General features: G+C 74.0%; 58 protein-coding genes and 1 riboswitch (2 of these 59 only partly in view). Of the genes, 28 read left to right on the forward strand and 30 right to left on the reverse strand.

Translation table 11 applies throughout. From position 1 onward, the window contains the following. The 6 genes from ACH9D3_RS03495 to ACH9D3_RS03520 all read right to left on the reverse strand — a co-directional run. Positions 1-503: the start of an MFS transporter gene (locus ACH9D3_RS03495; protein WP_396409868.1), read on the reverse strand. The gene continues 736 nt to the left of window position 1, outside the view; 503 of the gene's 1,239 nt are visible here — the first part of the coding sequence; it begins with the start codon at positions 501-503; its stop codon lies off the left edge, out of view. 105 nt (positions 504-608) lie between these two features. Continuing rightward, entirely contained in the window at positions 609-1,226 is a 618-nt protein-coding gene (locus ACH9D3_RS03500; protein ID WP_396409869.1) for a TetR/AcrR family transcriptional regulator C-terminal domain-containing protein, read from the reverse strand. A gap of 161 nt (positions 1,227-1,387) precedes the next feature. Beyond that, entirely contained in the window at positions 1,388-2,914 is a 1,527-nt protein-coding gene (locus ACH9D3_RS03505; RefSeq protein ID WP_396399789.1) for an APC family permease, read from the reverse strand. Next, positions 2,911-3,807 carry a universal stress protein gene (locus tag ACH9D3_RS03510; RefSeq protein WP_396409870.1) on the reverse strand — a complete coding sequence of 299 codons (897 nt, stop codon included), beginning with the start codon at positions 3,805-3,807 and terminating at the stop codon, positions 2,911-2,913. Before ACH9D3_RS03510 ends, ACH9D3_RS03505 begins: the two co-directional genes overlap by 4 nt. Further along, positions 3,804-5,255, reverse strand: coding sequence for an FAD-dependent oxidoreductase (locus ACH9D3_RS03515; protein WP_396409871.1), 1,452 nt, complete (start codon positions 5,253-5,255; stop codon positions 3,804-3,806). Before ACH9D3_RS03515 ends, ACH9D3_RS03510 begins: the two co-directional genes overlap by 4 nt. Positions 5,256-5,369: 114 nt before the next feature. After that, positions 5,370-6,101, reverse strand: a complete 732-nt coding sequence (locus tag ACH9D3_RS03520) for a mycothiol-dependent nitroreductase Rv2466c family protein (RefSeq protein ID WP_396409872.1) — start codon at positions 6,099-6,101, stop codon at positions 5,370-5,372. Between the two features lie 156 nt (positions 6,102-6,257). Between ACH9D3_RS03520 and ACH9D3_RS03525 the strand changes: the two genes are divergently transcribed. Continuing rightward, on the forward strand, positions 6,258-6,941 hold the full coding sequence (locus ACH9D3_RS03525; RefSeq protein WP_396409873.1) for a TetR/AcrR family transcriptional regulator C-terminal domain-containing protein: 684 nt from the start codon (positions 6,258-6,260) through the stop codon (positions 6,939-6,941). Positions 6,942-7,009: 68 nt separating this feature from the next. Here the strand turns inward: ACH9D3_RS03525 and ACH9D3_RS03530 are convergent, their stop codons facing one another. Beyond that, a complete protein-coding gene (locus ACH9D3_RS03530) occupies positions 7,010-8,443 on the reverse strand; it encodes a gamma-aminobutyraldehyde dehydrogenase (RefSeq protein ID WP_396409874.1) in 1,434 nt (477 codons plus the stop codon). A gap of 232 nt (positions 8,444-8,675) precedes the next feature. Here ACH9D3_RS03530 and ACH9D3_RS03535 point away from each other — a divergent pair, with 232 nt between their 5' ends. Next, positions 8,676-9,173, forward strand: a complete 498-nt coding sequence (locus ACH9D3_RS03535) for a DUF427 domain-containing protein (RefSeq protein WP_396409875.1) — start codon at positions 8,676-8,678, stop codon at positions 9,171-9,173. A 7-nt stretch (positions 9,174-9,180) separates the two neighbouring features. Beyond that, positions 9,181-10,173, forward strand: coding sequence for a hypothetical protein (locus ACH9D3_RS03540; protein ID WP_396409876.1), 993 nt, complete (start codon positions 9,181-9,183; stop codon positions 10,171-10,173). An 11-nt stretch (positions 10,174-10,184) separates the two neighbouring features. Here the strand turns inward: ACH9D3_RS03540 and ACH9D3_RS03545 are convergent, their stop codons facing one another. The 3 genes from ACH9D3_RS03545 to ACH9D3_RS03555 are packed head-to-tail and all read right to left on the reverse strand — an operon-like array spanning position 10,185 to position 13,678. Next, positions 10,185-11,537 carry an MFS transporter gene (locus ACH9D3_RS03545; RefSeq protein ID WP_396399797.1) on the reverse strand — a complete coding sequence of 451 codons (1,353 nt, stop codon included), beginning with the start codon at positions 11,535-11,537 and terminating at the stop codon, positions 10,185-10,187. An 11-nt stretch (positions 11,538-11,548) separates the two neighbouring features. Then, a complete protein-coding gene (locus ACH9D3_RS03550; protein ID WP_396409877.1) occupies positions 11,549-12,553 on the reverse strand; it encodes a 2Fe-2S iron-sulfur cluster-binding protein in 1,005 nt (334 codons plus the stop codon). A gap of 9 nt (positions 12,554-12,562) precedes the next feature. Beyond that, complete coding sequence (locus ACH9D3_RS03555; protein ID WP_396409878.1) at positions 12,563-13,678, reverse strand: aromatic ring-hydroxylating dioxygenase subunit alpha; 1,116 nt, start codon at positions 13,676-13,678, stop codon at positions 12,563-12,565. Positions 13,679-13,873: 195 nt separating this feature from the next. On the opposite strand from ACH9D3_RS03555, the gene ACH9D3_RS03560 reads away from it, so the two are divergent. The 5 genes from ACH9D3_RS03560 (at position 13,874) to ACH9D3_RS03580 (ending at position 17,632) form a co-directional block, all read left to right on the forward strand. Next, positions 13,874-14,479 (forward strand): PadR family transcriptional regulator, encoded by a 606-nt coding sequence (locus ACH9D3_RS03560; RefSeq protein ID WP_396399800.1) that lies wholly within the window; start codon positions 13,874-13,876, stop codon positions 14,477-14,479. Positions 14,480-14,616: 137 nt separating this feature from the next. Next, positions 14,617-15,621: a hypothetical protein gene (locus ACH9D3_RS03565; protein WP_396409879.1), complete on the forward strand. Its 1,005-nt coding sequence runs from the start codon at positions 14,617-14,619 to the stop codon at positions 15,619-15,621. An 83-nt stretch (positions 15,622-15,704) separates the two neighbouring features. Then, the gene (locus ACH9D3_RS03570; protein WP_396409880.1) at positions 15,705-16,757 is read left to right on the forward strand and encodes an alcohol dehydrogenase catalytic domain-containing protein; all 1,053 of its coding nucleotides are present in this window, start codon (positions 15,705-15,707) and stop codon (positions 16,755-16,757) included. A gap of 68 nt (positions 16,758-16,825) precedes the next feature. After that, positions 16,826-17,329 (forward strand): hypothetical protein, encoded by a 504-nt coding sequence (locus ACH9D3_RS03575; protein WP_396399803.1) that lies wholly within the window; start codon positions 16,826-16,828, stop codon positions 17,327-17,329. A 114-nt stretch (positions 17,330-17,443) separates the two neighbouring features. Beyond that, positions 17,444-17,632: a CsbD family protein gene (locus tag ACH9D3_RS03580; protein ID WP_396399804.1), complete on the forward strand. Its 189-nt coding sequence runs from the start codon at positions 17,444-17,446 to the stop codon at positions 17,630-17,632. Between the two features lie 111 nt (positions 17,633-17,743). Here ACH9D3_RS03580 and ACH9D3_RS03585 read toward each other — a convergent pair whose 3' ends face one another. Continuing rightward, positions 17,744-18,790 carry a DUF368 domain-containing protein gene (locus tag ACH9D3_RS03585; protein ID WP_396409881.1) on the reverse strand — a complete coding sequence of 349 codons (1,047 nt, stop codon included), beginning with the start codon at positions 18,788-18,790 and terminating at the stop codon, positions 17,744-17,746. A 352-nt stretch (positions 18,791-19,142) separates the two neighbouring features. Between ACH9D3_RS03585 and ACH9D3_RS03590 the strand changes: the two genes are divergently transcribed. Further along, positions 19,143-20,585, forward strand: coding sequence for a sodium/glutamate symporter (locus ACH9D3_RS03590; protein ID WP_396399806.1), 1,443 nt, complete (start codon positions 19,143-19,145; stop codon positions 20,583-20,585). A gap of 6 nt (positions 20,586-20,591) precedes the next feature. Then, a complete protein-coding gene (locus ACH9D3_RS03595) occupies positions 20,592-21,350 on the forward strand; it encodes a dienelactone hydrolase family protein (protein WP_396409882.1) in 759 nt (252 codons plus the stop codon). Between the two features lie 138 nt (positions 21,351-21,488). Here the strand turns inward: ACH9D3_RS03595 and ACH9D3_RS03600 are convergent, their stop codons facing one another. Next, a complete protein-coding gene (locus ACH9D3_RS03600; RefSeq protein ID WP_396409883.1) occupies positions 21,489-23,060 on the reverse strand; it encodes an L-lactate permease in 1,572 nt (523 codons plus the stop codon). 466 nt (positions 23,061-23,526) lie between these two features. Here ACH9D3_RS03600 and ACH9D3_RS03605 point away from each other — a divergent pair, with 466 nt between their 5' ends. From ACH9D3_RS03605 to ACH9D3_RS03630, 6 genes are all read left to right on the forward strand, one after another. After that, positions 23,527-23,748 carry a hypothetical protein gene (locus ACH9D3_RS03605; protein ID WP_396399809.1) on the forward strand — a complete coding sequence of 74 codons (222 nt, stop codon included), beginning with the start codon at positions 23,527-23,529 and terminating at the stop codon, positions 23,746-23,748. A gap of 102 nt (positions 23,749-23,850) precedes the next feature. Then, on the forward strand, positions 23,851-24,723 hold the full coding sequence (locus tag ACH9D3_RS03610; protein WP_396409884.1) for a BadF/BadG/BcrA/BcrD ATPase family protein: 873 nt from the start codon (positions 23,851-23,853) through the stop codon (positions 24,721-24,723). A gap of 51 nt (positions 24,724-24,774) precedes the next feature. Beyond that, positions 24,775-25,689 carry an EamA family transporter gene (locus ACH9D3_RS03615; RefSeq protein WP_396399811.1) on the forward strand — a complete coding sequence of 305 codons (915 nt, stop codon included), beginning with the start codon at positions 24,775-24,777 and terminating at the stop codon, positions 25,687-25,689. Between the two features lie 44 nt (positions 25,690-25,733). Further along, on the forward strand, positions 25,734-25,940 hold the full coding sequence (locus ACH9D3_RS03620) for a hypothetical protein (protein ID WP_396399812.1): 207 nt from the start codon (positions 25,734-25,736) through the stop codon (positions 25,938-25,940). A 40-nt stretch (positions 25,941-25,980) separates the two neighbouring features. Then, positions 25,981-27,108, forward strand: coding sequence for an FAD-dependent oxidoreductase (locus ACH9D3_RS03625; RefSeq protein WP_396409885.1), 1,128 nt, complete (start codon positions 25,981-25,983; stop codon positions 27,106-27,108). A gap of 84 nt (positions 27,109-27,192) precedes the next feature. Then, on the forward strand, positions 27,193-28,218 hold the full coding sequence (locus ACH9D3_RS03630; RefSeq protein WP_396409886.1) for an ion channel: 1,026 nt from the start codon (positions 27,193-27,195) through the stop codon (positions 28,216-28,218). 116 nt (positions 28,219-28,334) lie between these two features. Here the strand turns inward: ACH9D3_RS03630 and ACH9D3_RS03635 are convergent, their stop codons facing one another. The 6 genes from ACH9D3_RS03635 to rhaI all read right to left on the reverse strand — a co-directional run bounded on the left by ACH9D3_RS03635 (position 28,335) and on the right by rhaI (position 35,827). After that, entirely contained in the window at positions 28,335-29,126 is a 792-nt protein-coding gene (locus ACH9D3_RS03635) for a hypothetical protein (RefSeq protein ID WP_396409887.1), read from the reverse strand. Next, a complete protein-coding gene (locus ACH9D3_RS03640; RefSeq protein WP_396399816.1) occupies positions 29,123-29,917 on the reverse strand; it encodes a ferritin-like domain-containing protein in 795 nt (264 codons plus the stop codon). The genes ACH9D3_RS03635 and ACH9D3_RS03640 overlap by 4 nt, the downstream gene beginning before the upstream one ends. Positions 29,918-30,006: 89 nt before the next feature. Then, the gene (locus ACH9D3_RS03645; RefSeq protein WP_396409920.1) at positions 30,007-30,606 is read right to left on the reverse strand and encodes an LCP family glycopolymer transferase; all 600 of its coding nucleotides are present in this window, start codon (positions 30,604-30,606) and stop codon (positions 30,007-30,009) included. A gap of 403 nt (positions 30,607-31,009) precedes the next feature. Further along, positions 31,010-32,461 carry an FGGY-family carbohydrate kinase gene (locus tag ACH9D3_RS03650; protein WP_396409888.1) on the reverse strand — a complete coding sequence of 484 codons (1,452 nt, stop codon included), beginning with the start codon at positions 32,459-32,461 and terminating at the stop codon, positions 31,010-31,012. A gap of 28 nt (positions 32,462-32,489) precedes the next feature. After that, positions 32,490-34,556, reverse strand: coding sequence for a bifunctional aldolase/short-chain dehydrogenase (locus tag ACH9D3_RS03655; protein ID WP_396409889.1), 2,067 nt, complete (start codon positions 34,554-34,556; stop codon positions 32,490-32,492). Between the two features lie 104 nt (positions 34,557-34,660). Further along, positions 34,661-35,827 (reverse strand): L-rhamnose isomerase, encoded by a 1,167-nt coding sequence (rhaI, locus tag ACH9D3_RS03660; protein WP_396409890.1) that lies wholly within the window; start codon positions 35,825-35,827, stop codon positions 34,661-34,663. 228 nt (positions 35,828-36,055) lie between these two features. Between rhaI and ACH9D3_RS03665 the strand changes: the two genes are divergently transcribed. Then, positions 36,056-37,081, forward strand: coding sequence for a substrate-binding domain-containing protein (locus ACH9D3_RS03665; protein WP_396409891.1), 1,026 nt, complete (start codon positions 36,056-36,058; stop codon positions 37,079-37,081). On the opposite strand, the gene ACH9D3_RS03670 is transcribed toward ACH9D3_RS03665, so the two are convergent. The 3 genes from ACH9D3_RS03670 to ACH9D3_RS03680 form a co-directional block, all read right to left on the reverse strand. Beyond that, positions 36,999-37,955 carry an alpha/beta fold hydrolase gene (locus ACH9D3_RS03670; RefSeq protein WP_396409892.1) on the reverse strand — a complete coding sequence of 319 codons (957 nt, stop codon included), beginning with the start codon at positions 37,953-37,955 and terminating at the stop codon, positions 36,999-37,001. The genes ACH9D3_RS03665 and ACH9D3_RS03670 overlap by 83 nt on opposite strands. Then, on the reverse strand, positions 37,928-38,110 hold the full coding sequence (locus tag ACH9D3_RS03675; protein WP_396399822.1) for a PspC domain-containing protein: 183 nt from the start codon (positions 38,108-38,110) through the stop codon (positions 37,928-37,930). Before ACH9D3_RS03675 ends, ACH9D3_RS03670 begins: the two co-directional genes overlap by 28 nt. An 84-nt stretch (positions 38,111-38,194) precedes the next feature. Further along, entirely contained in the window at positions 38,195-38,680 is a 486-nt protein-coding gene (locus ACH9D3_RS03680; RefSeq protein WP_396409893.1) for a pyridoxamine 5'-phosphate oxidase family protein, read from the reverse strand. Between the two features lie 187 nt (positions 38,681-38,867). Here ACH9D3_RS03680 and ACH9D3_RS03685 point away from each other — a divergent pair, with 187 nt between their 5' ends. Next, on the forward strand, positions 38,868-39,476 hold the full coding sequence (locus ACH9D3_RS03685; protein ID WP_396409894.1) for an NAD(P)H-dependent oxidoreductase: 609 nt from the start codon (positions 38,868-38,870) through the stop codon (positions 39,474-39,476). 42 nt (positions 39,477-39,518) lie between these two features. On the opposite strand, the gene ACH9D3_RS03690 is transcribed toward ACH9D3_RS03685, so the two are convergent. The 3 genes from ACH9D3_RS03690 to ACH9D3_RS03700 form a co-directional block, all read right to left on the reverse strand. Next, positions 39,519-40,037, reverse strand: a complete 519-nt coding sequence (locus ACH9D3_RS03690; RefSeq protein ID WP_396409895.1) for a hypothetical protein — start codon at positions 40,035-40,037, stop codon at positions 39,519-39,521. Next, complete coding sequence (locus ACH9D3_RS03695) at positions 40,034-41,053, reverse strand: bile acid:sodium symporter (RefSeq protein ID WP_396409896.1); 1,020 nt, start codon at positions 41,051-41,053, stop codon at positions 40,034-40,036. Before ACH9D3_RS03695 ends, ACH9D3_RS03690 begins: the two co-directional genes overlap by 4 nt. Before the next feature lie 162 nt (positions 41,054-41,215). After that, complete coding sequence (locus ACH9D3_RS03700) at positions 41,216-41,716, reverse strand: hypothetical protein (RefSeq protein ID WP_396409897.1); 501 nt, start codon at positions 41,714-41,716, stop codon at positions 41,216-41,218. Positions 41,717-42,159: 443 nt separating this feature from the next. Here ACH9D3_RS03700 and ACH9D3_RS03705 point away from each other — a divergent pair, with 443 nt between their 5' ends. The 6 genes from ACH9D3_RS03705 to ACH9D3_RS03730 all read left to right on the forward strand — a co-directional run bounded on the left by ACH9D3_RS03705 (position 42,160) and on the right by ACH9D3_RS03730 (position 45,227). Further along, a complete protein-coding gene (locus ACH9D3_RS03705; RefSeq protein WP_396409898.1) occupies positions 42,160-43,251 on the forward strand; it encodes a TerC/Alx family metal homeostasis membrane protein in 1,092 nt (363 codons plus the stop codon). Continuing rightward, positions 43,248-43,739 carry a hypothetical protein gene (locus ACH9D3_RS03710; protein WP_396409899.1) on the forward strand — a complete coding sequence of 164 codons (492 nt, stop codon included), beginning with the start codon at positions 43,248-43,250 and terminating at the stop codon, positions 43,737-43,739. The genes ACH9D3_RS03705 and ACH9D3_RS03710 overlap by 4 nt, the downstream gene beginning before the upstream one ends. Before the next feature lie 31 nt (positions 43,740-43,770). Continuing rightward, positions 43,771-44,169: a MarR family transcriptional regulator gene (locus ACH9D3_RS03715; protein WP_396409900.1), complete on the forward strand. Its 399-nt coding sequence runs from the start codon at positions 43,771-43,773 to the stop codon at positions 44,167-44,169. A gap of 83 nt (positions 44,170-44,252) precedes the next feature. Next, positions 44,253-44,732 (forward strand): DUF2975 domain-containing protein, encoded by a 480-nt coding sequence (locus ACH9D3_RS03720; protein WP_396399831.1) that lies wholly within the window; start codon positions 44,253-44,255, stop codon positions 44,730-44,732. Next, a complete protein-coding gene (locus tag ACH9D3_RS03725) occupies positions 44,732-44,938 on the forward strand; it encodes a helix-turn-helix domain-containing protein (RefSeq protein WP_396399832.1) in 207 nt (68 codons plus the stop codon). The genes ACH9D3_RS03720 and ACH9D3_RS03725 overlap by 1 nt, the downstream gene beginning before the upstream one ends. Positions 44,939-45,059: 121 nt before the next feature. Beyond that, positions 45,060-45,227, forward strand: coding sequence for a hypothetical protein (locus ACH9D3_RS03730; protein WP_396399833.1), 168 nt, complete (start codon positions 45,060-45,062; stop codon positions 45,225-45,227). Between the two features lie 138 nt (positions 45,228-45,365). Here the strand turns inward: ACH9D3_RS03730 and ACH9D3_RS03735 are convergent, their stop codons facing one another. Beyond that, positions 45,366-46,001, reverse strand: coding sequence for a thymidylate kinase (locus ACH9D3_RS03735; protein ID WP_396409901.1), 636 nt, complete (start codon positions 45,999-46,001; stop codon positions 45,366-45,368). Between the two features lie 270 nt (positions 46,002-46,271). After that, on the reverse strand, positions 46,272-46,757 hold the full coding sequence (locus tag ACH9D3_RS03740) for an Lrp/AsnC family transcriptional regulator (protein WP_396399835.1): 486 nt from the start codon (positions 46,755-46,757) through the stop codon (positions 46,272-46,274). A 164-nt stretch (positions 46,758-46,921) separates the two neighbouring features. Between ACH9D3_RS03740 and ACH9D3_RS03745 the strand changes: the two genes are divergently transcribed. Then, on the forward strand, positions 46,922-48,187 hold the full coding sequence (locus ACH9D3_RS03745; RefSeq protein WP_396409902.1) for an MFS transporter: 1,266 nt from the start codon (positions 46,922-46,924) through the stop codon (positions 48,185-48,187). An 84-nt stretch (positions 48,188-48,271) separates the two neighbouring features. On the opposite strand, the gene moeB is transcribed toward ACH9D3_RS03745, so the two are convergent. From moeB to ACH9D3_RS03765, 4 genes are all read right to left on the reverse strand, one after another. Then, positions 48,272-49,447, reverse strand: coding sequence for a molybdopterin-synthase adenylyltransferase MoeB (gene moeB / locus ACH9D3_RS03750; protein ID WP_396409903.1), 1,176 nt, complete (start codon positions 49,445-49,447; stop codon positions 48,272-48,274). Further along, the gene (locus tag ACH9D3_RS03755) at positions 49,444-50,241 is read right to left on the reverse strand and encodes a thiazole synthase (protein WP_396399970.1); all 798 of its coding nucleotides are present in this window, start codon (positions 50,239-50,241) and stop codon (positions 49,444-49,446) included. The genes moeB and ACH9D3_RS03755 overlap by 4 nt, the downstream gene beginning before the upstream one ends. A 76-nt stretch (positions 50,242-50,317) precedes the next feature. Next, positions 50,318-50,557 (reverse strand): sulfur carrier protein ThiS, encoded by a 240-nt coding sequence (thiS, locus tag ACH9D3_RS03760; protein ID WP_396399838.1) that lies wholly within the window; start codon positions 50,555-50,557, stop codon positions 50,318-50,320. Continuing rightward, positions 50,554-51,963 carry an FAD-dependent oxidoreductase gene (locus ACH9D3_RS03765; protein WP_396409904.1) on the reverse strand — a complete coding sequence of 470 codons (1,410 nt, stop codon included), beginning with the start codon at positions 51,961-51,963 and terminating at the stop codon, positions 50,554-50,556. The genes thiS and ACH9D3_RS03765 overlap by 4 nt, the downstream gene beginning before the upstream one ends. Continuing rightward, a riboswitch (TPP riboswitch) is annotated at positions 51,959-52,061 on the reverse strand. Its footprint overlaps the gene before it by 5 nt. Positions 52,062-52,076: 15 nt before the next feature. Between ACH9D3_RS03765 and thiE the strand changes: the two genes are divergently transcribed. The 3 genes from thiE to ACH9D3_RS03780 all read left to right on the forward strand — a co-directional run. Next, positions 52,077-52,799 (forward strand): thiamine phosphate synthase, encoded by a 723-nt coding sequence (gene thiE / locus ACH9D3_RS03770; RefSeq protein WP_396409905.1) that lies wholly within the window; start codon positions 52,077-52,079, stop codon positions 52,797-52,799. An 87-nt stretch (positions 52,800-52,886) separates the two neighbouring features. Continuing rightward, the gene (locus ACH9D3_RS03775) at positions 52,887-53,966 is read left to right on the forward strand and encodes a hypothetical protein (protein ID WP_396409906.1); all 1,080 of its coding nucleotides are present in this window, start codon (positions 52,887-52,889) and stop codon (positions 53,964-53,966) included. Positions 53,967-54,067: 101 nt separating this feature from the next. Then, positions 54,068-54,423 carry the beginning of an alpha/beta fold hydrolase gene (locus ACH9D3_RS03780; RefSeq protein WP_396399842.1) on the forward strand. It continues 436 nt past the right edge of the window, so only the first 356 of its 792 coding nucleotides appear in the window; the start codon lies at positions 54,068-54,070; its stop codon lies beyond the right edge, outside the window.

A 54,423-nucleotide genomic window follows, 5' to 3' on the forward strand; every position in this document is an offset into this window, starting at 1 on the left:
CCCATGCCCGCGCCCAGGACCGGGATGACGAACAGGACCACCGAGACGATCGCACGGTTGGTGAAGCCGCTGATGCCCGAGGCCCGGTCGGGGTTGCGCAGCGCCCCCAGGGCCGCACCACCGGCGGAGACCGCCCCACCGGCACCGAGACCTCCGAGCACGATCCCGGCCACGACCACCGGCACCGAGGGGACGAAGGCGGCGGCGCCGAAGCCCAGGGCGGTCAGGGTCAGTCCGGCGCGGGCCACGACGTAGCGTCCGGAGCGGGCCGTCCACCGGGAGGTGGCCAGGCAGGAGGCCGCGCAGGCCAGCAGCGAGGCCGTCATCAGCGTTCCCGCCGCGGTGACGGACAGACCGAGCTCCCCGGTCAGGGCGACGATCATGACCGGGACCAGGTTGGCGGTCATGAACCCCACCACGCTGATCCCGAAGACGGACACGGCGCGGGGCGCCGTCAGCGGCACGCGGCCGGAGTGCTCAGGCGCAGGGCTGTTCTCGGACATGGTCTTCCCCTCGTGGACGAGACGTGAGTGCCATCACATAAATGAAAGGCTTTCATTAGTATGGGGCGGCCCTCCGCGCACCACAAGAGTTTTGGTGAAAGGCTTTCAGTAACTTCCGCGCGACGCCTGCACGTGCACTCCGGCGACGAGGACGTCCAGCCCGAAGGCGAAGGCCGCCTCCGCGCGCTCCTCGACGGAGCCGAGGCCGTCGATGGCGCGGCTCAGGGCGGGGAACCGGCCCGCCGGCGGCGCCCAGACCACCTCGGGCGCCGTCAGGTCCAGCGCGGAGCCCAGGGCCAGGTAGTCGATCGCGGAGATCGCCGGGACGATCGCCTCCCGCGCGAGCCCGGCCCGCTGCAGGACGACAGCCATGTCCTCGTAGATCCCGATCACGCCGGGGTCCTGGACGGTCTGGGTGATGAGCAGGGGAACCAGGCGGGGGTGGGCGACCATGCAGTCGCGGTAGGTCCGCACGAGCGCCCGCAGCGCGTCCTCCCACGGCAGGTTCTCGAGGTCCACGGGCGCGGGGGCGGCGAACACCCGGCCGCGCATCAGCTCGACGATGTGCTCCCGGTTGTCGATGTGGTTGTACAGCGCCGACTGGCTGACCCCCAGCAGGCGGGCGACCTTGGGGAAGCTGAAGTCCCCCGTCTCGTCGACGAGGGCTAGGGCGGCGGTGACGACGGCGTCGGCCGACAACAGCGGAGAACGGGGACGGGCCATGGGGGAGCTCCTCGAACGGTGCGGGTCCCGTCGAATCTACCGAGGATCCCCCGGGACGGGTGTCGGGCCCCCTGCGTCCACGGCAGGTGGACCGGCGGCCCGGGGCCGCCCCCCGGTCCACCGGCCCACCCTCCTGGTCCGGCCCCGCCCGCGGCGTCCTCTCAGTCGAGGACCGGGAGCTCGGTGGTCTCGAAGCTCTCGCGGAAGAAGGCGGGGTTGCGCCGGTACTGGACGAGCATCACGACGATGCCGAGCAGGAGCATCCCCACGCCGAGGACGAACACGAGGCCGACCCCGCCGATCGCCGAGCCGGAGCCGTACTCCGGGTCCATGGAGTCGTAGGACGTCTGGACGAAGAAGACCAGCAGCAGGATCCCGCCGAGCAGCGGCGCCAGGAACTTCGTCAGGAAGCCCTTCGCGGTGCGGAAGGCCTCGCGCCGGAAGTACCACACGCAGGCCAGGGCGGTGACGCCGTAGTAGAAGCACACCATCATCCCCAGGGTGGTGATGGTGTCCCACAGGACGTTCTCGGAGACCACGCGCATCACGGCGTAGAACACCGAGGCGATGACGGCCGCCGCGATCGTGGCGTAGCCCGGGGACTGGAAGCGGGCGGTGATCCGGGCGTACTTCGCCGGCAGCGCGCCGTAGTGGCCCATGGCGAGCATGGTGCGCGCCGGGGAGATCATCGTGGACTGCAGGGAGGCCGCCGAGGAGGACAGCACCGCCAGCGACATCAGGATCGCGAAGGGCCCCATGACCGGCCCGGCCAGCGCGGCGAAGACGTTCTCCTGGATCTCCTCGTTGCCCAGGCCGAACTCGGCGCCGCCCACCCCGGCGTAGGAGAGCACGGCGAGCGAGACGGTCATGTAGAGGGCGACGATGACGAGGATGGTCGCGATGGCCGAGCGGCCGGGTCCGTTGGTGGACTCCTTGCTCTCCTCGTTGAGGGTGAGCACCACGTCCCAGCCCCAGTAGATGAACACGGACAGGGACACCCCCGCGGCGAACGCGGAGAAGGACTCCACGCCGAACGGGTCGAACCACTCGGGACGCACGGTGAGACCGTCGAAGGCGGTGCCGCCGGCCACGTGGCCGAAGGCCGCGGCGGCGAACCACAGCAGGACCAGCAGCTGGAAGACGACGAGGACGTACTGCACCACCTTGGTGGCCTCCATGCCCCGGTAGGAGACCCAGGCCGCGAGCGCCACGAACGCCAGGCAGGTGGCCACGTTGACGGGCACGTTGCGGGTCAGCTCGGCGATGGCGTCGTTGCCGGTGAGCTGGGCGAGGGCGAGGTAGAAGAAGTCCACGGCGATGCCGGCCAGGTTCGACAGCACCAGGATCGTGGCGGCGAGGAGCCCCCAGCTGCCCATCCACCCGACCCACGGGCCGAAGGCCTTCGACACCCAGGTGAAGGTGGTGCCGGAGTCGGGCATGGCCCGGTTGAGCTGCCGGTAGCCGATGGCCACGAGCAGCATGGGGACGAACCCCACGAGCAGGATCGCCGGGAGGTGGGTCCCCACCGCGGCGGCGGTGGGGCCGAGGGCCCCGGAGAGCGTGTAGGCGGGCGCGATGGTGGACACGCCGATGACCACGGAGCCGAGGACGCCCACCGAGCCCTTGCTGAGCCCCTTCTCGTGGCGCGTCGTGGACTGGTCGGTGCGGGGTGCGGTTCCGGTGCTCATGACGTGGACTCCTTCTCGGTCTGGTCCGGACGGGTCTCCGGGGCGGTCCGGGGAACGACGACCACCGGCACCGGGAGGTGCCTGAGCAGCCGTGCCGCGGTAGTGCCCAGGAAGGTCTGCCGCCCCCGGGCCAGGCGGGACGACCCGATGAGCAGGAGGCCGCCGGGAGCCCAGTCGACGTCCTGCGCGGCCTTCTTGAGGGTCCGCCCGGAGGCGACCCGGACGGTCACGGACCGGGTCCGGCGGACCTCCTCCGCGGCGGCCTCGAGGTGCGCCTCGACGCGCCGTCGGGCCTGCTCGGTCGTGCCCGGATCGGCGGCCCGGCCCTCGAGGAAGGAGATGAGCTCCAGCTCGAGTCCGGAGCGCTCGACGGCCTCGACCGCCTCCCGGAGGACCTGGTGCGCCCCGGGCCGGGTGCCCACGGCGGCGTAGAGGCGGTCGAGCGGCACGTCCCCGGGGTACCGGCGCGGGGCCAGCGCCACGGGGAGCGGCGAGCTGTGCAGCAGCGCGTTGACCACGGGCCCGACCGAGAAGCGGCCCGATCCGGCGCCGGCGCCCACCACGATCAGCTGCGCCCCGAGCTCGGTGGCGGCCCGGACGAGGCCCGCGGCCGCGGATTCGTCCTCGCGGAGGTGCGTGCGGGCCACGACGCCCTCCGGCACGAGCTGCACGGCCTCCCGCAGCCACGTGCGCGCCTGCTGCCGCACGACCGGGGCGACGTCCCCGACCGGCGGATAGACCTGCTGATAGGGGCTGTCGGCGCGCAGCACGAGCACGATCTCCAGCTCGGCCCCGAAGGCCCGGGCCATCGCCCCGGCGAGCCGGACCGCGTCCCGGCTGGGCCGGTCCCCGTTGTAGCCGACGACGCAGCGCTCCGGCCGGGCGCCGTTCACCGCGCGGCTCCCTGCAGGGCGGCGGCGGGCGCGCTCCCGGCACCGAGGATCTCGGCGGCCGCGAGCCGGCCCTGGCGCAGGGCGCCGTCGACGTGCTGGTAGCCCTCGGCGGCGAGGTCCGAGCAGGCCCAGCGGATCGGGCCCACGGGGGTGCGCTGGTGCGCGCCGTAGCGGTGCAGCCCGCCGAGGTCGTAGCTGGCGGCGTAGGCGCCGCGGGTCCACTCCTCGGAGCCGAAGTCGGACTCGTAGTAGACCACCGGGTCCCGCGCCTCCTCCCCCAGGTAGTTCGACAGGGACTCCAGGATCCGCCGCTTGCGCTCCTCGGCGGGCAGGGCGAGGACCGCGTCGGCCTTCTCGTCGGAGACGAAGCCCACCAGAGTGCCCCGGGGATCCTCGTGGTTGGTGTTGTCGTAGACCTCCTGGCACAGCTCGTGGGCGCCGAAGCCGGTGCCGGAGAGGCCCTTGTCCCGCCAGAAGGGCGTCTCGTAGACGGCGTGCACCTTGATCACGAGGCCCAGCGACTGGTGCTGGTGCATCTGGTGCTGCAGCCGCGGCAGGGGCGGCTCGAAGGAGATCCGGGAGTAGAGGTTCGGCGGCACGGCCACGACCACGTCCTTCGCCCGCACCGTGAGCCGGTCGGACCAGACGGTCACCGGGGTGCCGGGGACGTGCTCGGCGTAGGTCTCGCCCTCGCCGGCCCAGCGGATCGTGCGCACCGGGGTGTCCAGGAAGACCACGTCCTCCCCGAGCTGGGCGGCCACGGCCTCGGAGACGGACTGCATGCCTCCGACCACGCGGCGGTCGAGGATGAAGTCCTCGTCCACCAGGTTGGAGAAGGACCCGGCGGAGGCCGCCATGAGCACCGCCTGCAGGGTGGAGAAGGCATGGGAGGGCTTGGTGAGCATCGCCCCGGCGATGAACATGCCGATGTTGGTGCAGGCCTCCTCGTCGCCGGACCGGGCCCGCAGCCAGGAGTGGAAGGAGACCGTGTCCAGCTCGCGGGCCAGCGGGTGCGCCCACGGCTGCTCGACGCCGATCTCCTCGACGAGGTCGTCGAGGACGCCGATGAGCCTCTCCATCTCGGCCACGGTCCGCTCCGACGCCGGAAAGAGGGAGCCGGTGTAGGTCCGGCGCACCCCGTCCGAGCCGACGTAGACGGACTCGCCCTCGCGGTAGCGCTGGAAGGTCTCCAGGCCGAGCTCCTCGACCAGAGCCAGCAGCTCGGTCTGGTCCGGGGAGATCCACTGCCCGCCGATCTCGAGGAACGCCCCGTCCACGGTCTTCGACCAGGTCCGCCCGCCCACGCGGTCGCGGGCCTCCAGGACGGCCACGGTGCGGCCGGCGGCCACGAGCTCGCGGGCGGCCGTGAGACCGGCGGGGCCGGCGCCGACGACGACGACGTCCCGCTCGATCGCGGTCTCGCTGCCCAGGGTGCGCTGATCGGTCACTGTGCTCTCCTTCACGCTAAAATGAACTGGTTTCATTAAGCGGTGGGGCACAGGTGCCCGTCAAGGCCTGCGACGAGAAATGTTCCCGGCGGGGCGTCTCCGGCGCCGGGAGCGCTACTTCTTGGCCCGGCGGCTCCCGGCGTGCCAGTCCTCCTCGACCCCGGGCCCGTCCGGCGCGGCGCCGAGGCCCCGCAGCCGCGGCTGCTCCCGGAGGCTGCGCTTGAGCTCGGCGAAACCGGGGAACCGGGCGAGGGCCACCACGTGGTCCCACAGCTCCACCGCGTCCTCCTCAGCAGGCAGCCGGCTGATGACGGGTCCGAAGAAGGCCACACCCTCCGGCGGCTCGAAGTGGATGATCGGGGTCCCGACGTCCCGGCCGGTGAGCGCCAGGGCCTCCTCCGTCTCCGCCCGGACCACCGCGTCCCACGACCGGTCGTCGAGGGCGTCGGCGAGCCCGACCGGGAGTTCTGCGGCGATGAGCACGGGTTCGAGGAAGGCACGGCTGCCGCGGCGGTCCTGCTCCACCGCCGGTGCGCCGGGCGCAGGATCGGCGTCGAAGATGCGGGTCCCGAGACCCTCGTACAGGCGCCCGACCGCCTCCCGCCCGTGCTCCGCACGGGTCCGGGCGGCCACGCGCAGCAGGCGCAGGCCCGCCGTGTGGGACGCCTCGTACTCCGGCGGGAACCACGCGTCGTAGTCCACGTGCTCGTTGAGCAGTCGCAGGGAGATGAACCGCCAGTCCACCCGGTAGTCCCGGCGGGCCGTCACCGTGCGGACCCACGAGCTGGTCAACCACGCGAAGGGGCACGTCGGGTCGAAGTAGAAGTGGATGTCGGCGCTCCTCATCGTGCACACGCTAGGAGCCGCCCGGGCGTCGGTCAAGGACACGGCCGTGGGGCTGCCGCCCCGGACGCCGCCCTAGACTCGGGGGTGACCGCCCGACCCCGCGGCCCGGACCTCTCGCCCCGGAACCCGCAGCACCGAGCACAGGAGGATCCGCCCATGGCTCCCGCCGGCCCCGCCCCTCGACGCCGCGGCCGCCCGCGCCAGCCGGTGCTCTCCGAGGAGCGGATCACCAAGTCCGCCATCAAGATCGTGGCCACGCGGGGCTACCAGCACCTGACGATGACGGAGCTGGCGCAGGAGCTGAAGGTCTCCACCTCGGCCCTGTACAACCACACGCCGTCGAAGCGGGACGTGCTGATCCGGGTCCAGGACGCGATCAACCAGGGCATCGACCGCTCCGGGTTCGACACCCTCCCCTGGGACCAGGCCCTCGAGCGCTGGGCGCGGTCCTACCGCGACTGCTACGCCCAGCACACGGCCATGATCCCGATCATGGCCGTGCTGCCGGTCGCGAACTCCCCGCACACCCTGCAGATGTACGAGACGGTGGCCTCCGGGCTCGCGGACGCGGGCTGGTCGCGCGCGGAGATCGCGGACGTGATCGTCTCGGTCGAGTCGCTGGTCTTCGGCGCCGCCTACGACGCCACGGCCCCCGCCGACATCTTCGACCCCGGGGAGCGGTCGGACCTCGCCCCGGTGTTCGCCGACGCGGTCCGGGCCCGGCCCGCGGACGCCGAGGCGGCCGCGGAGGAGGCGTTCGACATGGCCCTCACCGCCATGCTGGACGGCTTCCGGCTGCGCCTCTCGGCCGCACAGGACCGGACCGCCGGGCAGGACTGAGGCCTGGACAGGACTGCGCCGCCGGACGGCACCGAGCGGACAGGACCCCACCTCCCGGCCGCGGCGGCTCAGACGTCGAGCGCGTGCATCACGTGCTTGACCCGGGTGTACTCCTCGACCGAGTACAGCGAGAGGTCCTTGCCGTAGCCGGAGCTCTTGAACCCTCCGTGCGGCATCTCGGAGATCAGCATGACGTGGGTGTTGACCCACACGCAGCCGAAGTCGAGCTCGCGGGACACGCGCATGGCCGTGCCGTGGTCCGCGGTCCACACGCTCGAGGCCAGGGCGTAGTCGACGTCGTTGGCCAGCTCGAGCGCCTCCTCCTCCGTGCCGAAGGGCTGCACGGTGAGGACCGGGCCGAAGGTCTCCTCCTGGACGAGGGCGTCCTCCTGGCGCACCCCCGTCACCACGGTGGGCTCGAAGAAGTAGCCGGGAGCGCCCTCCACCGGCCTGCCGCCGGTGACCACGGTCGCGTGCCCGGGGAGGTCGGCGAGCTTGCGGCACACGTCCTCGAAGTGCCGGGCGTTGTTGAGCGGGCCGTAGAAGTTCTTGGACTCGTCCGGGTCCCCGGTGACGACGTCCCGGGCGGCCGCGGCCAGCAGCTCCACGAACTCGTCGTGGGCGCTGTCCTGGACCAGGACGCGGGTCACCGCCGTGCAGTCCTGGCCGGCGTTGAAGGTGCCGAACTCCACGAGGGCCTTCGCGGCGGCGGGCAGGTCGGCGTCCGCGAAGACGACGGCGGGCGCCTTGCCGCCGAGCTCGAGGTGGCCGCGGGTGAGGTTCTCCGCGGCGGCGAGGGCCACGGCGCGGCCGGCGCGCACGGAGCCGGTGATGGAGACCATGGCCGGGGTCCGGTGGGAGGTCATCAGCGCCCCCGTGGAGCCGTCCCCCAGGAGGACGTTCACCACACCGGCGGGGAAGATCCCGTCGATGAGCCGGGCCAGGACCAGGGTGGACTCCGGGGTGGTGTCCGAGGGCTTGAGGACCACGGTGTTGCCCGCGGCGAGCGCCGGGCCGAGCTTCCAGATCGCCATGAGCAGCGGGTAGTTCCAGGGCGTCACCTGCGCGACGACGCCGAGCGGCTCCCGCCGCACGTAGGAGGTGTGCCCGCCCAGGTACTCCGCCGCGGCCCTGCCCTCGAGACTCCGGGCGGCGCCGGCGAAGAAGCGGAGGTTGTCGGCACCGGCGCCGACCTCCTCCTCCGCGATCATCCGGCGCGGCTGGCCGGTGTTGCGGTGCTGGGCGTCGACGAGCTCGGAGCTGTGCGCCTCGAGCGCGTCCGCGAGCCGGAGCAGCATCAGCTGGCGCTCGCTCGGTGTGGTGCGCCGCCAGGTCCGGAACGCCGTCCGGGCCGCGGCGAAGGCCCGGTCGACGTCCGCGGCGTCCGAGACCGGGGAGACGGCGACCGTGCCGCCGGTGGCGGGGTCGACGACGTCGATCCGGCCGGTGCCGTGGGCGTCGACGAAGGCGCCGTCGACGTAGTTCTGCAGGAGCTCGCTCATGGTGGTTCCTCTCTCCGGGCGCGGACGCGGTGCCTGCCACTCTAAATGATCGTTGTTCATTTTAGTAGGGGGTGGTGTGACCGGGGACACCGGGGGCCGTCCGCGCGGCACCCACCGCGGATCCGCGACGACCCGGCGGCGGGCAGTGCCCCGCACCGGCACCCGCCGTAGCATGGTGGTGCAGGACCCACGTCCGCCCGGACTCCCGGACGGACCTTCGGAGGGTGAGCAGATGAGACGACCCCGGCCCGACACGCCCGGCCCCGGCCAGGAGTCCGTGTGGGACTACCCGAGACCACCCCGGACGGAGGCCAGCCGGGAGCACGTGGAGGTGTGGCTGGGCGGCGAGCGCATCGCCTCGACCACGGCCGCGCTGCGCGTGCTCGAGACCAGCCACCCGCCCACCTACTACCTGCCCCGCGCGTCCTTCGCCGACGGCAGCCTGGTCCCGTGCGAGGGGAGCTCGTGGTGCGAGTGGAAGGGCGCTGCGGCGTACTTCGACGTGCGCGGCGGGAACCGGACCGCCTCCCGCGCGGCGTGGACCTACCCCTCCCCGACGCCGGGCTTCGAGTCCTTGCGCGGTCACATCGCCCTGATGCCCGGGGAGATGGACGGGTGCTTCGTCGCCGGGGAGCAGGTGCGCCCGCAGGACGGCGGGTTCTACGGGGGCTGGATCACCTCGCGGGTGGCCGGCCCGTTCAAGGGCACGCCCGGCAGCCGGGGCTGGTGAACCGGGGATGCGCCGTGCCACCTGGCCCGCCCTCGTGCTGACCGTCCTGCTCCTGACCACCGCGTGCGCGCAGCGGGATCCGAGCGGGGCCGCCCCCGCGACCCCCGCCACCCCCGCGACCTCGGGGGCACCGACGGGCCCGGAGGCACCGACGGCCCCGGGCACGGCGGCTGCCCCGAGCACGCCGTCGGCCCCGGCGGTGCCGGCGGAGGGACTGGTGATCGAGGTGGCCCACACCGGCGGCTTCGTCACCCCGGAGATGCTGGCGTCCCGGCTGCCCGTGGTCAGCATCCACGCCGACGGCCGGGTCATCACCCGGGGCCCGCAGATCGAGATCCATCCGCCCCCTGCCCTGCCCGCCCTCCAGGTGCAGCAGGTCGACGAGGACGCGGTGCGCACCCTGGTGGAGCACGCGCTCCGGGCGGGGGTCGGCGAGTCGGCTGACCTCGGCAGCCCGCCGGTGGCCGACCTGCCCTCGACCCGCTTCACCGTGCGGACCCGGGACGAGACCTACGTGCGGGAGGTGTACGCCCTGGGCGCCGAGGCGCCGCCCGGCCCGCCGGGCGAGGACCGGCCCGCCGGCACGGACGACACCCTGACCCCGGAGCAGCGGGCCGCGCGGGCCGAGCTCCAGGAGCTGGTCCGGACGCTGGGCGACCCGGCCTCGGTGCTGCCCGCCGGCGCCGTCGGGGAGTACGAGGTCTACACCCCCGAGGCCGTCGCCGGCGTGGTCACGGAGTGGACCGATCCGCAGCAGGACGGCGCGGAGCCCACCCCGGTGCCGTGGCCGGGACCGCCGTTGCCGGGGGAGCCGCTCGAGCCGCGACTGGGCCTGAGCTGCGTGCTCGCCACCGGCGAGCAGGCCGAGGCCGTCCTGGACGCCGCGGGCTCGGCCAGCACCCTGACGCCCTGGGTGTCCGAGGACGGCCGGCGCTGGTCGGTCGCCCTCCGCCCGCTGCTGCCCCACGAGGAGGGCTGCGGGGACCTCGTGGAGCGCTGAGCGCGCCGGACTCAGCCGGTCGGGGAGGAGGACTGCGGGCTCCGCCGTCCCGCCCCCTCCTCGGCCGGCTCCTCGTAGGGCCGCAGCCGGATCAGGGCCAGGGCCGCGAGGGCGACCACCACCGCCACGCCGATGTAGAGCTGCACGGGCGTCCAGCCGGTGTCCAGCAGCGCGCCGACCGCGATCGGGGCCAGGATCGCCCCGGCCCGCCCGACCCCGATGCCCCAGCCCACGCCGGTGGTCCGGATGCCGGGCTCGTAGGTCATGGGGGCCACGGTGTAGAGGCCCGCGATGCAGCCGTTGATGAGCATGCCGACCACCACGCCGGAAGAGAACGCCAGCAGGGGCACCGACGTGGTGGTGATGAAGAGCACGAGGGTCACCGCGGAGAGCACCGTGAAGGACATCAGGGTCAGCCGCTCGTCCCACCTGGTGGTCAGCGCCCCGTAGAGCAGGGACCCGAAGGTGCCGCCCATCGTGAGCATGAGGCCGCCCACGATGCCCTGCTGCTCGCTCATCCCGGACTCCACGAGGAGCCGGGGCGTCCAGGAGTTGGCGAAGTAGAAGCCGAACATGATGACGAAGAAGGCGGTCCAGAGCAGGACGGTCGCGGTGCGGTAGCGGCTGCTGAGCAGCATGCCCACGCTGCTCCCCCGCCGGTCCGCGCCGGCCGGGGCCGGGCCGAGCACGACCTCGCCCTCGAGGCGGATCCGCCGGGCGATGCGGCCGAGCTTCTCGGCGGCCCCCGGGGGCCGCCGGGTGCGGAGGTAGTCGACGGACTCGGGCAGCACGGCGACCACGAGCGCGATCGCCACGAGGGTGAGCAGGCCGCCGGTGAGGAACACGGAGCGCCAGCCGAAGGCGGGGATCAGCTGGGTCGCCCCCATGCCGCCCAGGGTGGCGCCCACGCCGTAGCCCGCGGTGAAGATGCTGACGGCCATGCCGCGCCGGCGGGCGCTGGCGTACTCGCTGGTGATCACCGTGGCGGAGGCGAGGATGCCGCCCACGCCCAGTCCCGTGACGACCCGCCACAGCCCGAGCTCGAGCACGCTCCCGGCCGTGGTGGACAGGAACAGGCCCAGGGCGTTGACGGCCAGGGCCACGATCAGGATCTTCCGCCGCCCGTACCGGTCGGCGAAGGGGCCGAGGACCAGCGAGCCGGCGGCCATGCCGATGAGCCCGGCGCTGAGCAGCCAGCCCAGCTGGGAGCCGGAGAGCCCGAACTCCTCGGTCACGGACGTGGCCGTGAAGGCCATGGCGAGGACGTCGTAGCCGTCGAGGGCGTTGAGGAACGTGGTCACCGCGATGATGAGCCACTGGTACGACGACATCCTGGAGGTGTCGATCTGGTGCCTGATGTCCATGGGTCTGCCTCTCAGGGGACGTCGATGGTGAGGACGGCGGGCGGGCGGGCGCCGGGGCCGGTCCCCGGCGCGGCGGCGACGGCCCGCGAGACGCAGCAGCACATGGACGCGCCGGTCTCCTTCTGCCGGTCCGAGTAGAACACGTCGCGGTGGTCGATCCGCCCGGCCAGGCCCAGCACCTTGACCTGGCACAGCCCGCACTCGCCCTTGCGGCAGTCGGACATCATGTCGAGGCCCTCCCGCTCGAGGGCCTCGAGCAGCGACTCGTCGGAGCCGACGACGGCCTCGGCGCCCAGCCGCGGCACGCGGACCACGAAGGGCTCCGCCTCGAACCAGCCGCTGTTGCCGAAGGTCTCGTAGCGCAGGCCGGTCCGGTCGAGCCCGCGCTCGGCCCAGGCGCGGCGCACCGCGTCCATGAGGCGGATCGGGCCGCACATGTAGAGCTCGGCGCTCTCCGGGACGCCGGCCACGAGGGCCGGGACGTCGAGGGAGCCGCCCTCGTCGTCGACGTGGGCCTCGAACCGGTCCCCGTGCAGGGCCGCGAGATCGTCGAGGTAGGCCATCGCGGCGCGGGAGCGGGCCACGTAGACGAGGCGGTAGTCCGCGCCCAGCCGGCGCAGCAGCGCGGCCATCCCGGCGATCGCCGTGATGCCGATGCCGCCGGCCAGCAGCACGTAGGACGGCGCCCCCACGCGCAGCGGGAAGTTCTGCAGCGGCTGGGTGATCTCCAGGACCTGCCCGGGCTCGAGGCCGTGCATGAACACGGAGCCGCCCCGGGAGGCGGGGGTGCGGAAGACGCTGAGGGCGAGCTGCGCGCCGTCGTCGGTCGCGTCGACCACGGAGTAGGAGCGCACCTGCTGCTCGCCGTGGACGAGCACGCGCACGTCCACGTGCTCGCCGGGCCGCACGGGGCGGGGGGACTCGGGGCGCAGGACGACGCGCCGGATGCCGGCGGCGACGTCCTCGGCGGCGACGACGACGGCGTCCTGCCAGACCTCGTGCTGGGAATCGGCCACGGTTCCCCCTCAGGCCCCGGCGGGAGCGGTCGGGGCGGCGGCGAGGCGGCCCTCGGCCTCCAGGGCCCGCTCGAGGAGCCGGCGCACCCACATCCCGCCCATGTCGATGTTGAGGTTGTAGAACTCGTGCTCGGGGTTGGCGTCGATGGCGGCCTGCTGGGCCTGCAGCATGGCCTCGTCCTCGCCGAACACCCCGTGCACGCCGTCGCGCAGCTGGGTGGTGATGAGCTGGCTCTCCAGCCGGTAGTTGCGCATGAACGCCCAGAAGTAGTGGCAGGAGCGGTCCGTCTCGGGGGTGATCGTGTTCATCACGTAGCCGTTGACCCCGCGGGACCGGTCCCCCTCCGGGGCCCCGGTGCCGGCCTCGGCGACGCCGACGTCGATGCAGATGGTGGAGGGGAAGGTGTAGTGGATGATCTGCCAGCGGTCCACCTTGCCCTCGAAGCCGGGGAACCTGTCCTGCATGTTCTTGCGCCAGAAGGGCGGGGCGTCGATGTTGCGCATCCAGCGGCTCACGGTGACGGAGCGCTCGTCGTGGGTGGTCTCGAACTCCGACTCGGACAGCTCCTCCTGTCCGATGCTGGAGGAGTGCACGAACTCCTCGTGCGTGAGGTCCATGAGGTTGTCGAGGACCAGCTGGTAGTTGCAGGGGGCGTGGATGGTCTCGCCGTCGCCGGCCCACTCCGTGCTGTCCAGCTGGTGCATGTCGGGCAGCAGGGCGGGGTCCGCCTGCGTGGGGTCGCCGAGCCAGACCCACACGTAACGGTGGCGTTCGAGCACCGGGTAGGACGGCACGGTGGCGGAGGGGTTCAGCGTCTCCTGCGCGGGCATCGAGGTGCACCGGCCCGCCGCGTTGTAGCGCAGGCCGTGGTACGGGCACTGGATCTCGTCGCGGCCCACGAGCCTGCCCTGGGACAGGGGGGCGAGCCGGTGCCAGCAGGCGTCCGCGAGGGCCACGGCGCGGCCGTCCTCCGTGCGCCACAGGGCCAGCGGACGGCCCGCGACGGTGCGGGAGAGGATGCCCTTCCCGGTGATCTCGTGGTCCCACCCGGCCACGTACCAGGCGTTGAGGGGGTGGGACAGGAGCTTGGCGGTGCTGGTGGTCTTCGTCGCGGAGACGGTCATGGCGCGGTCCTCTGCTGGGCGGTCCGGGAAGAGCGAGGCCGACTCACTATCTCCATAGTGAGTAAGTGGCATGGGACACAGACTACCTATGTCCATAGTGAGTGACAAGGGTCACGGGCGGCCGCGCGCCCGCTAGGCTCAGCAGGACGCCGCCCTGCTCCGACGGGAGGCCTGCTTCGACGGAAGGAACCGACCGTGAGTCTCCGCTCGGCCCTGCTGGCACTGCTGTCCTCGGGGCCGCTGACGGGCTACGACGTGGTCAAGCAGTTCAGCACCTCCGTGGGCCACGTCTGGCACGCCCCCGACTCGCAGATCTACCCCGAGCTGCGGAAGCTGCACGCGGAGGGGCTGCTCGCGAGCCGGCCCGTCCCGTGGGGATCCCGGGGCGCCACCAAGACGGAGTACTCCATCACGCCGGAGGGCGAGCACGCCCTGCGGCAGTGGCAGGACCAGCCGCTCGGCTACGTCCGGGAGCGGGACCCCGCCCACCTCCGGGCCGCCTACTTCGAGTGGGCGGCCCCCGGGGCCGCGGCCGCGCAGCTGCGCGCCCACATCGCGCACTACCGGGACCAGCGCACGCAGGCCCTCCGGCAGATCCGCGCGATCGAGGACCGCACGAGCCCCACGCTCGCCCGGAGGCTGGCCGCCAATCCCGAGGACCAGTGGGAGCGGATCACCCGGTTCAAGGTGTTCGCCTACGAGGGCCAGGTGTCCCGCGCCGACCAGGAGATCGCCTGGGCCGAGCGCGGCCTGCGGCTGCTGGAGGAGCTGGGCGAGCTGGAGGGGACCGGCACGCCCTGACGCCCCGGCGGCGGGGGCACCCCGGCGACCGAGTCGTTCCGTGACGCGGCCGGCGCCCTGCCCGGCCGCGCTCCCGCCGGGCGCACCGGCCGGTGCGTAGGCTGGACGGACCCCCGACCCCGGCCCCAGGACAGACCATGACGCGCTCGCCGCTGCTCCGCCATCTCGCCCCGGCCCTGTGCGCCGCACTCCTCCTGACCGGCTGCGCCCAGGACACCGGCGCCGGTTCCGCGGCGACGCCGGCGGCGGACGCGTCGTCGACGGCGGCGGGCTCGCCGGGGTCGTCGGCGTCGTCGGCCCCCGCGTCGTCGCCCACCCCGACCCCGACCCCCACCCCGGAGGAGCCCGCGGAGCTGATCGGCGGGGGCACCGAGGTGTTCCCCGACCGCCGGATGGTGGCGCTCTACGGCCACCCGGAGACGCCCGGCCTCGGGGTGCTCGGCGAGCAGGGCCCCCGGGAGTCGGTCATCCGCGCCCAGGAACTGGCCGCCCAGTACGAGCCCTTCAGCGACGTGCCCGTGGTCCCCGCGTTCGAGATCATCACGACCACGGCGTCCTCGGAGCCCGGCGTGGACGGGGACTACTCGCGGGAGTCGACCGTCGAGGACCTGCGCCCCTACGTCGATGCCGCGGTGGAGCACGACGTGTACGTGGTGCTCGACCTGCAGCCGGGCCACCAGGACTTCCTGAGCCAGGCGCAGCAGTACGAGGAGCTGCTGCGCCTGCCCAACGTCGGGCTCGCGCTGGACCCCGAGTGGCGGCTCGCCCCCGGACAGGTGCACATGGTGCAGATCGGCTCGGTGGACGCGGCGGAGATCAACGCGACCACCGCGTGGCTCGCCGAGCTGACCCGGGAGAACGACCTGCCGCAGAAGGTGGTGGTCCTGCACCAGTTCGCGGACTCGATGATCACGAACCGGCACCTCGTGGACGCCTCCCGCCCGGAGCTCGCGCTCGTCCTGCACGCTGACGGCCACGGCACGCCGGACCTGAAGATGGGGACGTGGGAGCGGCTGCAGGAGGGCCTGCCGGAGGGGATCCGGATGGCGTGGAAGAACTTCTACGACGAGGACACGCCCACCTTCACGCCCGAGCAGACCTCGGCGATCGAGCCGCAGCCCTGGTTCGTCTCCTACCAGTGAGCCCTGCCGAACCGCGCTCCTCGCGCCTACGCTAAGGACGGGCGGCCCGGCAGCCCGCCGGACCGCGGATCGAGGAGGCTCCCATGAAGGCACTCGTCTACCACGGACCGGGCAGCAAGGCGTGGGAGGACGCCCCGGACCCGGCCCTCCAGGACCCCACCGACGTCATCGCGAAGGTCGACACGACCACCATCTGCGGCACCGACCTGCACATCCTCAAGGGCGACGTCCCAGCCGTGGTCGACGGCCGGATCCTCGGCCACGAGGCGGTCGGCACGATCACCGAGGTCGGGGACGCCGTGACCGGGCTGGTGCCCGGCGACCGGATCATCATCCCGGCGGTCACCAACTGCGGGAAGTGCTCCTACTGCAGGAACAACCAGCCCTCCCACTGCCAGACCCTGGGCGGCGTCGGATGGGTGTTCGGGCACCTCATCGACGGGACCCAGGCCGAGTACGTGCGCGTGCCCTTCGCGGAGACCTCCGTGCACAAGGTCCCCGAGGGGCTCGACGACGAGGACGTCCTGTTCCTGACCGACGCCCTGCCCACGGGCTTCGAGATCGGGATCCTCAACGGGAACACGAAGCCCGGCGACACGGTCGCGATCGTGGGCGCGGGCCCGGTGGGGCTGGGGGCGGTGATGACGGCCAACCTCTGCGGCGCCGGGCGGGTGATCACCGTGGACCTCGACGAGAACCGGATGGACAAGGCCCTCGAGCTCGGGGCCACGGACAAGGTCGACGCGGCGGACCCGGACGCCGTCGAGAAGATCAGGGCGCTGTCGCCGGACGGTCTCGGCGTGGACGTGGCCATCGAGGCCGTGGGCGTCCCCCAGACGTTCCGGACGTGCCTGGACGTGGTGCGGCCCTACGGCACCGTGGCCAACGCCGGCGTGCACGGCCGGCCGGTCGAGCTGCCCCTGGACAGGATGTGGATCTCCAACGTCCGCCTCACCATGGGTCTGGTGGACTGCCGCACCGTGGGCAACCTGCTGAACATGGTCCGCTCCGGGCGGCTGAACGCCCGGGCCATGGCCACTCACCGCTTCACCATGTCCCAGATGGAGGAGGCGTACGAACTGTTCGGCAACGCCGCGGAGCACCAGGCGGTGAAGGTGGTCATCACGGCCGACTGAGCACCCGGTCCTGCCCGGGACGCCGACGCGCCTGCGTCGCGGGCACGGCCGCTTGCTAGCGTGTGGCCGTGCGGACCGACAGACTCCAGAGCCCCCGGCAGCGCAGGACCATCGACCGGCTGGCCCGGTGGCTCGTCCGCGCCCACGGGACCGAACCGGGATGGGACGCGCTCGTCCTGGACGTCCTGAGCGTGGGCAGGGACCTGCGCCTGCAGGTGCGGGAGGTCCGCGGCGACCGCACGGTCCGGCGTCCCGTGGACGTCGAGGGCCTGCGCAACGTCCCGCGGCGGCTGGTCCGGGCGCTCCAGGACGACTACGCCGATCTCGTCGACGGGTCGTGGCTGTCCGCCACGCTGATCGTCACGGTGTCCGCGCGGCGCTGGCAGCGGCCCGGCGTGGAGCTCGTCCTGAATTACGACGACGACCCCCTCCTGCCGGCGCACGCCCCGCACCCGGTCGCCGCGGAGGACTGGCGGCGGCATCTCGGGCACTACCGGAGGATGGACCGCAAGATCCCCCCGTGGCTGCGGGAGCGGCTGGAGGATGCCGGGCTCGCCGTGCCGGAGCGCTGAGCAGGCACTGTTCGCCCTCGGGGGAATGCGGATTCCCGGCGCGCTCCACCGTTCCCTCAGCATGCTGAGGGGTCTACGCTGGTAGCACCTGTTCACCGACCGGAGGGAGCGCCCATGGGACTCGGAGACAAAGTCAGCAACGCCGCGGAGAAGGCGGGCGGCAGTGCAAAGGAAAAGATCGGCGACGCCACCGACAACCGCGACCTCCAGGCCGAGGGCCAGGCGGACAAGATGTCCGGCAGCGCCAAGCAGGCCGGCGAGAACGTCAAGGACGCGGGCAAGAACTTCAAGGACGGAGCATAAGCAGCACGGTTCAGCCGTCGAACCGCACGGAGGGCCCCGGTGTCGCAGTCGACACCGGGGCCCTTCGCCGTGCTCCGGCCGTCCCGCCGGGTGTGGTCCGCCGGGTGCGGCTCACCGGGCCTCGTCGCCGGACTCGACGCCGGCGACCTCCTCCTGGGAGCCGTGCCCCGTGCGCGCCCGGGTGCGGGCGTCGACGGCCAGCAGGACGAGGACGACGACGCAGCCGGCGGCGGCCGCGAGCAGCTGGGTCCACCAGTCCCCCTCCGGGGCGAGCAGCGTGCGGTCCTCGAGCTGCCACGGCCACAGGGTGCGCAGGGCGCCGAGCATCAGCCCGGTGAGCGCCAGCATGGTGACGCGGTGGTGCTGGTCGAGGAGCCACTGCAGGCCCTTCACGATCACGACCATGCCCAGTGCGGCGCCGAGGAAGAACAGGGCCAGGTAGCCGAGGTCGAGCTCGTCGACGGCCCGCAGCGTCGGCTGGTAGAGCCCGATCGTCAGGAGCAGGAACGAGCCGGAGAGTCCCGGCAGCAGCAGCGCGGACACCGCGACCATCGCGGCCAGCACCACGAGCAGCGGCGCGGGGGTGACCGTGGTGGGGGGGATGGACACCAGCACGAACGCGATCACCGCCGCGAGCGCCACCACGGCCGCGTCCCGGGCCCGCAGCGCCCCGCCCGCCAGGCGCAGCGGCACGCCGATCGAGGCCAGGACCATGCCGAAGAACAGCGCCCGCATGGTCACGGGGTACTCCTCGACGAGGTGGCTCATCGGCCCGGCCACCGTGAGCAGGGCCGCGACCATGCCGATCACCACGGGCACCACGATCCGCCAGTGGACCAGGCCCAGGTGGTGCTGCACGCCGGCGGCGCGGTCGGGCCCGAGCAGGGCCCGCCGGCCGGCGGAGACCACGTGCCCGGCGGAGTTGATGAGCTCGTCGTAGATGCCGACCACCAGTGCCACGGTGCCGCCGCTGACCCCGGGGACGGTCTCGACCACGCCGATGAGCGCCCCGCGGACCAGGTTCCCGGGGAGGCTGCGGCGGACCTCCCCGCCGGTGGCGCTGGTGGTGCCGGTGGTGCCGGTGGTGCCGGTGGTGCCGGCTGCGGTCGTGGCGGTCGGCGGCGTCGAGGGCCGGTCGGGGGACGGTGAGGGGGTCACGGGTGCTCCTGGGCGGTGGAAGGGGACGGTGCAAGAGGACGGTGCAAGAGGACGGTGCAAGAGGACGGTGCAAGAGGACGGTGCAAGAGGACGGTGCAAGAGGTCGGTGCAAGAGGTCGGTGCAAGAGGTCGGTGCAAGAGGTCGGTGCAAGAAGACGGCGCCGGAGGGCGGCGCACGGGGTCTGCACGGGCAGGGGAAGAGGGCCGGGGAAGAGGGGTCGCCTGCCAGGGTACCGGGGCGGTCCGGACGAGGTCCGGGTTTTCCGGTTGCACCCCGTCATCCTCTGGGTGCGGCGGATCACGTCTGCATAGACTGGCCGGACCGTTCGTGCCCTCGACACAGGAGCGCATCATGAGCCCCAACCAGATCGGTTTCGCCCTGATCCTCCTGGCAGCGCTGTTCCTGCTGGGCAAGTGGCTGCGGGTCCGGGTCCGGTGGATCCAGAAGATCTTCCTGCCCAGCTCGATCATCGCGGGCTTCCTGGCCCTGCTGGCGGGGCCCCAGGTCCTGGGCCGGCTCGGCGAGGCCACCGGTGTCGACTGGCTCGCGGACGGGGGCGTGTTCACCCCGGGGATCCTCGAGGTCTGGGCCACGCTCCCGAGCCTGCTCATCAGCGTGGTCTTCGCGACGCTCTTCCTCGGGGCGTCCATCCCCGGCCCCCGGCGCGTCGCCCGGCTCGCCGGTCCGCAGCTGTCGGTGGGCCTGGCCCTGGGCTCCGGCCAGTACGTCATCGGGCTGCTGCTCGTGATCGCGGTCCTCGGCCCGCTGTTCGGGATCTCCCCCATGGCCGGCGCGCTGATCGAGATCGGCTTCGAGGGCGGCCACGGCACCGCGGCCGGGATGCGCCCCGTCATGGAGGAGCTGGGCTTCGAGGAGGGCGCGGACCTGGCCCTGGGCATGGCCACGGTCGGCCTGGTCGGCGGCATCGTCATCGGGATCGCCGTCCTCAACTGGGGCGTGCGCACCGGGCGCACCAAGGTGATCAAGGGCAACGTCGAGCAGTCCGTCGAGGAGCAGAAGGGCCTCTACCGCCGGGACGAGAACATCCCGGCGGCCATGATGACCTCCCGGCCGGCCTCGATCGAGCCGCTCACCCTGCACGTGGCCGTCGTGGGGATCGCCATCCTCATCGGCTACCTGCTCCTCACGGGCCTGCAGTGGATCGAGCAGGCGCTGTGGGCGGACACCGTGGAGCTGCTCGCGTTCGTGCCCCTCTTCCCGCTCGCCATGCTGGGCGGCGTGGTGGTGCAGCTGGTCATGGACTGGCGGGGCATCGGCCACCTGCTGGACCACCAGATGATGCTGCGCATCCAGGGGCTCGCCCTCGACTTCCTGATCCTCGCCGCGATCGCGACCCTGTCCCTCACCGCGATCGCCGCGAACTGGGAGACCTTCCTGATCCTGTCCGTCGCCGGCATCGTGTTCTGCACGGGCTTCCTGGTGCTCTTCGTGCCCAAGATCATCCCCGACTACTGGCTCGAGCGCGGGATCGCGGACTTCGGCCAGTCCATGGGCGTGACCGCCACCGGCCTGATCCTCATGCGCATCGCCGATCCGCACGACGAGAGCCCGGCGATGGAGGCCTTCGGCTACAAGCAGCTGTTCTTCGAGCCGTTCTTCGGCGGCGGGCTGATCACCGCCGCCTCGGTGCCGCTGATCTACCAGTTCGGCCCGTGGCCGCTGTTCATCGCCATGTCGGTGCTGTTCGTGGTCGCACTGGTCGGGGGCATGGTCTACCGCCGCCGGCTCGTGGCGGCCGGCTCCGTCGACGCGGTGCACGCCCGGCATGCCTGACCGGTCGTGAGCGACGTCGTCGTCCCCACCCGTCACGGGGACATCCCCGTGCACGTGGCCGTGCCCGACGTCCCGGGGCCCCGGCCGGGCGTGGTGCTCGTGCACGACGTCACGGGGATGAGCGGGGACCTGCGCCTCCAGGCGGACTGGCTGGCGCGCGAGGGGTTCCTGGCCGCCGCACCGGACCTCTTCCACCGGGGCGGCCGGCTCCGCTGCCTGCGCACGGCCGCGAAGGACCTCGGCGCCCGCCGGGGACGCACGTTCGACGACGTCGAGGCGATCCGCTCCTGGCTCACCGCGCACCCCCGCTGCACGGGCCGGACCGGGGTCGTCGGCTTCGGCCTGGGCGGCGGCTACGCCCTCGCACTGGCGGCCGAGCACGGGTTCGCGGCCGCCAGCACGAACTACGGCGGGTGTCCCGAGGGCGCCGAGCAGTGGCTCCCGCGGGCCTGCCCGATCGTGGGCAGCTACGGCGGGGCGGACCGCACCCCCCTGGGCGGGGACGCCGGCCGCCGGCTGGAGGGCATCCTCACGGAGACCGGGGTGGAGCAGGACATCAGGATCTACCCCGGGGCGGGCCACGGCTTCATGAACCACCACGACCCCGCCGACCTGTCCCCGGTGCTGCGGGCCATCGGCCGGTTCCGGCGCAGCGGCTACGACGACCCGGCCGCCCAGGACGCCCGGCGCCGGATCGCGGCCTTCCTCGACCGGCACCTGCAGGAGCGGACCGACGAGGACGTCCCGGCGGACTCCCCCGGCTGAGCGGGACCGGGCCCCCCGGTCCACCGCCGGCGCCGATGCGGCCGGGGCCGGTGCGGCCGGGGCGCTCCGCGTCCTGGGCGCTCTGCGTCCGGTCGGGGCCGCGGCCCCGACCGGCAGGTCCCCGCCGGGACGCGGCCGTCAGCGGGCGAGCAGCAGCGCGAGCACCCCGCCGAGGACCACGTAGATCGCTGCGGTGGGGAACGTGGAGCGCAGCACCCTGCCCTCCTGGCCGGTCAGGCCCACGGTGGCCACGGCGGCCACGATGTTGTGGGGGCAGATGAGGTTGCCGACCGCGGCCCCGAACCCCTGGGCCCCGAGCAGCGGGAGCACGGGGAGGTCCACCGCCTCGGCCGTGGTGGCCTGGAGCTCCGTGAACAGCACGTTCGATGCGGTCGCCGACCCGGTCACGAAGGTGCCGAACGCCCCGACGGCCGGGGCGACCAGGGGCCAGGCGGCGCCGGCACCGGCCGCGGCGTAGGCCAGCTCGTCGGTCATCCCGGCGTGGGACATGGTGCGGGCGATGGTGACCATCGCCACCAGCGCCACCACCACGGGGCCCAGCTGGCGGGTGGCCACCACGAAGGCGCCGCGGATCTCCCGGCCGGACGCCCGCTGGAGGAGCGCCCCGATGACGAAGGCCGCCGTCAGCAGCACGGCCGGGTGGAAAAGCGGCAGCACGCTGCCGGAGAAGCCCGTGGCCGTCTCCCACTCGAGCACGACGCCCCGCAGGGCGTCCCGCAGCGGCGGCACCAGCCGGGTGGCCAGCACCAGGGCCACCAGCACCAGGTACGGCGCGGCGGCCAGCACCATGGGCATCTCCCGGGCCTCGACCGGCTCAGCGCCCGGGAGGCCACCGGCAGCGGCCCGGGGCGCCGCACCGGGCCCCGCCTCCGCTCCGATCCGCCCGCGCCGCCGCACCAGGACCAGCGCGAACACGGAGAACCCCACCAGCGCCCCGCCCAGCGTGGGCAGCTCCGGGCCCACGAAGGCCGCGATGGCCCCGTAGGGCACCAGGAAGGCGGCGGCCGCGAAGGCGCCCCAGGCCCACAGCCCGCGGGCGTCGCCGAACGCGCGGCCGACGGTGAGCACGACGGCGGCCATGAGGACGCCGCCGAGGACCACGTGGTACGGCACGGTGGCCCGGGCCAGCTCGGCCCCCGTGAAGTCGACCAGCGCGGTCTGGGCCAGCACCGGGGTGCCCACGGCGCCGAAGGAGACGCCCGCGGCGTGCCCGATCATGGCCGCCGTGACGGCGTGCAGCGGCGGCATGCCGGCGGCCACGAGGAACGGGGCGGCGAGGGCCACGGGCGTCCCGAACCCGGCGGCCCCCTCGAGGAACAGCGCGAAGAACCACGCCACCAGGAGGGCGCCCAGCCGGGGGTCGGGGTGCAGCCGCGCCAGGCCGGAGCGCAGCCGCAGCGCCGCGCCCGTGCGCTGCTGCAGGTGGTGGATGCCCAGCGCCGGGCCGATGATCCCGACCACGGTGAGGGCGATGAAGGACGCCTCGGCCAGCACGCCGGCGGACCCGGACCACGCCGTGAACGGGTCCGCGGCCCCGCCGAAGCCGAACGCGGACACGGCCAGCACCAGCGTCACCACCGCGGTCACGATGCCGGCCCGGGCGGCCGACCAGCCGGCGACGGTCATGAGGACCAGCACCACCAGCACGGGTGCCGCGGCCAGGAGCGCCTGCATGCCCGTCCCGCTCACGCGGCGTCGTCGTCGCCCGCGTGCGGGGCGGCCCCGGGGACGGACTCGCGGGCGGGCTGGAGGAGGGGCTCGGACTTCTTCTCGTCCGGCTCGACGTCCTGGATCGCCATGCGCATTCGCCTCCTCGCCTCCGACCCTAGGGGCGCCGGTCCGCGAGGTCCATGCCCGGGCCGGACGGCACCGGGGGCGCCCGGCGGGGACGCACGACACGCCGGACGGCGACCGGACGGGATTTTCTCGTGTGGGGATGTTCACGCGCCCGGCAGGGACGGCCGTCACAGATCGCCGTCCCGCGCCGCTGCAGGCAACCGGTAGAGGTTGCCGACCGGACGGTGGTGTGACGAACGTCAAGGCGGTGCCGGCCGTTTGTCAAATCGCGCGTCAGCGCGGGCCGCCCCGGACAGTGCACCATGGAAGCACACGGAGTGAGAACTCCGAACCGACAACTTTGATGGGAGGTGGCGTCATGACCGCTGCTGAGATGTGGATGACCGACCTGAGCCGGATCCAGCCGGGTGACCGGCTCGAGATCTGGGACGAGTTCTACGAGAGCTGTGTCGGCACCGTCGGGCAGGTCTCGCACCGCCTGGGGGTCCTCTGGGTCCTCGAGGCCGGCACGGGCGTCCGCCGGCTGTTCTCCTTCGAGGGGTGCCGGCTCCGCCGCGCGCCCCTGGCCCTCGCGGCCTGACCGGAGACGGTCCACGACGCCCGATCGGCCCGGTTCGCACCGGAGGCCGGTCGGGCGTCGTCGTGTCCGCGCCCACCCGGCCGCGGACGGCAGGATGGGTCCATGAGCATCCTCATCGGCCTGGACATCGGCGGCACCAAGACCCACGGCCTGCGGGCCGAGAACGGCGACCCCGGGCGGGAGGCGTTCGGCGGCAGCGCGAACGTGCAGAACGTCCGTCCTGACGAGGCCGCCCGCGCCCTGGGCCGGGTCCTCGCCGAGCTGGGGGCCTCCGACGCCGACGTGGTGGTGGCGGGCGCGGGCGGCGTCGACACCCCCGCCGACGCCGAGGCGCTGCGCGCACTCATCGCCCCGCACGCGGGTGCGGCACGGATCGTCGTCGTGCACGACACCCGGCTGGTCCTGGCCGCCGGTGGCCGCAGCACGGGCATCGCGGTCATCGCCGGCACCGGCTCCGCCGCCTGGGGCACCACCCCGGACGGCCGGGAGGCCCGGGCGGGAGGCTGGGGCCACCTGCTGGGCGACGAGGGCAGCGGCTACTGGCTGGGCCGCGAGCTCGTGCGCCGCGCGCTCGCCCGGCTCGACGACGGGCTGCGGCCCGACGCCCTGGACCGGGCGGTGCTGGAGCACTGCGGACTGGCCGGGCCCGGGGCGCTCATCGAGCGGTTCCACGCCGGCGCGGGCCGGGGGTACTGGGCCGCCCTCTCGCAGGTCGCCTTCGCGGCCGCGGCGGACGACGACGACGCCCTGCACCTGGTCGACCGCGCGGCCGGTGCCCTGGCCGACCTCGCCGCGACCGTCTCCCGGCGACTGGAGCTCCCCGGCCCGGTGGTGGTCGGCGGCGGCCTGGCCCGGCACCAGCCGCTGCTGCGGCGCCGGCTGGAGGAGGCCGCCGCCGCCCGCGGCCTCGGGGAGCTGCGGGTGCTCGACCGCGATCCCGTGCACGGCGCCCTGCACCTCGCCGACCGGCAGTGAGCCGGCCGTGAGCCGTCAGCGAGCGGGCCGGCGGAGCCCTACGCTGAACGGGTGACCACCCTCGCCCCCTCCCGCGGCCCCGGGCTGCGCCCGACCGTCTACGTGCTGGCCGCGGTCGTCTCCGTCCAGTTCGGCGGGGCCCTCGCCGCCGTCCTGGTGCCCCTGATCGGGGCGTCCGCCACGGTGACCATGCGGCTGCTCATCAGCGCGGCGATCATGCTCGCCGTCATCCGGCCGCGGCTGCGCGGCCGGAGCCGGGAGGCGTGGCGGGCCGGCCTGTTCTTCGGGGCGGCCCTGGCGGGCATGAACTTCGCGTTCTACCAGTCGCTGGCCACCCTGCCGCTGGGCGTGGCCGTGACCATCGAGTTCCTGGGCCCGCTCGCCCTCTCGGCGGTGCTCTCCCGCCGCGCCCGGGACGTCGTCGCGGTGGCGGCGGCCCTGTGCGGGATCGTGCTCATCTCCCAGGCGCTCACCGTGCCGTGGGCGGAGCTCGACCTCGCCGGCATCGCGTGGGCGGCACTGGCCGGGGCGGGCTGGGCCGCGTACATCCTGGGCAGCCGGTCCGCGGGCCGGCACTTCGACCAGCTGGACGGCCTGGCCGTGGCCCTGGTCGTGGCGGCGATCCTGGTCACCCCGGTGGGCGTCCTCACGGCGCACGCCCCCGCACTGACGTGGGGCGTGCTGGGCGCCGGGGTGGGCATCGCGATGCTCTCCTCCGTGGTCCCGTACTCCCTCGAGCTGCTGGCGCTGCGGGCCATCCCGCCCAAGGTCTTCGGCATCCTGCTGAGCCTGGAGCCCGCGGTCGCGGCGCTCGCGGGACTGCTGGTGCTCGGCCAGGCGCTCACCGGCCTCCAGCTCGTCGGCATGGGCCTGGTGGTCGCCGCGAGCGCCGTGGTCATGGTGGGCGGCGGCACCCCGGAGCTCGGCACGGACGTCGCGACGGAGCCCGGGTCCCCGGACGAATGATCAGCCACCTGTTCAATGTCGGACGTCCGTGATGGGATGGAAGCATGGAACCCAACGAGATCATGGACCGTATCCGCTCCGCCCGCGACCACGCCCTGGAGCAGGAGCGCGAGGAGCGCAGCAACATCGCCGACGCGGACACCGCGGACAAGCAGGGCGCCGCGAGCGTCCGCCTGGCCACCCGGCAGGCCGTGCGCGAGGCCTTCGACGACATCCTCGGCGAGACCTCCGACCCCGAGCAGGACGGCTGAGCACCCCGCTCGGCATGATGACCGTCCCCGGAGCACGTCCGTGACCCCCGCGACCCCCACCACCCGCGTGGCCGTGGTCGGCGCGGGCATCGTCGGCCTCGCCGCCGCCCACGCCCTGCGGACGCGCGGCGCCGACGTCACCCTCTACGAGTCCGGACCGCCCGGCGGCGGCCAGTCCGCCGGGCAGTCCCGGATCTTCCGGCACGCCCACGAGGATCCCCGGCTGATCGCGCTCGTCGCCCGCAGCCGGGCCCTGTGGCGGGACTGGGAACAGGAGTTCGGCGTCGAGCTGGTCTCCCGTGACGGGGCCGTGGCGATCGGGGAGGGGATCGAGGACAAGCTGCGCGCCCTCGAGCCGTTCGCGGAGATCCCCGTGCGCCGTCTCCCGCCCGAGGAGCTCCACGACCGGCTGCCCCTCCTGGCCGAGTGGACGGGCCCGGCGATGCTCGACGTCGACGGCGGCGCCATCCGCACCCTCGACGCCGTCGCGGCGCTCGCCCGGCGGCTCGAGGGGTCGACCTCGCGGGAGCACGTGCTCTCGGTGCGCCGGACCGGCGCCCGGGGCGTGGAGGTGCGCACCGGGACCACGCAGGAGACCTACGACCACGTGGTGCTGTGCGCCGGCCGGGGCACGGCACCCCTGGCGCGCGGCGCCGGGCTCGACCTGCCCGTGGAGGTCGGCGCGCACGTCCGGCTCACCTTCGCACCGGTCTCCGGCGGCCGGGCCCACGGCGCCGGGCACGGTCTCCCGACCTTCCAGGACGGCAGCGGGGCCTTCGGGGAGACGGGCGTGTACGCGGCGCCGTATCCCGACGGGCACCACTACTCCGTGGGACTCAGCGGCGACACGCCCGCGCACCCGGACGGCGGTCTCGCCGACCCCGGGGAGCTCGCCGCCCTGGCCGAGCGGACCGTGGCCTACGTGCGTCGCGCCCTGCCAGGCCTGGATCCGGACCCGGTCGACCACGTGCACTGCTGGGTCACCCGGCTGCCGTGGGGCGACGACGGCGTGGGGGTCTGGTCCGAGGACGGACTCACGGCCCTGGCCGGGCACAACCTCTTCAAGCAGGCGCCGGCGCTCGGCGAGGCGCTCGCGGAGACCGCGCTCACCGGCACGGTCCCGGGCGACCTCCACCACGAGGAGCGGCTGGGCCGATCCTCCGGCTGACACCGCCGGGCCGGGTGGCAGCCGCCGGCGCAGACCGGCGTAGGGTCACGGAGGAGTGCCCCGCCGACAGACAGGAGACGACCGGTGCCGTTCCTCCTGGCCCGCCTGGTCCGCCGGCTCGGCCTGCAGACCTGGGGGCTGCCGCTGCTGCTCATCGCCACGGTGTTCCTCACCAGCTGGCCGCTGATGGCCTGGGCCGAGCCGCCCGAGAACACGATCACCGCCGCGGAGAACTACTGGTGGTGGTTCCTGGTCACCGCCTCCACCGTGGGCTACGGCGACTTCTTCCCCACCACTCTCGGCGGCCACCTGGTGGGCGTGTACGTCATTGTCGGCGGCATCGCCACGCTGACCATCATCTTCACCAGGATCGCCACCATGATCGAAAACGCGAAGGGACGGCGCATGAAGGGCCGGATCGACCTCGACATGTCGGACCACCTGGTGATCCTCGGCTACACGCCCGGCCGCACCGAACGGCTCGTGCAGGAGCTCACCGGGGACGGCACCGAGTCGATCGCGCTGTGCGCGTGGGAGGACCTGCCGCAGCACCCGATGCCCGAGCACCCGGGCGTCGGTTTCGTCCGCGGCGACCTCGCCGACGAGGCCGTGCTGCGCCGCGCGGGTCTGCACCGCGCGGCTCGCATCCTCGTCGACGCGCGCGACGACAACGAGGCGCTCACGCTCACCGTGGCGGTCGTGCACGTGAATCCGGACGCGCACGTCGTCGTGACGCTGCGCGACCTGGGACGGGCCCGCAACTTCTCCTACGTCGACGACGACGTGCGCTGCGTGCAGTGGCACTCGCCGCGCCTGGCGACCGAGGAGCTGCAGGACCCGGGCATCGCCGCGGTCTACGCAGAGCTGATGACCCACGGCGGGCGGAACACCTACAGCGCCCGGCTGCCCGCGGGGCTGGCCGGCAAGGGCTTCGGCCGGGTCCAGGAGGCCATGGGGCGCCGTTTCGGCGCCACCGTGCTCGCCGTCCAGCACGGCCGCGCCCTGCTCGACCCGGGCTGGGAGACCCCGCTGCCGGCGGACGCCGTGCTGTTCTACGTGGGTGCGCGCCGCCTCTCGGTGGAGGAGATCGCCGGCTGCTGCTCGGCGTGAGGCCGATGCCCGCTGTCCCTGGTCCCGGCTCCCTCGGGCTGCTGCGTCGCGGTGCTCGGGCTGCTGCGTCGAAGTCCTCGGCCCCGGGAGCGGAGGAGACGGGCCGGCCGGGCGCCTCACTCCCGGGCGAGGCGTCCCAGCGCCGCACGGACCGGCCGGGCACCGCCCAGGCCGGGCAGAGCCGCGAGCTCGTCGTCGAGCTCCAGCAGGCCGGCACGGTCGGTCGGCGCGCCGAAGATCCGGCCGATCCGCTCCGCCACGGGCCCGGGGTCGCAGTACCGGGTGCCGGGCCAGCGCCACCGGGACACCGCGACCCGCGCGAGCCGGCGGGCGTTCGCGCTGCCGGACAGCCGGGCTGCGGCCTCCTCGGCGAAGAACGCCCGGTGCCGCTCCTTGAGGTCCACGATCTGCCGGGCGGTTGCGGCCAGCCGGGGCTCGGCGGCCGCCAGCCGCCGGTAGACCTCCGCGAGCACGGCCGTGTCGAGGCCGCTGGTGGTCATCTGCGCCCCGGTGACGTCGGCGCCCAGGAGGTTGCCGGCCACCGCGCCGAGGACGGGCCGGGCGCGCTCGTCCCACACCCGTCGCGCTCTCCCTCCGGCCGTGTCACCGGGCTCCCGGGCCGTGCGCCCGTTCGCGGCCAGGACCGCGGCGAGGGTCTCGGCGAGCCAGTGCTGCTCGTAGCTCCACGTGGTGAGGAAGGCGGTCACCCGGGGCTCGGCGTGGGTGGGGGTGACCAGGATGTCCCGCAGGCGGTCCAGGAGGCCGCGCTCGACGCACCACAGGTGCACCAGCACCTCGAGGGTCTCCGGTGCGAGGCCGCGCAGGCTCTCCAGCTCGAGGTCCGCGGGGCGCAGGTCCCGCGGGTCGCGCGCATAGGCGCGCACGTCGAACCCGGTCGCGCTGCTCACGCCGGCACGCCCCGGGCGTCCAGGGCGTCGGCCACGACGGTCAGGCCCTCCATCCCGGGCAGCTTCGCGATCTGGCGGTCGATGGCCTCGACCTCCTTGCGGCCCTCCGCCCCGGAGAAGAGGTGACCCATGACGTGGGTGACCTCCTCCTCGGACGAGACGCCGGAGCCGACCGGCTGCCACGCCGTGCGCAGGGCCAGGCGGGCCAGCTTCTGCGCCTTCGGGCTGTCCTGCAGCCGGGCACGGGCCTGGGTGGTGTAGAACGCGATGTGCTTGGTCTCCTGCGCGGCGATCCGCCGCAGCAGCGGGGCGAGCACCGGGTGGTCCTCGAGCACCGCCAGACGCCGGTACGCGGCGGCCGCGGAGCGCTCGTTCACCGCGCCCCACAGCATGTGCACGGCCACGAAGTCCGTTCCCACCACGGTGGACAGCAGCGACTGCTTGACCGGGCCGACCCGGTCGCGCCAGCCGAGCTTGACCCGCTTGGCCTTGAGCTCGTCGTAGGCCACGGTGATGCCGTGCAGCGACAGGACGTGCGCCAGGGCCTCGCCGTGCCAGAACTCCTCCCGGTTCCACATGGTCATGAAGGTGCTGACCTCCGGGTCCTTGCGGGAGGGACTGACGAGCATGTCCCGCAGGTAGCAGACGGTGTGGAACTCGACGTCGCACATGTACCGCAGCGTGCGCAGCGTCTCCGGGGGCAGGGGGGCCTCGCGCAGCGCGTCGAGGCCGAGATCCTCCCAGTGCAGACTGGTGGACTCCTCGGCGAACCGGTCGATGTCGAAGGCCATGACGCCTCTTCTCCTCCTCGATGTGGTGCTGTCGTGAGGATGTTCGGCGCCGAGGGGGCATCGGACGGGTCGGTGGACGCCGAGCTGCGTCAGTGCTCCGCCGCGGGTCCTGCGTCCCCCGACGGCGGTTCGGCACGGCCCGGTGCGGGCACGTCCATCGACAGGGCGTGGAAGACCTCCTCCGCCTCCGCCGCGGGGACCACCCTGTTCGGGTCGTGCAGGTCCGGCACCCACGGCATCGTCCCGATGCTGATGTTCTCCTGCGGAACACGGGCGAGGCCCGCGCCCAGCCTCGCCATGGTGGGCACCCGGGCCAGCTCCGCGTCGGTCCGCACCGACGAGGTCACGGCGTCCAGGAACGAGTGCGCCCTCCGGGGGTGCGTGGCCGGCTCCCGGTCCTTGACGCGGTCCACGATCGTGTACATCACCGTCTGCTGGTTACCCATCCGCGCGATGTCGCTGCCGTCCCCGATGCTGTAGCGCGTCCGGGACCAGGCGAGCGCCTGGTCCCCGTCCAGCACCTGCGCACCGCCCGGGAGGTCCAGGTCCGCCTTCGGGTCGAGGAGCGGCTCCGGCAGGTCCACCGGGAGCCCGTCCAGGGAGTCGACGATGCGGGCGAAGCCGTCGAAGCGCAGCTCGAGGAAGTGGTCCAGGGACACCCCGCTCAACGCCTCCACCGCCGTGACCAGGCATCCCGCGCCCGGCCGCTGCCCCCACGGGCGCCGCGGCCGCCTCTTCCCGCATCAGCTCGACCGTGTCGTTGTTCGCGGTCAACCGGGCGAAGCGCACCGCCGTGGCCGCCGTGAGCAGGGCGAGCACGACGACCAGCGCCACGGCCGGTCGGCACCACTGCGGCAGGGCAGGGAGGGACGGCGGGCGCTGGGGGAGGGTCGGCATGCGGGTCCTGGGTCGTCTCGGGTGGTCACCGAGGCGCCGGTCGCGCTCCGGACATCAGCTCCGCATCGAAGGGGCGCGGGCTGGAGGCCGCCTGGACGGCCCCGGACGCCACGGCCGCGTGCGCGACGGCGATGCTCGGCGTCGTGGGGCCGGGCCTGTTCACGGCCGGGGCCGTTCCCTTCGCCCGGCGGGACCTCATGGTCCGACGCCCGGCACGTACCGGACGGGCTGGACGGTGGTGGCCACGATCCTCCGCAGGGCCTCGAGGCTGCCCGGGGCGATGCCGGCGGCCCGCAGCTGGACCAGGACGTTGCCGATCGCGGTGGCCTCGACCGGACCGGCGAGGACGGTGCGGCCCGTGCGGTCGGCGGTGAGCCGGCACAGCAGGGCGTTCTGCGAGCCGCCGCCCACGATGTGCACGGTGCGGATCCGCTTCCCCGACAGCTGCTCGGCCTGCTCGATCGTGGTGGCGTAGGCCGCGGCCAGGGACTCCAGGATGGAGCGCACCACCTCGGCGCGGGTGCGCGGTGGCTCCAGGTCGTGCTCCCGGCACCAGGCGGTGATGCGGGCGGGCATGTCCCCCGGCGGGGTGAAGCGCTCGTCGGTGGCGTCGAAGACGGGCACGGGACGGGTCACCGCGGCGGCCTCGGCGAGCAGCACGGAGAGGTCGCTGCTGCGCTGGGGGTCGGTGCCCCCGGGCCCGTCCCAGGTGCGCATCGACTCGGACAGCAGCCACAGCCCCGAGACGTTCTTCAGGTACCGCACCCGTCCGTCCACGCCGCCCTCGTTGGTGAAGTTCGCCGCCCGGCTCTCCTCCGTGAGCACCGGCCGCTCCAGCTCGACGCCGACCAGAGACCAGGTGCCGGAGGAGATGAAGGCCGCGTCGTCGCCGGTGGTCGGCACGGCGGCCACCGCGGAGGCGGTGTCGTGGGAGCCCACCGCCGTGACCGGGAGCTCCCGGGCCGTCCCGACCTCGCCGGCGACGGCGGGGAGCAGCGCGCCGATCCTCGACCCGGGGACGACGACGGACGGGAACAGTCCCGTCGGCACGCCCAGCCGCCTCATCAGCTCGACGTCCCACTGCCAGGCGTGGGCACCGAGCAGGCCGGTGGTGGAGGCGTTGGTGGCCTCGGTGACCTGCTGCCCGGTGAGCCAGTAGGCGATGAGGTCCGGGACCAGCAGGGCCCGGTCGGCCGGCTCCAGGGTCCCGGCGGCCCGGTCGGCGGCCAGCTGGAAGACCGTGTTGAACGGCAGGTGCTGCAGGCCGTTGCGGGCGTAGAGCTCCGCCGGCGGCACCTGCCGGTGCACGGCACGGACCCCCTCGGCGGTGCGCTCGTCCCGGTAGTGATAGGGCGCCCCGAGCATCCGCCCCTCCCGGAGCAGGGCGTAGTCGACCGCCCAGGAGTCGACGCCGATCGAGGCGACGTCGTCCTCCTCCCGGACCGCCCGGGCGAGGCCCTCGATCACGCGGCGGTAGAGCTCGGTGGTGTTCCAGTGCAGCCCGGACCGGTCCCCCTCGTGCAGGCGGACCGGCTGGTTGGGGAAGCGGGCGACGTGGCGCAGGCGCAGGCGCCCGTCCTCGAGGCCGCCGAGGATCACGCGGCCGCTGGTCGCGCCCAGGTCCACCGCCGCCACTGTCCTCGTCATGGTCCTCTCCTCCGGTCCGGGGCGGGCATCAGCGCAGGAACGCGGCGGCGACGCCGGCGTCGACGGGCACGTGCAGGCCGGTGGTGTGGGAGAAGTCGGCGGTGCACAGGGCGAACACCGCGTTGGCGACGTTCTCGGGCAGCACCTCGCGCTTGAGCAGGGTCCGCTGGGCGTAGTACGCGCCCAGCTCCTCCTCCGGCACGCCGTAGACGGCGGCGCGCTTGGCGCCCCAGCCGCCGGCGAAGATCCCGGACCCGCGCACCACGCCGTCGGGGTTGATGCCGTTGACCTTGACACCGTGCTCGCCCAGCTCGGCGGCCAGCAGCCGGACCTGGTGGGCCTGGTCGGCCTTGGTGGCCGAGTACGCGAGGTTGTTGGGCCCGGCGAAGATCGAGTTCTTCGAGGAGATGTACACGATGTCCCCGCCCAGCTCCTGGGCGATGAGCACCCGGGCGGCGTTCTTGGAGACCAGGAACGAGCCCTTGGCCATGACGTCGTGCTGCAGGTCCCAGTCGGCCTCGGTGGTCTCCAGCAGCGGCTTGGACAGGGACAGGCCGGCGTTGTTGACCACGAGGTCCAGCCCGCCGAAGGCCAGGACGGCGTCGGCGATCGCGGCCTGCACGGCGGCCTCGTCCGCGACGTCGACGGCGACGCCGACCGCCACGTCGGTCCCGCCGAGCTCCGCGGCCGCGGCCCGGGCCTTCTCGAGGTCGAGGTCGGCGATCACCACGCAGGCGCCCTCGGCGGCCAGCCGGGTGGCGATGGCCCTGCCGATGCCGGAGGCCGCCCCGGTCACGAGGGCGATCCGGGTGGCCAGCGGCTTCGGCGCGGGCATGCGCTGGAGCTTGGCCTCCTCCAGGGCCCAGTACTCGATGCGGAACTTCTCGGCCTCGTCGATCGGCGCGTAGCGGGAGATGCTTTCGGCCCCGCGCATGACGTTGATCGCGTTGAGGTAGAACTCCCCGGCGACCCGGGCGGTCTGCTTGTCCTTGCCGAAGGAGAACATCCCGACCCCGGGCACCAGCACGATCGCCGGGTCCGCCCCGCGGATCGCGGGCGAGTCCGGGCCGGCGTGGCGGTCGTAGTAGGCCTGGTAGTCGGCGCGGTAGGCCTCGTGCAGCTCCTCGAGCCGGGTCGTGCACTCCTCGGCCGGGGCGCCGGCGGGCAGGTCCAGGACCAGGGGCTTGACCTTGGTGCGCAGGAAGTGGTCCGGGCAGGAGGTGCCGAGTGCGGCCAGGCGCGGGTGCTCGGCGGCGGCGAGGAACTCCAGCACCCGGGGATCGTCGGTGAAGTGGCCCACCTGCGGGCGGTCCTGCGAGGCGAGCCCGCGGACCACCGGGGCCAGGGCCGCGGCCTTCTCTCGGCGCTGAGCCTCGGGCAGGGCCTCGTAGCCGTCCAGGGCGGGCCCGAAGGGCTCAGAGCGGCCGTGCTCGTCGATGTACTGCTCGGCGGTGCGGATGATCCACAGGGAGTTCTGCTCGGACTCCTCGCTGGTGGCGCCCCAGGCGGTGATGCCGTGCCCGCCCAGGATGCAGCCGATCGCGCCCGGGTTCGCCTCCTTGATCGCCGCGATGTCCAGGCCCAGTTGGAAGCCGGGGCGGCGCCAGGGCACCCACACGACCTTCCCGCCGAAGATCTCCTGCGTGAGGGCCTCCCCGTCGGCGGCGGTGGCCACCGCGATCCCCGAGTCGGGGTGCAGGTGGTCCACGTGGGCGGCGTCCACGAGCCCGTGCATGGCGGTGTCGATCGACGGTGCGGCCCCGCCCTTGCCGTGCAGGCAGTAGTCGAAGGCCGCGACCATCTCGTCCTCGTGCTCGACGCCGCGGTAGACGCCGGTCAGGGCGCGGACCCGGTCCAGGCGCAGGGCGGCGAGGCCCTTCTCGGTGAGCGTGCCGAGGTCCCCGCCGGAGCCCTTGACCCACAGCAGCTCGACGCTCTCGCTCGTGACGGGATCGGTCGCGCGGCCCTGGGCGGAGGTGTTGCCGCCGGCGTAGTTGGTGTTCTTCGGGTCGGCGCCCAGGCGGTGGGAGCGGGCGATCAGGTCGGCGACGGTGTCCTGGGCGGTCTGCTGGGCGGCGGTCTGCTGGGCGTTCATGACAGGGTGCTCCTCGTCGGAGGTATCAGGTTCGGAAGGATCAGGTGCGGCGAGACCCGGCTCGGCGAGACCCGGTGGTGTCGGCCGGGCGGACCCGGACGGGCTCAGGAGGCCCAGGAGGCCTGGGTGCCGCCGGCACGTGCGTCGGCGAGGCGCTGCTGGTGCCCGGAGGCGGCGTAGGCGGCCATGGGGTCCGCGGGCAGACCGCGGGACTCGCGCCAGGCCGCGAGGGCGGGCCGGACGTCGGTGTAGAAGGCGTCCATCAGGACCTGGTGGGCGCCGAGCACGTCCCCCGCCTCCTGGGCGGCCGTCAGCGCGGCCCGGTCGAGCAGCAGGGCCCGGGCGGTCATCTCCTGGACGTTGAGCACCGAGCGGATCTGCCCGGGGATCTTCTCCTCCACGTTGTGGCACTGGTCGAGCATGAAGCCCACCCCGGCCGCCGGGTCCAGCCCGCCGCCGCGGATCACCTCGACCATGATCCGGAAGAGCTGGAACGGGTCCGCCGCTCCCACGATGAGGTCGTCGTCGGCGTAGTTGCGGGAGTTGAAGTCGAAGGAGCCGAGCTTGCCCAGCCGCAGCAGCTGCATGACGATGAACTCGATGTTGGTGCCCGGCGCGTGGTGACCGGTGTCCAGGCACACCACCGCCCGCTCCCCCAGGGCGGTGACCTGGGCGCAGGCCGTGCCCCAGTCCGGGACGTCCGTGTGGTAGAACGCCGGCTCGAAGAACTTGTACTCCAACACCAGCCGCTGACCGTCCCCGACGTGGGCGTAGATCTCGGCCAGGGACTCCGCCAGCCGGTCCTGGCGACCGCGCATGTCCTGCTGGCCGGCGTAGTTCGATCCGTCGGCCAGCCAGATCTTCAGGTCCCGCGAGCCGGTCTCGGCCATGATCTCGAGGCACTGCAGGTGGTGGTCGACCGCCTTGGCCCGCACCGCGGGGTCCGAGTGGGTCAGGGAGCCGAACTTGTAGTCCTCGTCCTGGAAGGTGTTCGAGTTGATGGTGCCCAGGGCCACCCCCTGGTCCTCCGCGTAGCGGGCCAGGGCCCCGTAGTCGTCCACCCGGTCCCACGGGATGTGCAGCGCAACCGACGGGGCGAGGCCCGTGAACCGGTGCACGGTGGCGGCGTCGGCGATCTTCTCCTCCACGGTGCGCGGGGTGCCCGGGGTGGAGAAGACCTTGAACCGGGTCCCGGAGTTCCCGAACGCCCACGAGGGCAGCTCGATCGCCTGGGCGGCGAGCTGAGGGGCGACGTCGTCGAATGCAGTCATGGGCTTCACATCTTCCGTGCGGAGTGCGGGGACGCGACCGGAGGAGGTCCGTGCCTGTTTTGAATCGTTTCATCACCGTAGGTCGTGACCTGCCCCACGTCAAGGCCGGGCCCCGGCTCCGCGTGCACGACAATCCGTGGAACAGCGCCGGGCCACCGGTGGAACCTCCCGTCCGCCGGAGCGTCGCTAGAGTTGAGGAGCTACGACCGTTGCGAACAGAGGAGATCCGTGGAGCCCGCGCGACCCGCGGTGAGCATCAAGGAGGTCGCCCGCGAGGCGGGGGTCTCCATCGGCACCGTGTCCAACGTCCTCAACCGCCCGGAGGTGGTCTCCGAGGACCGACGCCGCCGCGTGCTGCAGGTCATCGACGACCTCGGGTACGTCCGCAACGACGTCGCCCGGCAGCTCAAGGCCGGCCGCTCGCGCACGGTGGGACTCGTGGTGCAGGACTCGGCGAACCCGTTCTACAACGAGATCGGCCTGGGGGCGGAGACGGCCGCCGAGCGGCTCGGGCAGGCCGTGATCATCGGCAACGCCGGGCTCTCCCCCGAGCGGGAGAGCCTCTACCTCGGGCTGTTCGAGGAGCAGCGGGTCCGGGGCGTGCTCGTCACCCCCCAGACCCCCGAGCGGGCCCGCGTCGACGCCCTGCGCTCCCGCGGCACACCGGTGGTGCTCGTCGACGAGCACGCCGTCTCCGGCGAGTACTGCTCCCTGGCCGTGGACGACGTCGAAGGTGGGCGGTCCGCCGTCGCACACCTCCTGGCGACGGGCCGGCGCCGGATCACCTACGTGGGCGGCCCCGACACCCTGCACCAGGTGCGCGACCGCCGGGCCGGCGCGCAGCGGGCGGTCGACGCCGTGACCGGTGCGTCGCTGGACTCCGTCGCCACCACTGCTCTGACGGTGCTGGAGGGACGCCGGGCCGGGGAGCAGCTGCTCGAGCTCTCGCCGGACCGCCGCCCCGACGCCGTCTTCGCCGCCAACGACCTGCTGGCCGTGGGGCTGCTGCAGGCCCTCGTGTTCACCGGCCGGGTCCGGGTGCCCGAGGACGTCGCCCTCATCGGCTACGACGACATCGACTTCGCGACCTCGGCGATCGTGCCGCTGTCCTCGATCCGGCAGCCCGCGCGGCTGATCGGCCGCACCGCCGTGGAGCTGCTGGAGGACGAGATCACCGGGACCGGCCACCGCCACCGCCACGTGAGCTTCGAGCCCGAGCTCGTCGTCCGGGAGTCCACGCGCCCCGCCCCCTGAGACCGGGCAGAGGGGATCGGCCGGGCCGGGCGTCCCGACCGTGCGCGGCGACGAAACGGGCGCAGGCCGCGGCGACCTCCTCCGGCCTGGTGTGCTGGACGGCGTGCGCGGCGCCGGGGATCTCCAGGAACCGGGCGTCAGGGGCGGAGCGGGCCAGGTGCCGTGCCCAGTCCCGCCGGGAGACGGGATCGTCCTCGCCGCGCACCACGAGCCCCGGGACCGGACAGCGGCGGATGTTCTCCTCGATCCGGTCGTGGAGCAGACAGCGGGCGGTGCGCAGGAAGCGCACCGGGCCCATCCGCAGATAGCTCCGGACCACCACGGCGAGGGTGTCCAGGGGTTCCCGCACTGCGTCCCGCAGCAGCCGGCCCGCCTGCACCAGCAGCCCGCGCGCCTCCGGGTCCAGGGCGGGGCTGAGGAGGACGTACGCCGAGCACAGGCCGGGGTGGTCCTTGACGGTGTGCACCGCGATCTGGCATCCCATCGAGTGTCCGACGACGACGGGCGCATCCAGTCCCAGCTGCGCGACCACGGTCGCGACGACGTCGCCGAGCTCGGCCACGGTCAGTGGTCGCCGCGGCGTCGGCGTGGTCCCGGAGCCCGGCAGGTCCAGCGCGTACACGTCGTGCGATCCCGCGAGCTCTCCCGCGAGTCGCAGGAAGTACCGTCCTGACACCCCGATCCCGTGCACGAGCACGACGGGAGGCAGTGCGGGGTCGAAGGTGCCGCGCACGTCCACCGCGAGGGGGCCCACGGCGACGCGGCGTCCCACGAGCGCCGGCTGCTGCCGGTCCTCCTCCCGCGGGGGCGCCGGCTCCGGGGACGGACCGGCACCGGCCGACGAGGTCAGCCCTCCTTGGGGATCATGATCCACAGCGCGATGTAGACCAGCTCCCCCACGCCCACCAGGCCGAAGATCACGAAACCGAGGCGTACGAGGAGCTTGGGAAGGCCGAAGCGGGCGGCGAGGGCCGCGCAGACGCCGGCGATCAGCTTGCCGTTGCGGGGTCGGACGAGTGCAGTGCTCATGGCCGGAAGTCTACCCGCGGGCCCCGGGACACGCCCGGGACGGGGCCGCCCGTCGAGGTGGAGCGGACGGCCCCGGAGGAGTCGTCAGAGGTCTACGACGCCCTGGTCGCCCTCGACGGTGTCGCCGGTGACCTTCGCCTTCACGAAGTTGGCCACCTGGGTGACCTTGCCGCCGCCCGGGGTGTCCCAGTACTCGGCGGAGCGGCCGGTGACCTCGATGAGGACGTTGTTCGGGTTCTCCGGTCCGCCCTCGAGCCACGAGTCGGTGAAGCCGTCCCAGAGCTCCTTGAGCTTCTCCTCGTCGTTGAGCACGAGCGCCGTCCCCGTGAGGGAGACCCAGGCGCCGTTCCCGGCATAGGCGACGTTCACGGCGGGCCGCTGCTGCAGGTCCTGGGCCTGGTCCGAGGTGCGCTCGGCGATGAAGTAGACGGTGCCGTCGAAGTCCACGTCCTGCGTGGCCATGGGCTTGGAGATCAGGTTCCCGTGCTCGTCCGCGTGCGTGAGCATGGCGATGCGGGTGTTCTTGATCAGCTCGCGCACCTTGGCGGTGCCGTCGTCCTGGTCGGTCATGGGGAGTTCCTCCGTGGTTGGACAGCCGCACTGCGGGTCCGCGGCGCGAAGGGCCAGTCTACGAACCCCGGGGGCATCGCACGAGGGGTGTCCCGGGGGAACGGTCGCGGCTAGGTTGGGGGTCGACCCACTGTCGATGCCAGCACACCACCTGTCGATGCCAGCACCCCACCGGAAGGACCTTCCCGTGTCCCAGCTCTCCGCCGTCGCCCTCGTCTGCACCCTGACCCCCTCGCCGAAGCCCTCGAGCAGCGACCTGATGGCCCGCCACGTGCTGGACCAGCTCGAGCAGCAGGGGGTGCGCACCTCCTCGGTCCGCGTGGTCGACCACGACGTGAAGCCGGGCGTGCAGGTGGACATGGGCGACGGGGACGAGTGGCCGGCGCTGCGGCAGCAGATCCTGGACGCCGACATCCTGGTGCTCGCGACCCCCATCTGGCTGGGGCACCCCTGCAGCGTCGCCCAGCGCGTGCTCGAGCGCCTCGACGCGGACCTCGCCGTGACGGACGATCAGGGCCGCCCGATCATGTACGACAAGACCGCGATCGTGGCCGTGGTGGGCAACGAGGACGGCGCGCACAAGACGATCGCCGACATGACGCAGGGTCTGAGCGACATCGGCTTCACGGTCCCGGCACAGGCCGGGACGTACTGGGTGGGCGAGGCCATGCAGGCCGTGGACTACCAGGACCTCGACGAGGTGCCGGAGCCGGTCGCGTCCACCACGGCCGGGGCCGCCCGCAACGCCGCGCACCTCGCACGGCTGCTCCGGGCCGAGCCGTACCCGGCGGCCTGAGCCCGGCCCGGCCCGGCTCGGGGCGGCCGGCAGCCGGTCGGCCTACCGGTCGTCCGGGGTCTCGGACGCGTCCGGGACCACCGTGTTCCGCGCGGTGCTGACCGGCAGGTTCACGGGGCAGGCCATCTGCCCGGAGAGGCGGTGCACGACGGCCGCCGCGGCGACCACCAGGGCGAGCACGCCCAGCCCCGGCAGGACGCCGCCGACCGCGGCGAGGGCCACCGCGAGCACGCCCAGCAGGGCGCTGCGGCGTTCGCCGGACCGGACGGCCCGGGCCACCGTGGCCGCGGCGACGCCGTCCTCCTCGGGCAGCCGGGTGCCGCCGGCGACGGGCACGACGTAGGAGGCCACGAGGACGCCGGTGAGCGCCGACGTGGCGACCCGCACGAGGGTGGTCCACCACCCGGGCGGGATCCCGAGGCCGAGGACGTCGTGCGGGACGAGGACCGCGGTCAGGCCCAGGACCAGGACGGTGGCGAGCCCCGCGAGCACGGCGACGCCCCACTGGCGAGGACCCCACAGCCGGAGGGCCCGGGCGGCGGGACGGAGTCGCTGGGTCATGGGCGGGGAGCCTTTCGGTCGGACGGGGTGCTCTTCCCACTGTGACGTGGATCGCGGGCCCGCACCAGGGCCGGGACCAGCCGGACCAGCACGACCATCCCCACGAGCTCGACCAGGGTCTGGGTGACGACGACGAACGGCGTCAGCGCGAGCCGCTCCGGCAGCGCCAGGGCCAGCGGGAGCACCACGAGGGAGTTGCGGGTGGCCCCGCCGAGGACCAGGGCCCGGGAGGCCGGCACGTCCAGGCGGGCGAATCTTGCGGCCACCATCCCGATCGGGACCATGAGCACCAGGAAGCCGGCGTAGAGCGGCACGACCACCGCGAGGTCGGTCAGCTGCTCCCCCACCCCGCGCACCTGCGAGGCGATCACGGTGAACAGGGTCAGCGCCATGAGCGGCACCATGGCCGCGGCCGCTGCGGACTCCAGCCGGCGGGCCGCGGCGGAGCGGGACGCCGCGCGCTGCACGAGCGCGGCCGCGGCCAGGGGCAGGAGGATGAGAAGCACGAACGCCTCCACGAAGGGCCCCGGCTCGACCAGGGCGACCGCCTGCGGGCCGGCGAGGAGGAGCAGGTAGACCGGCAGGAGCAGCATCTGCGCGAGCATCAGCAGTGGGGCGGCCGCGAGCAGACGGTCGGCGGCGCCCCCGGCGAGGCCGGTGAACACGATGACGTAGTCCACGCAGGGGGCGAGCAGCACGAGCAGCACGCCCAGCAGCAGGGCCTCGTGCCCGGCGACCGCGCGGGACAGGCCGAGGACCACGATCGGGACGACTCCGAAGTTCACCACCAGCAGGGCCGTCAGGAAGCGGAGGTCCGCGAAGGCCCGGCCCAGTGCGGCGAACGGGACGGCCAGGAAGGTGGCGAACAGCAGCAGCCCCAGGACCGGGGTGACGGCCGGGGCCAGCGACGGTGCGCCGGGCGCGGTCCAGCCGACGAGGACCGCGGCGGCGATGGCCACCAGGTACACGGCCACCTGGTGGCGCTCCGCCCACGCGGCGGCTGTCGGCACATTCACCCGTCCCACCCTAGGGGCACGGCCCCGGGGGCCGTGAGCGGTCGTCGGCGGGCAGGGCTCGTCGGCGGATCCGTCCGGTGGACGAGCCCGGGGACGGGTTCGGGGGCGGTCCCGGCCGGGATCGCACCCGGGCCGGGGCCGCCCCCGAAGGGCCGCCGGCGGCTACTCCTCCTCGAGGATCTCCCCGCTGGTGGCCATGATGTAGGGCTCGCCCACGTAGTCGGCGTAGAGCTCGTCCTCCAGGTCGATCCCGAGCTCCTCCTCGGCGGCCGCGACGTCGAAGTCCTGCTGGACCGTGCCGGTCACCTCCACCACCTGGCCGTCGTCGAGCGGGGGAACCTCCTGCTCCTCGACGATCAGCAGCGGATCCACGGCGGTGCCGGCGGCGCCGGCGATCACGAACGTGTCGGTCGACAGCGTCTCGGTCACCTCCGCGGAGACGGTGACCTCCTGACCGGCGTAGGTCTCGCTCTCGTCGTAGAAGGCCTGGTCGTAGGGACCCACGTACCCCGTGCCGACCCCCGCCTCGCCTTCCTGGGGAGCCGGGGAGGACTCCAGGACCTCGCCCTCGGTGATGTCCTCCACGTCCGTGCCCTCTTCGGGGCCCTCAGTGTTGCAGCCTGCCAGACCGAGTCCTGCGACGGCGAAGACTCCTGCCGCCATCACTCGCGTGCTGCGTCGATCTCGTGCCCTCATGGTGATCCTCCTGCGTTCTGCTCGTCGTCGCCGAGGCGGTGGTGGAGCGGTTCCCCGGCGTCGTGCTCACCCGACGCTAAGCTCGCTGTTCATCCCATTGCAAGGAACGGTCCGATGTTCCCCCGATCCTCCGACCTCGTTCCCCCGGTCCTCCGACCTCGCCGTGACGGGATCGTTATGCCTGGTCACCGCCCAGGTGGATCGCGACTCGCCGGGAAGTGCCCGCCCGGGACCGATCGCGGCCGAGCCCTTGAACGAACAGGTGAAGCGTGCTTCACTGTTTGGCACAGGGAGGGGAGTATCCCACCAGCGTTCCGTCGTCACTACGGCCCCGCAGCGGGTCCGGCGGACGGACCCCCAGCGGGTCGGGAGAGACCTCCGATCGAACCGATCGGAAGGTGTTGGTCGTCGTGGATGTCCCGTTCTGGGCCTGGATCGCAGTACTCGGCTTCATCGTGGTGATGCTGGCCGTCGACCTGTTCGCCCACCGCCGTGCCCACGTCATCGGAGTGCGCGAGGCGGCCGTGTGGTCGGGGGTGTGGGTGGCCTTCGGCGTCGCGTTCGGAGTCCTCGTCTGGCGGATCTGGGGCGCGGAGTTCGGCCAGCAGTACTTCGCCGGCTACCTGATCGAGAAGTCCCTGGCCGTGGACAACGTCTTCGTCTGGGCCATCATCTTCAGCTACTTCGCCGTGCCCCGCGAGTTCCAGCACCGGGTGCTGTTCCTGGGCGTGCTCGGCGCACTGGTGTTCCGCGGGGTCTTCATCGCCGCCGGTGCGGTGCTGATCCAGAACTTCTCCTGGATCCTCTACGTCTTCGCCGCGTTCCTGCTCTACACCGGGTACCGCATGATCCGGCAGCGCAACGAGCACCTGAACCCCGAGCAGTCGATGGTGCTGCGCGGCTTCCGCCGGTTCGTGCCGATGACCGAGGCCTACCACGGCCAGAAGCTGCTCGTCCGCCGGAACGGGGTGCTGCTGGCCACCCCGCTGCTGGCGGTGCTGGTGCTCATCGAGGCCACCGACGTGGTCTTCGCCGTGGACTCGATCCCGGCGATCTTCGCCGTCACCGACGAGGTGTTCCTGGTCTTCACCGCCAACGCCTTCGCGATCCTGGGGCTGCGCGCGATGTACTTCCTGCTCGCCGACCTCATCCACCGCTTCGTCTACCTCAAGATCGGCCTGGCCCTGGTGCTGGTCTGGGTGGGCCTCAAGATGCTCCTGAAGATCGACGTCCTCTACATCCCCACGCCGATCTCCCTGGCCGTGGTCGCCACGATCATCGCCGTCTCGGTCGCCATGAGCCTGCGGGCCACCCGCGGCCAGGGGCGCCAGGCGCCGCCGAGCCCGGTGGACCCGCCCTTCCACGTCGCGACGGAGGCCGAGAACGCCGCCCTGGAGCCCGTCTGGGGCCGCCGCCGACCGCCCCGGCCGCAGGATGACCCGGGGCGCGACTCCCGCCGCGACACCGAGTACGCCCCCCACCACGAAGGAGATTCCCGATGACCACGACACACGCACCCCGACGCCCGGTAGCCGCGGTGATCACCGACGGCCCGGAGGCCGTCGCGGTCGCGCGGTGCGCGGCACGCATCGCCGTCGAGCAGGACCGGCCGGTGGTGCTGCTGGTGCCGATGCTGCGATCGGCCTTCACGGCCGACGCGGTCATCGCAGCACGGGTGCACCAGGAGGCGTGCCGGGAGGCCGCGGCCATCGCCGCCCGCACCACCCCGACCCTGGAGAGCGCGGGGATCTCCGCCCGGGTGGAGGTGGTGTGGCACCGGGGCTGCTCCTTCCAGCGGGCGCGTCAGGTGCGGGCCATCGCCCTGGCCCATGCCGCCCACAGGATCGGTGCGGCCGTGATCGTCACCCGGGCGGAGGTGCCGGTGCCCACGGTGCAGCACGGGACCGAGGTCGTGCTCGTGGCCGAGGTCGGCGGCTCGCTGCTCACCGTGCGCCGCCCCGCCCGCTCCCGCAGACTCGCCGAGCTCTGACCCACCGACCCCGTCCGGAAAGGACCCCGGCATGACCCGCAGCGCTCGTCCCGGACCCGCCGAGGCCCCTGCCGCGCCCCGGCACGACCCCGCGGACCCCGCACCGCGGCGTCCCGGTCCGCTCCAGCGGCCGCCGTGGACGCTGCTCACCAACCACGGTCACGTCCTGCTGGCCGTGGCCGGCGCTCCGGACGCCCGGGTCAGCGAGATCGCCGCCCGGGTCGGGATCACCGTGCGCGCCACCCTGGCGATCCTCAAGGACCTCGAGGGCGCCGGCTACCTCACCCGCCACCGGGTGGGCCGGCGCAGCCACTACACGGTCGACCGGCACCAGCACTTCCGCCACCCGGCCACCGCCGACCACGAGGTGGACGAGCTGCTGGCCATCTTCACCCCCGACCCCGCCGGTGCGTCCCGGCCGGGGAGCTGAGGCGGCGCCCCGGCCGCTCCGCCGCGAGCGGGGGAGCGGTTGGATCTATTGACATTCGATAGATATCGCGTGACACTCGATCCATGAGTCGTGAACATCGGGCGGTTGCCCCCCTTCGGATCTTTCTCGTGCTGCTGTTCGGGATCCTGGTGCTGTTCCAGGTCATGTCACTGCCCGGCCAGTTCGCGCACATGGCCCAGGAGTCCCCGGAGATGGCGTATCTGCGCTGGCCGGCGACGGCCGTGACGGTGTTCTGGGTGCTGTGCGCCCAGGTGGTGATCGTGGCCACCTGGAAGCTGCTCACCCTGGTCAAGAAGGACCGCATCTTCAGCACGGCCTCGCTGGTGTGGGTCGACGCCATCGTGTGGGCGGTCGGGGCCGCGTGGGCGGTGCTCCTGGGAGTGTTCCTCTACGTCGGCTTCAACGCGGGCGACCCCGGACTGCCGCTGCTGCTGTTCCTGATGCTGACGTGCGTCACGGTGCTGGGTCTGCTGATGGTGGTGATGCGGGCGCTGCTGCGCCAGGCCACGACCCTGCGCACCGACATGGAGGCGGTGATCTGATGCCCATCGTCGTGCGCATCGACGTCGAGCTGGCCAAGCGCAAGATGAGCGTCGGCGAGTTCGCCGAACAGGTCGGGCTCACCCCGGCGAACGTCGCTGTGCTGAAGAACGGCCGGGCCAAGGCCGTGCGCTTCTCCACGCTGGACGCCATGTGCCGGGTGCTCGGCTGCCAGCCCGGCGACCTGCTCGAGTGGGTCGACGACTGACCCACGCCCGCTCCCCCCGGCCCGCCCCGGCCGGACGGCCCCGACCGCGCCGGCCCGTTCGCCGTCACCACGGGCGGCCGCTCCGCACTCCTGAACTCCTGAACTCCTGAAAGGACTCCGCATGAAGTACGTGCTCCCCCTCCTCCTCATCGCCGTCGGCCTCGCCATGGGCATCGCCGGCATCGTCCATGGAGAGGCCGACGACTCCCCGGGCCTCCAGCTCCTGGGCGTCCTGCTCGTCCTCGCCACGGTGGTCCTCGGCGTGCGGACCGCCCGGCGCAGCGGCTGACCGTCCGTGCGACGGCACGCCGGCCGGGGCCCGCACCACCCCCGACCGGCCGGCGACCGCACGGGAAGGACGCCGGACCGTCTCCCGGACCGGCGGTGGAGGTTCGGGCTCGACGCCCCGGCGTCCGGGGCTGCCGCTTCACCCCCGGCCGGTGAGCCGGGCGAGAACCGCCTCGGGCGCCCCGGTGGCGTCCACGACGATCCAGCCCCGGGCGCGGGCGAACTCCAGGTAGACCGCCCGGGCCGCGCGCAGGTACTCCAGCGACTCGTGGTCCTGCCCGCGGGCGAGGATCCGCGCCCGGGCGGTCTCGGCCGGGACGTCGAGCAGGACCACGACGACGCCGCGCAGCGCGGTGGCGGCCGCCCGGGGCAGCACCCGGCCCGGCGGCAGCCCCCGGGTCCGCCGCAGCACCAGCTGGCACACCAGGTGACGGTCCATCACCACCAGGCCGTCCCGGCGTGCGGCGCGCACCTGGGAGACCAGGACGTTGGCCGAGCGCACCACGGTCTCGACCCGGTCCGCCCACCGCACCGGCACCTCCACCCCGCAGCGTGCCGACGCGCGCGTCAGCCAGCGCCGGCCGGACCGGTTGCGCAGCAGGATCGCCGCCCGCCCCGCCTCCCGCTCCGCGGCCACCAGCGCCGTGGCCGCCATCGTCTTCCCGGCCCCGTCGATGCCCAGCAGCACGACGGTCCGGGCCCGGCGGGCCGTCAGGGCCCCGGGACGCAGCCGTCGACCCGCCGCAGCGGCAGCACGCCGCAGGATCCCGGTCATGCGGCTGTTCCTGGCACGGTGGGACGGGACACTGAGCACACCCTTCTGCGCGTCGAGGACTCCGCGGACGTCTCGTGGCGCGGGAGGGAGGATACCCGCTCGGAGCGTCGTCGGCCGGGGCGGTCCCGGACGTGCCGGCACAGGACGGCCCGGCCCGCCGCTCTCGCGGCCGGCCGCGTGCACGGCCCCTGAGCCGCACGGCCGCCGGCCCGGCCCGCGCGGCGCGGAATCCCCGCGGTCATCCGCCGGGGCCCCACCGAGGAGCGGCCCTCACGCCGACGACGGCCCGCGTCCCGGCAGCGCCCGCAGGAGGGGCTGCACCCGGTAGGGGATCTGCTCGCTGAGGGCCAGGGAGGTCTCGGCGCGGAGGACTCCCCGGATCCGCAGGATCGAGCGCAGGACGGCGTGGAGGTCGCGGGTCTCCCGGGCTGCGACCCGGCACCAGACGTCCCCCCGCCCCGAGATCTCGTGCACCTCCAGGACGTTGTCGATGCCGCGCAGAGCGGAGACGACGGCGTCGAGCTCCCGGTGCGTGACCTCGAGGGTGAGGAACGCCAGGACGTCGAACCCCACGGCGGACAGGTCGACGTCCCGGCCGCCGGAGCGCAGCACCTCTCGGCGCTCGAGCCGGCGCATCCGCGAGACGACCGTGTTGCGGGCGACCCCGAGCGCGGCCGCCACCTCCCCGATCTGCGCCCTGGGATACCTCAGCAGATGCAGCAGCAGCCCGGTGTCGACGGCGTCCAGGGTGGTCATGGTGGTCTCCTTCTCTGCCGACCGCGCGCGACTTCTGATCAGCGTGATCAGTTTCGCAGGCATATCGGTGGTGCTGCACTCAGTCTCCGTCACACTGCGTGAACATGCTGTGCTGGCCACCCCGAGGACAGCCCACACTCGCCGATCCCACCGGAGGGCCCGCGATGACCGTGTTCACCGAACTGACCATGCGCTCCGCCGAGGGCGACGACGACGGGGGCAGGGGATGGAACGCGGGGCCGCGCGCCCGCCTGGTGCTGACCATGTCCACGACAGCGCTGCTGCTCGTCGGGGCCAACCTGGCCACCCCCCTGTACCCCGAGCTGCAGGAGCGCCTGGGACTCGGTCCTTTCGCGGTGACGGTGGCGTTCTCCTCCTACGTCCTGGCCCTGATCGCCGGGCTCGTCCTCTACGGGCACTGGTCGGACCACATCGGACGGCGCACCGCCCTGGTGCTGTCGGTCCTCGTCGGACTGGCCGGTGAGATCGTCTTCGCGACCGCCGGAGGCCTCCCCGGCCTCGTGGTGGGCCGCGCCCTGCAGGGCGCGGCCGTCGCCATGGTGACCGGAGCCAGCAGCGCAGCCCTCCGGGAGCTCCTGCCCCACCGCCCGGAGTGGGCCGGCCGCTTCACCCTCCTGGCGTCGGCCGGCGGCGTGGCGGCAGGCCCCCTGCTGGGCGGGGTCCTGGCGCTGCTGCCCGGCCCGACGACGACTCCCTTCGTCGTCCACGGCGCCCTGCTGGTCGCCGTCCTGGTGCCGCTGTGGACACTGCACGCCAGGCCGGCCATCGCCCCGGCCCCGGGGCCGGCGGCCTTCCAGGCCCTGCGGCCGCGTCGTCCTGCCCTGCCGCCCGGGGTCCGTGCGCGGTTCCAGCAGGCGGCCGCGGTCGGTTTCCTCAGCTTCGCGCTCTTCGGTTTCAGCCTCTCACTCGCCCCGGGCTACTTCGCCCGGACGCTGGGCGTGAGCTCTCCGGCCGGGATCGGGGCGCTCGCGGCCCTCGCGCTCGTCGGCTCCGCCGCGGTGCAGCTGGTGGGACGCGCCCGCGTCCAGGCCCTGCCCGGGGCGCTGGTGGGGATGGCCCTGGGCACGGCGCTGATCGGGGTCGCGGGCGCTCTGTCCAGCCTGCCGCTGCTGTGCTTCGCGGCCCTGTTCGCCGGGGCGTCCCAGGGCGTCGCGTTCCGCACGGCGTTCAACGAGCTGTCCGTGGCCGTTGCACCTGTCGACAACGCCCAGGTGGTCAGCGCCGTCTACGTCGTGACCTATCTGGGCAGTGCCGTGCCGGTCCTGGGCCTCGGGGTCCTGGCCGGCGCAGTGGGCGTCCCCTCGTCCGTCCACTGGTTCGCGGGCACGCTGGCCGCCGCGTGCCTGCTGCTGGCCGGCGCGGTGCGGCTCCGGGCCCGCCGCGGCCTGCGGCGCGGACCCCAGGGCTGACCGGTCGGCCGGGACGGCATCCGCGACACGTGCCGGCGGCCTCCCGCCGCGGGCCGGCCGTGCGGACCTGTCGTGCGGACCGGCTCAGTAGACGGGCTTGTCCGGCTCCACCTGCGCCACCCAGGCCAGCACCCCGCCCTCGAGGTGGCGCACCCGCTCCTCGCGCTGCGCGAAGAACGGCCGCAGCGCGGCGAGCGCGGTCGCGGAGCGGGCCCCGGCCTTGCAGTGCAGCACGAGGTCCGCGCCGCGGACCGCGGGCGGCAGGGCCTCCGCCCCCCGGTCCAGCAGATCCTGCAGCGGCACGGGAACGGCGCCGGGAATGGCCACGAGCTCCCGCTCCCAGTCCTCGCGCACGTCCACCAGGGCGAAGGACGCCTCCCCCCGTGCGCGGCGCTCGAGCAGCCGGGCCAGCTCGGGTGCGGCGAGCTGCTCGGCGGGATCGGCGCCCGACAGGGCACGGACGGGGTCGGGCTGCTCCACGGCGGTGACCGGGGCGGCGTCCGGGTCCGGGGCCAGCCGCATCTCGCGCCACGTCATCGCGAGGGCGTCGTGCAGCAGCACGCGTCCGAGCAGGGGCTCCCCGGTGCCGGTGATCAGCTTGACGGCCTCCGTGACCATGACCGCGCCGACGGTCGCGGGGAGCATGCCGAAGACGCCGCCCTCGGCGCAGCTGGGCACCTCGCCGTCCGGCGGCGCCTCGGGGTACAGGTCCCGGTAGGTGGGCCCGTGGCCGGCCCAGAAGACGCTGACCTGCCCCTCGAAGCGCAGGATCGAGCCCCACACGCAGGGGGTGCCGGTCAGGGCGGCGGCGTCGCTGACCACGTAGCGGGTCGCGAAGTTGTCGGCCCCGTCCAGGACCAGGTCGTACTGGCCGATGATCTCCACCGCGTTGTCCGCGCCCAGCCGCACGGGGTGGGTGCGCACGTCCACGAGCGGGTTGAGCGCGGCGACGGCCTCCGCGGCGGACTCGGCCTTGGGGCGGCCGACGTCGGCGGTCGTGTGCACGACCTGGCGCTGCAGGTTGGAGAGCGCCACGACGTCGTCGTCGACGATCCCGAGGGTCCCCACCCCCGCCGCGGCGAGGTACTGCAGCGCCGGGGCGCCCAGGCCCCCGGCCCCGACGACGAGCACGCGGGCGCCGCCCAGCCGCCGCTGGCCGAGGGGCCCGATCCCGGGCAGGGTCAGGTGCCGGGCGTAGCGCTCCAGCTCCTCGCGGCGCAGCTCGGGGCCGGGCTCCACGAGCGGGGGCAACGGGGTCACCGGCCCTCCCCGACGGGTGCCCAGTCCCCGCGCGGGACGTCCGCCGGCTCGGCAGGAGCTCCGTCCGCGCCCTCGTCCGCGGTGATCCGGCCGGCCGTCGGCGAGGACGCCAGCGCGTGGCGGCGGGCCGGGATGCGCCCGGCTCCGGCGGCGAGCCGGCCGGCGACCACCGCGTGGCGCATGGCGGTGGCCATCGCCACCGGGTCCTGGGCACGGGTGACGGCGCTGGCCAGCAGCACGGCGTCGCAGCCCAGCTCCATGGCCAGGGCGGCCTCCGAGGCGGTGCCGATCCCGGCGTCGAGCACCACGGGCACCGAGGCCCGGGAGGTGATGAGCTCGATGTTGTGCGGGTTCAGGATGCCCAGGCCGGTGCCGATGGGGGCGCCCAGGGGCATCACCGCGGTCGCGCCCAGGTCCTCGAGGCGGCGGGCCACGGCCGGGTCGTCCGAGGTGTAGGCGAAGACCTTGAAGCCGCGGGACACGAGCAGCTCGGTGGCGTCGAGGAGCTCCACGACGTCGGGCAGCAGCGTGTCCTCGTCGGCGATGACCTCGAGCTTGACCCAGTCCGTCTCGAGGGCCTCGCGGCCGAGCTCGGCGGTCAGCAGCGCGTCCCGGGCCGTGTAGCACCCGGCGGTGTTGGGCAGGATCCGGATGCCGTTGCGCTCCAGGAGCGCGAACAGGGAGTCGCCCTGGCCGGGGGCGTAGCGGCGCAGGGCCACGGTGGTCAGCTCGGTGCCGGAGGCTCCCAGCGCCTGCTCGAGGGTGTGCAGCGAGCTGAGGCCGCCGGTGCCCATGATCAGCCGGGAGGACAGCTCGGTGCCGTCGAGCACGAGCGGGTCACGGCTCGGGTCGGGGTGCGGGACGGTCACGTCAGCCTCCTTGGACGGCGGTGATGATCTCGACGGCCTGGCCCTCGGCCACGGGCGTGCGCCGCCAGCGGCTGCGGGGGACGACCGCGGCGTCCACGGCCACGGCGACGCCGAGGCGCCCGCCGTCGAGCGGGGCGCCGTCGGGGCCGAGCTCCCGGCCGACGGTCTCGGCGACGAGGTCGACGACGGTCGACTCCTCGGCCACCACGTGGGGCCGGCCGTTGAGGGTGATGGCGGTCATCGGGTGCTCCTGCTCCGGGGCCCGGCCGGAGTCGGCCAGGGGTCCCCTCGACGGGCCTCGACGGGGCGGTCGAAGCGGTGCGGGTCGGTGCCGGCGAGGTGCTCGGCGTCGGCGGACGGGTCGGCCCCGGTCCCTCCGGCGACCAGCTGCGCGGCGAGCCGGGCGGCGAGCGGGGCGAGCAGGACGCCGTGGCGGAAGTAGCCGGTGGAGACCACGAGCCCCGGCACGGGGGAGCCGTCCGGATCGCGGACCGGTCCCAGGTACGGGATGTCGTCCGGGGTGCCGGGCCGGGCGCGGGCCAGCACCTCGACGAGCTCGAGGTCGGCGACGCCGGGGACGAGCGCCTGGGCGTCGCGCAGCAGCCGGAACACGCCGCCGGCGCTGGGGCCGGCCAGGTCGTCCTCGCGGGAGGTCGCCCCGATCACCACGGTGCCGTCGGCGCGCGGCACCAGGTAGACGGGCACCCCGTGCACCAGGCCCCGGACGGTGCGCTCGAGCAGGTCCGGCGTCCCCGCGGGGACGCGGGCGCGCAGGATGTCCCCGTGCACCGGCCGCAGCGGCGGCCGCCAGCCCTCGGGCAGGCCCTCGATCCCGCCGAGGCCGGCGCCCGGTGCGAGGACCGTCCAGGCCGCCGAGACCATGCCGCCGCCGGCCAGGCGGACGCCGGTCACGGCGCCCTCGGCGTTGCGGCGCAGCTCGGTGGCGCGGTCGTGGACGAGGTGGGCCGGTCCGCCGTCGCCCGCGCCCGTCCCGGGGAGCCCCGCCCCGGCGGACTCCGTCCCGGCGCTTCCCGGCCCGGCGCCTTCCGATCCGGGGCCTTCCGATCCGGGGCCGGGGAGCTGCGGGGCGAGGAGCGCCGCGAGCAGCCCGGCCGTCAGGCGGCGCGGGTCCACCTGGTGGTCGTCGGGGATCCGGAACGCGGCGGACAGCCGCGGGCTCAGCGCCGGTTCCAGGGCCCGGGCGGTCCGCAGGGGCAGCTGCTCCACGTCCATCCCGTGGCGCAGCTGCAGCTCGCGGAGGTCCGCCAGGGCCTGCCGGTCCGCGGCGTCGACGCCGCAGACCAGGGTCTCGGTGGTGCGGTGGCCCACCGTGCCGTCGGCGGCCTGCTCGAGGGCGGCGACGAACGCCGGGTACTCGGCGGCCGAGGCGGCCATGAGGGGGTAGAGGGGCTCCTGCTGGTACTGGACCTCGCTCACCGGGGCGAGCATCCCGGCCGCGGCGCGGCTGGCGCCGGAGCCCGGCTCGGGGTCCACCACGGCCACCGAGCGGCCGCGGCGGCGCAGCTCCCACGCGGTGGCCAGGCCGATCACCCCGGCGCCGATCACGGCGACGTCGGCCCGGACGTGCTCGGACTGCCCGACGACCGGCTGGGGGGCGGTCGGCGGCGCGGGGTGCGCGGAGGTCACTCGGATCGTCCTTTCCTACGGCGGCATGATCCGCATCAGGTGTGGCGGTCGGCGCTGGACGCCCTCTCAGCCCCGGTGGGGCTCCCGCAGAACCGCTGACCTATCATCAGCGTGTGACCACCCAGCATACCCGTGACACCTCCTCCCCCGCCGGGTCCCGCCTGCGCGAGGCCCGGGCCGCGAAGCTCTTCGCCGCCCGGCTCTACGTGTGCACCGACTCCCGCCGGGAGCAGGGAGACCTCGAGGAGTTCCTGCACGCCGCGTACGCCGGCGGCGCGGACATCGTCCAGCTCCGGGACAAGGGCATCGACGCGGACGAGGAGATCGCCGCGCTGCGGCTGCTGGGCCGGGTCGCCGCCGAGTACGGCGCGCTGTTCGCCGCCAACGACCGCGCCGACATCGCCGCGCTCGTGGGCGCCGACGTCTTCCACGTGGGCCAGCACGACCTCTCCCCCGCCCAGGCCCGGCAGCTGCTCGGCCCCGACGTGCTGGTCGGGCGGTCCACCCACGACCTGGACCAGGCCCGGGCCGCGCTCGAGGACCCGGACGTGGACTACTTCTGCACGGGCCCCGTCTGGGCCACGCCCACCAAGCCGGGGCGCCCCGCCACCGGGCTGGAGTTCGTCCGCTCGGTCGCCGAGCTCACGGACGCCCGGCTGGACGCGGGCCCGGACGTGCTGCCCGTGCCGTGGTTCGCCATCGGCGGCATCGACGAGCCGCGGCTCCCGGAGGTCCTGGCGGCCGGGGCGCGCGGCGTCGTCGTGGTCCGCGCCGTCACCGAGGCGCCCGAACCCCGCCTGGCCGCCGGGCAGCTGCGCAGCCTGCTCCCCGCCTGAACGGACCCGCTCCCCGGCCCGGCTCACCGCCGCCGCACAGCCCGCTCTGAGAGCATGGACCCACGGACGACGACGGAGAGGTGGACCATGGACCCGGAGCTCGACCCCCAGGTGCGGCACGCGGTGGAGCGCCCCGCGGAGACCGCCCGTGGCCCGGAGGACGCGCAGCTGCGCGTCCGGCTGGCCGGTGAGCCCGCCCGCCGCGCGCTCGGCGCCCACTGGGAGGAGGGCGCCCCGGAGGACGCCCCGCCGAGCGACGACCGGCTCGCCGCGGCCGTGCTGCTCGCCACCCTGTTCGGTGACACGTTCTGGCTGGAGCGCGCCGCCCGGCTGCCCAGCGACGTGCCGGGCTGCCCCTCCGCGCCGCCCAGCGGGCTGCTCGAGCTGACCCGGGTGCCGGGTGCGCGGGCCGCGCTGGCCGACGCGCTCGAGCGCCCGCTGCTGACCGGGCTCCTGGAGTGGGGCACCAGCCCCCTGCCGGAGCAGCCGCCCGTGGCGGTCGCGCGCGCCGCCCGTGACCTGGGGATCCCCGACGACGGGCGCGTCTACCGGGTGGTGCGCCGCCGCGCCGAGCGCTTCCTGGCGCGGGAGTACGACGGGTCCGAGCAGCTCGAGCAGTTCGTGACGCTGCTGACCGAAGCGGAGAAGGGCCACCGCGAGGACGGACCCGTGCCCCCGGGGGAGACGCCGCCCCCGGCACCGCCCGCACCGGGTCCGCCCGCACCGGGTCCGTCCGCACCGGGGTCGTCCGTGGCCGGCGGCCCCGGGTCCGACGCGCCCGGGCCGGGCACGCCCCTGACCGGCGCGCCCCTGGCCCCGCAGTGGGGCGTGAGCCCGGCCACACCGGCTCCCCCGCCGCCCGGGCAGGGCCCCGCGCAGTTCCCGGGGCAGCAGGCCCCGGAGCACGGAGGCCCGGACCAGGGGACTCCGGGCTACGCGGCTCCCGGCTACGGAGTTCCCGGGCCGGGAACCGGCGCCGGGCACCCCGGAGCCCCGGGCACCGGCGGACCGGGCTCCTCCGGGCCGGTGTTCGGCCCCGGCCCCGGCGGCTGGCCGCCGCGCCCGGCCCAGCCCGAGGACGAGGACGACTCCGACAACCTCAAGGCGTGGGGCATCGTCTTCCTGGTGATCCTGGCCGTGATCGCCGCCCTGATCTTCGTCCTCTGAGACCACCCGAACCGCCGCCCGGCCCGGAGTCCGCCCTCGCGGACGGTCCGCCGGCCGGTCGGCACTGGCCAGGCGGCTCGCCGTCGGCGAGGATCGAGGGCATGGACATGCACCACGAACGGCTCGGCGCCGGCAGCCCCCTTCTCCTGGTCCACGGTCTCGGCTCGACGTGGCGGACCTGGGACCCGGTCCTGGACGGCCTGTCGGCCCGGCGCGAGGTCATCGCCGTCGACCTGCCCGGGTTCGGCGCCACGCCTCCCCTGGAGGGCGAGGTGACGATCGCGCGCCTCGCCGACGCCCTGTCCGCCTTCATCGACGTCCACGGACTGGCCGGGGTCGACCTGGTGGGCAGCTCGGTCGGGGCCCGGCTCGTGCTCGAGCTCGCCCGGCGCGGTGTCGGGGGGACCGCCGTCGCCCTGTCCCCCGGGGGCTTCTGGAACCCCCGCCAGCGCCGGGT

It is taken from the genome of Kocuria kalidii, assembly GCF_044462225.1.
Lineage (GTDB): Bacteria > Actinomycetota > Actinomycetes > Actinomycetales > Micrococcaceae > Kocuria > Kocuria kalidii.

What these genes read in the sequence shown, in the direction of transcription:
- ACH9D3_RS03500 (WP_396409869.1), bottom strand. Translation starts at nt 1,226, where the DNA reads ATGGCCCGTCCCCGTTCTCCGCTGTTGTCGGCCGACGCCGTCGTCACC.
- ACH9D3_RS03505 (WP_396399789.1), bottom strand. Translation starts at nt 2,914, where the DNA reads ATGAGCACCGGAACCGCACCCCGCACCGACCAGTCCACGACGCGCCAC.
- ACH9D3_RS03520 (WP_396409872.1), bottom strand. Translation starts at nt 6,101, where the DNA reads ATGAGGAGCGCCGACATCCACTTCTACTTCGACCCGACGTGCCCCTTC.
- ACH9D3_RS03525 (WP_396409873.1), top strand. Translation starts at nt 6,258, where the DNA reads ATGGCTCCCGCCGGCCCCGCCCCTCGACGCCGCGGCCGCCCGCGCCAG.
- ACH9D3_RS03530 (WP_396409874.1), bottom strand. Translation starts at nt 8,443, where the DNA reads ATGAGCGAGCTCCTGCAGAACTACGTCGACGGCGCCTTCGTCGACGCC.
- ACH9D3_RS03535 (WP_396409875.1), top strand. Translation starts at nt 8,676, where the DNA reads ATGAGACGACCCCGGCCCGACACGCCCGGCCCCGGCCAGGAGTCCGTG.
- ACH9D3_RS03540 (WP_396409876.1), top strand. Translation starts at nt 9,181, where the DNA reads ATGCGCCGTGCCACCTGGCCCGCCCTCGTGCTGACCGTCCTGCTCCTG.
- ACH9D3_RS03545 (WP_396399797.1), bottom strand. Translation starts at nt 11,537, where the DNA reads ATGGACATCAGGCACCAGATCGACACCTCCAGGATGTCGTCGTACCAG.
- ACH9D3_RS03555 (WP_396409878.1), bottom strand. Translation starts at nt 13,678, where the DNA reads ATGACCGTCTCCGCGACGAAGACCACCAGCACCGCCAAGCTCCTGTCC.
- ACH9D3_RS03565 (WP_396409879.1), top strand. Translation starts at nt 14,617, where the DNA reads ATGACGCGCTCGCCGCTGCTCCGCCATCTCGCCCCGGCCCTGTGCGCC.
- ACH9D3_RS03570 (WP_396409880.1), top strand. Translation starts at nt 15,705, where the DNA reads ATGAAGGCACTCGTCTACCACGGACCGGGCAGCAAGGCGTGGGAGGAC.
- ACH9D3_RS03580 (WP_396399804.1), top strand. Translation starts at nt 17,444, where the DNA reads ATGGGACTCGGAGACAAAGTCAGCAACGCCGCGGAGAAGGCGGGCGGC.
- ACH9D3_RS03590 (WP_396399806.1), top strand. Translation starts at nt 19,143, where the DNA reads ATGAGCCCCAACCAGATCGGTTTCGCCCTGATCCTCCTGGCAGCGCTG.
- ACH9D3_RS03605 (WP_396399809.1), top strand. Translation starts at nt 23,527, where the DNA reads ATGACCGCTGCTGAGATGTGGATGACCGACCTGAGCCGGATCCAGCCG.
- ACH9D3_RS03610 (WP_396409884.1), top strand. Translation starts at nt 23,851, where the DNA reads ATGAGCATCCTCATCGGCCTGGACATCGGCGGCACCAAGACCCACGGC.
- ACH9D3_RS03620 (WP_396399812.1), top strand. Translation starts at nt 25,734, where the DNA reads ATGGAACCCAACGAGATCATGGACCGTATCCGCTCCGCCCGCGACCAC.
- ACH9D3_RS03640 (WP_396399816.1), bottom strand. Translation starts at nt 29,917, where the DNA reads ATGGCCTTCGACATCGACCGGTTCGCCGAGGAGTCCACCAGTCTGCAC.
- ACH9D3_RS03650 (WP_396409888.1), bottom strand. Translation starts at nt 32,461, where the DNA reads ATGACGAGGACAGTGGCGGCGGTGGACCTGGGCGCGACCAGCGGCCGC.
- ACH9D3_RS03655 (WP_396409889.1), bottom strand. Translation starts at nt 34,556, where the DNA reads ATGAACGCCCAGCAGACCGCCGCCCAGCAGACCGCCCAGGACACCGTC.
- rhaI (WP_396409890.1), bottom strand. Translation starts at nt 35,827, where the DNA reads ATGACTGCATTCGACGACGTCGCCCCTCAGCTCGCCGCCCAGGCGATC.
- ACH9D3_RS03675 (WP_396399822.1), bottom strand. Translation starts at nt 38,110, where the DNA reads ATGAGCACTGCACTCGTCCGACCCCGCAACGGCAAGCTGATCGCCGGC.
- ACH9D3_RS03680 (WP_396409893.1), bottom strand. Translation starts at nt 38,680, where the DNA reads ATGACCGACCAGGACGACGGCACCGCCAAGGTGCGCGAGCTGATCAAG.
- ACH9D3_RS03690 (WP_396409895.1), bottom strand. Translation starts at nt 40,037, where the DNA reads ATGACCCAGCGACTCCGTCCCGCCGCCCGGGCCCTCCGGCTGTGGGGT.
- ACH9D3_RS03700 (WP_396409897.1), bottom strand. Translation starts at nt 41,716, where the DNA reads ATGGCGGCAGGAGTCTTCGCCGTCGCAGGACTCGGTCTGGCAGGCTGC.
- ACH9D3_RS03710 (WP_396409899.1), top strand. Translation starts at nt 43,248, where the DNA reads ATGACCACGACACACGCACCCCGACGCCCGGTAGCCGCGGTGATCACC.
- ACH9D3_RS03715 (WP_396409900.1), top strand. Translation starts at nt 43,771, where the DNA reads ATGACCCGCAGCGCTCGTCCCGGACCCGCCGAGGCCCCTGCCGCGCCC.
- ACH9D3_RS03720 (WP_396399831.1), top strand. Translation starts at nt 44,253, where the DNA reads ATGAGTCGTGAACATCGGGCGGTTGCCCCCCTTCGGATCTTTCTCGTG.
- ACH9D3_RS03725 (WP_396399832.1), top strand. Translation starts at nt 44,732, where the DNA reads ATGCCCATCGTCGTGCGCATCGACGTCGAGCTGGCCAAGCGCAAGATG.
- ACH9D3_RS03730 (WP_396399833.1), top strand. Translation starts at nt 45,060, where the DNA reads ATGAAGTACGTGCTCCCCCTCCTCCTCATCGCCGTCGGCCTCGCCATG.
- ACH9D3_RS03735 (WP_396409901.1), bottom strand. Translation starts at nt 46,001, where the DNA reads ATGACCGGGATCCTGCGGCGTGCTGCCGCTGCGGCGGGTCGACGGCTG.
- ACH9D3_RS03740 (WP_396399835.1), bottom strand. Translation starts at nt 46,757, where the DNA reads ATGACCACCCTGGACGCCGTCGACACCGGGCTGCTGCTGCATCTGCTG.
- ACH9D3_RS03745 (WP_396409902.1), top strand. Translation starts at nt 46,922, where the DNA reads ATGACCGTGTTCACCGAACTGACCATGCGCTCCGCCGAGGGCGACGAC.
- ACH9D3_RS03755 (WP_396399970.1), bottom strand. Translation starts at nt 50,241, where the DNA reads ATGGGCACCGGCGGCCTCAGCTCGCTGCACACCCTCGAGCAGGCGCTG.
- thiS (WP_396399838.1), bottom strand. Translation starts at nt 50,557, where the DNA reads ATGACCGCCATCACCCTCAACGGCCGGCCCCACGTGGTGGCCGAGGAG.
- ACH9D3_RS03775 (WP_396409906.1), top strand. Translation starts at nt 52,887, where the DNA reads ATGGACCCGGAGCTCGACCCCCAGGTGCGGCACGCGGTGGAGCGCCCC.